46 protein-coding genes, 1 tRNA gene and 2 pseudogenes (2 of these 49 only partly in view) are annotated in these 57,671 nt (G+C 54.5%); 27 read left to right on the top strand and 22 right to left on the bottom strand.

Annotation, left to right across the window (positions count from 1 at the left end; all coding sequences use genetic code 11):
• The 3 genes in view from KRAC_RS69200 to KRAC_RS22065 are tightly spaced (at most 32 nt apart) and all read right to left on the bottom strand, a layout consistent with a single transcriptional unit that may run on beyond the window.
• Window positions 1–376 carry the 5' end (the start) of a transposase gene (locus KRAC_RS69200; protein ID WP_244422293.1) on the bottom strand. The gene continues 710 nt to the left of window position 1, outside the view, so the window shows 376 of its 1,086 coding nt (coding positions 1–376); the start codon lies at window positions 374–376; the stop codon falls past the left edge of the window.
• A 32-nt stretch (window positions 377–408) separates the two neighbouring features.
• A complete protein-coding gene (locus KRAC_RS76190; protein ID WP_040444000.1) occupies window positions 409–618 on the bottom strand; it encodes a hypothetical protein in 210 nt (69 codons plus the stop codon).
• Between the two features lie 26 nt (window positions 619–644).
• Complete coding sequence (locus KRAC_RS22065) at window positions 645–1,004, bottom strand: hypothetical protein (RefSeq protein WP_040443999.1); 360 nt, start codon at window positions 1,002–1,004, stop codon at window positions 645–647.
• 305 nt (window positions 1,005–1,309) lie between these two features.
• Here KRAC_RS22065 and KRAC_RS22060 point away from each other — a divergent pair, with 305 nt between their 5' ends.
• Window positions 1,310–1,612 (top strand): hypothetical protein, encoded by a 303-nt coding sequence (locus tag KRAC_RS22060; protein ID WP_007910908.1) that lies wholly within the window; start codon window positions 1,310–1,312, stop codon window positions 1,610–1,612.
• Between the two features lie 2,157 nt (window positions 1,613–3,769).
• Here KRAC_RS22060 and KRAC_RS71525 read toward each other — a convergent pair.
• From KRAC_RS71525 to KRAC_RS66360, 3 genes are read right to left on the bottom strand one after another with little or no spacing between them, the layout of a single operon-like run.
• Window positions 3,770–3,937 carry a hypothetical protein gene (locus tag KRAC_RS71525; RefSeq protein WP_157506949.1) on the bottom strand — a complete coding sequence of 56 codons (168 nt, stop codon included), beginning with the start codon at window positions 3,935–3,937 and terminating at the stop codon, window positions 3,770–3,772.
• An 11-nt stretch (window positions 3,938–3,948) separates the two neighbouring features.
• Window positions 3,949–4,539 (bottom strand): hypothetical protein, encoded by a 591-nt coding sequence (locus KRAC_RS22050; protein ID WP_007910899.1) that lies wholly within the window; start codon window positions 4,537–4,539, stop codon window positions 3,949–3,951.
• 15 nt (window positions 4,540–4,554) lie between these two features.
• Window positions 4,555–4,731 (bottom strand): hypothetical protein, encoded by a 177-nt coding sequence (locus tag KRAC_RS66360; protein WP_244422224.1) that lies wholly within the window; start codon window positions 4,729–4,731, stop codon window positions 4,555–4,557.
• Between the two features lie 45 nt (window positions 4,732–4,776).
• On the opposite strand from KRAC_RS66360, the gene KRAC_RS71520 reads away from it, so the two are divergent.
• Entirely contained in the window at window positions 4,777–4,917 is a 141-nt protein-coding gene (locus KRAC_RS71520; protein ID WP_157506943.1) for a hypothetical protein, read from the top strand.
• 127 nt (window positions 4,918–5,044) lie between these two features.
• Here the strand turns inward: KRAC_RS71520 and KRAC_RS22045 are convergent, their stop codons facing one another.
• The 5 genes from KRAC_RS22045 to KRAC_RS22030 form a co-directional block, all read right to left on the bottom strand.
• Window positions 5,045–5,743: a hypothetical protein gene (locus KRAC_RS22045; RefSeq protein WP_007910897.1), complete on the bottom strand. Its 699-nt coding sequence runs from the start codon at window positions 5,741–5,743 to the stop codon at window positions 5,045–5,047.
• A 20-nt stretch (window positions 5,744–5,763) separates the two neighbouring features.
• Complete coding sequence (locus KRAC_RS22040) at window positions 5,764–6,087, bottom strand: hypothetical protein (RefSeq protein ID WP_007910896.1); 324 nt, start codon at window positions 6,085–6,087, stop codon at window positions 5,764–5,766.
• 292 nt (window positions 6,088–6,379) lie between these two features.
• Window positions 6,380–6,544 (bottom strand): hypothetical protein, encoded by a 165-nt coding sequence (locus KRAC_RS71515; RefSeq protein WP_007910893.1) that lies wholly within the window; start codon window positions 6,542–6,544, stop codon window positions 6,380–6,382.
• Between the two features lie 242 nt (window positions 6,545–6,786).
• Entirely contained in the window at window positions 6,787–6,993 is a 207-nt protein-coding gene (locus tag KRAC_RS22035; RefSeq protein WP_007910889.1) for a hypothetical protein, read from the bottom strand.
• A 657-nt stretch (window positions 6,994–7,650) separates the two neighbouring features.
• Window positions 7,651–8,391: a GntR family transcriptional regulator gene (locus tag KRAC_RS22030; protein ID WP_007910887.1), complete on the bottom strand. Its 741-nt coding sequence runs from the start codon at window positions 8,389–8,391 to the stop codon at window positions 7,651–7,653.
• 456 nt (window positions 8,392–8,847) lie between these two features.
• Between KRAC_RS22030 and KRAC_RS22025 the strand changes: the two genes are divergently transcribed.
• The 6 genes from KRAC_RS22025 (at window position 8,848) to KRAC_RS22000 (ending at window position 21,141) form a co-directional block, all read left to right on the top strand.
• A complete protein-coding gene (locus KRAC_RS22025; RefSeq protein ID WP_007910885.1) occupies window positions 8,848–9,759 on the top strand; it encodes an ROK family protein in 912 nt (303 codons plus the stop codon).
• A gap of 331 nt (window positions 9,760–10,090) precedes the next feature.
• Entirely contained in the window at window positions 10,091–12,625 is a 2,535-nt protein-coding gene (locus KRAC_RS22020) for an ATP-dependent Clp protease ATP-binding subunit (RefSeq protein WP_007910883.1), read from the top strand.
• Between the two features lie 209 nt (window positions 12,626–12,834).
• Window positions 12,835–13,818: a hypothetical protein gene (locus KRAC_RS22015; protein WP_157506940.1), complete on the top strand. Its 984-nt coding sequence runs from the start codon at window positions 12,835–12,837 to the stop codon at window positions 13,816–13,818.
• A gap of 177 nt (window positions 13,819–13,995) precedes the next feature.
• Entirely contained in the window at window positions 13,996–15,828 is a 1,833-nt protein-coding gene (locus KRAC_RS22010; RefSeq protein ID WP_007910879.1) for a phospholipid carrier-dependent glycosyltransferase, read from the top strand.
• A 237-nt stretch (window positions 15,829–16,065) separates the two neighbouring features.
• Window positions 16,066–18,468 (top strand): DUF2298 domain-containing protein, encoded by a 2,403-nt coding sequence (locus KRAC_RS22005; protein ID WP_007910878.1) that lies wholly within the window; start codon window positions 16,066–16,068, stop codon window positions 18,466–18,468.
• A 150-nt stretch (window positions 18,469–18,618) separates the two neighbouring features.
• Entirely contained in the window at window positions 18,619–21,141 is a 2,523-nt protein-coding gene (locus KRAC_RS22000) for a flippase activity-associated protein Agl23 (RefSeq protein WP_007910877.1), read from the top strand.
• Window positions 21,142–21,313: 172 nt separating this feature from the next.
• Here KRAC_RS22000 and KRAC_RS21995 read toward each other — a convergent pair whose 3' ends face one another.
• The 3 genes from KRAC_RS21995 to KRAC_RS21985 all read right to left on the bottom strand — a co-directional run bounded on the left by KRAC_RS21995 (window position 21,314) and on the right by KRAC_RS21985 (window position 24,446).
• Window positions 21,314–21,925 (bottom strand): hypothetical protein, encoded by a 612-nt coding sequence (locus KRAC_RS21995; RefSeq protein ID WP_007910875.1) that lies wholly within the window; start codon window positions 21,923–21,925, stop codon window positions 21,314–21,316.
• A gap of 410 nt (window positions 21,926–22,335) precedes the next feature.
• Window positions 22,336–23,463: an aminotransferase-like domain-containing protein gene (locus KRAC_RS21990; RefSeq protein ID WP_007910874.1), complete on the bottom strand. Its 1,128-nt coding sequence runs from the start codon at window positions 23,461–23,463 to the stop codon at window positions 22,336–22,338.
• Between the two features lie 35 nt (window positions 23,464–23,498).
• The gene (locus tag KRAC_RS21985; RefSeq protein WP_007910873.1) at window positions 23,499–24,446 is read right to left on the bottom strand and encodes a quinone oxidoreductase family protein; all 948 of its coding nucleotides are present in this window, start codon (window positions 24,444–24,446) and stop codon (window positions 23,499–23,501) included.
• A 259-nt stretch (window positions 24,447–24,705) separates the two neighbouring features.
• Between KRAC_RS21985 and KRAC_RS21980 the strand changes: the two genes are divergently transcribed.
• From KRAC_RS21980 to KRAC_RS21960, 3 genes and pseudogenes are all read left to right on the top strand, one after another.
• On the top strand, window positions 24,706–25,158 hold the full coding sequence (locus KRAC_RS21980; protein ID WP_007910872.1) for a VOC family protein: 453 nt from the start codon (window positions 24,706–24,708) through the stop codon (window positions 25,156–25,158).
• A gap of 289 nt (window positions 25,159–25,447) precedes the next feature.
• Window positions 25,448–26,985: pseudogene (locus KRAC_RS66355) on the top strand (zinc ribbon domain-containing protein).
• 266 nt (window positions 26,986–27,251) lie between these two features.
• Window positions 27,252–27,857, top strand: a complete 606-nt coding sequence (locus KRAC_RS21960) for a GtrA family protein (RefSeq protein WP_007910871.1) — start codon at window positions 27,252–27,254, stop codon at window positions 27,855–27,857.
• Window positions 27,858–28,072: 215 nt separating this feature from the next.
• Here the strand turns inward: KRAC_RS21960 and glgP are convergent, their stop codons facing one another.
• The 3 genes from glgP to KRAC_RS21945 all read right to left on the bottom strand — a co-directional run bounded on the left by glgP (window position 28,073) and on the right by KRAC_RS21945 (window position 32,568).
• Window positions 28,073–30,628 carry an alpha-glucan family phosphorylase gene (gene glgP, locus KRAC_RS21955; RefSeq protein ID WP_007910867.1) on the bottom strand — a complete coding sequence of 852 codons (2,556 nt, stop codon included), beginning with the start codon at window positions 30,626–30,628 and terminating at the stop codon, window positions 28,073–28,075.
• A 256-nt stretch (window positions 30,629–30,884) separates the two neighbouring features.
• Window positions 30,885–31,577 (bottom strand): LuxR C-terminal-related transcriptional regulator, encoded by a 693-nt coding sequence (locus KRAC_RS21950; RefSeq protein ID WP_007910865.1) that lies wholly within the window; start codon window positions 31,575–31,577, stop codon window positions 30,885–30,887.
• A gap of 406 nt (window positions 31,578–31,983) precedes the next feature.
• Window positions 31,984–32,568, bottom strand: coding sequence for a GTP-binding protein (locus KRAC_RS21945; protein WP_007910863.1), 585 nt, complete (start codon window positions 32,566–32,568; stop codon window positions 31,984–31,986).
• Window positions 32,569–33,443: 875 nt separating this feature from the next.
• Here KRAC_RS21945 and gatB point away from each other — a divergent pair.
• Window positions 33,444–34,931: an Asp-tRNA(Asn)/Glu-tRNA(Gln) amidotransferase subunit GatB gene (gatB, locus tag KRAC_RS21940; protein WP_007910860.1), complete on the top strand. Its 1,488-nt coding sequence runs from the start codon at window positions 33,444–33,446 to the stop codon at window positions 34,929–34,931.
• An 80-nt stretch (window positions 34,932–35,011) separates the two neighbouring features.
• Window positions 35,012–36,277, top strand: coding sequence for a Glu/Leu/Phe/Val family dehydrogenase (locus KRAC_RS21935; RefSeq protein WP_007910858.1), 1,266 nt, complete (start codon window positions 35,012–35,014; stop codon window positions 36,275–36,277).
• A 98-nt stretch (window positions 36,278–36,375) separates the two neighbouring features.
• On the opposite strand, the gene KRAC_RS71510 is transcribed toward KRAC_RS21935, so the two are convergent.
• A complete protein-coding gene (locus KRAC_RS71510; RefSeq protein WP_007910856.1) occupies window positions 36,376–36,888 on the bottom strand; it encodes a hypothetical protein in 513 nt (170 codons plus the stop codon).
• Between the two features lie 546 nt (window positions 36,889–37,434).
• Between KRAC_RS71510 and dxs the strand changes: the two genes are divergently transcribed.
• Window positions 37,435–39,372: a 1-deoxy-D-xylulose-5-phosphate synthase gene (gene dxs, locus KRAC_RS21925; protein ID WP_007910855.1), complete on the top strand. Its 1,938-nt coding sequence runs from the start codon at window positions 37,435–37,437 to the stop codon at window positions 39,370–39,372.
• A gap of 77 nt (window positions 39,373–39,449) precedes the next feature.
• Here dxs and KRAC_RS21920 read toward each other — a convergent pair whose 3' ends face one another.
• The 3 genes from KRAC_RS21920 to KRAC_RS62195 are packed head-to-tail and all read right to left on the bottom strand — an operon-like array spanning window position 39,450 to window position 41,950.
• Complete coding sequence (locus KRAC_RS21920; protein ID WP_007910853.1) at window positions 39,450–40,136, bottom strand: ABC transporter ATP-binding protein; 687 nt, start codon at window positions 40,134–40,136, stop codon at window positions 39,450–39,452.
• Window positions 40,133–40,891, bottom strand: a complete 759-nt coding sequence (locus KRAC_RS21915; protein ID WP_007910851.1) for a Crp/Fnr family transcriptional regulator — start codon at window positions 40,889–40,891, stop codon at window positions 40,133–40,135. The genes KRAC_RS21920 and KRAC_RS21915 overlap by 4 nt, the downstream gene beginning before the upstream one ends.
• A gap of 45 nt (window positions 40,892–40,936) precedes the next feature.
• Complete coding sequence (locus KRAC_RS62195) at window positions 40,937–41,950, bottom strand: response regulator transcription factor (RefSeq protein WP_007910849.1); 1,014 nt, start codon at window positions 41,948–41,950, stop codon at window positions 40,937–40,939.
• A gap of 716 nt (window positions 41,951–42,666) precedes the next feature.
• Here KRAC_RS62195 and rpsB point away from each other — a divergent pair.
• From rpsB to ispG, 9 genes and pseudogenes are all read left to right on the top strand, one after another.
• Window positions 42,667–43,371 (top strand): annotated as a pseudogene (rpsB, locus tag KRAC_RS21905) (30S ribosomal protein S2); the annotation flags it as partial.
• Between the two features lie 425 nt (window positions 43,372–43,796).
• Complete coding sequence (gene tsf, locus KRAC_RS21900; RefSeq protein WP_007910837.1) at window positions 43,797–44,396, top strand: elongation factor Ts; 600 nt, start codon at window positions 43,797–43,799, stop codon at window positions 44,394–44,396.
• A gap of 15 nt (window positions 44,397–44,411) precedes the next feature.
• A complete protein-coding gene (gene pyrH / locus KRAC_RS21895) occupies window positions 44,412–45,146 on the top strand; it encodes a UMP kinase (RefSeq protein WP_007910835.1) in 735 nt (244 codons plus the stop codon).
• Between the two features lie 98 nt (window positions 45,147–45,244).
• Entirely contained in the window at window positions 45,245–45,802 is a 558-nt protein-coding gene (gene frr, locus KRAC_RS21890; protein ID WP_007910833.1) for a ribosome recycling factor, read from the top strand.
• 2 nt (window positions 45,803–45,804) lie between these two features.
• A complete protein-coding gene (uppS, locus tag KRAC_RS21885; protein ID WP_007910830.1) occupies window positions 45,805–46,590 on the top strand; it encodes a polyprenyl diphosphate synthase in 786 nt (261 codons plus the stop codon).
• Between the two features lie 164 nt (window positions 46,591–46,754).
• A complete protein-coding gene (locus tag KRAC_RS62190) occupies window positions 46,755–47,678 on the top strand; it encodes a phosphatidate cytidylyltransferase (RefSeq protein ID WP_007910828.1) in 924 nt (307 codons plus the stop codon).
• A gap of 500 nt (window positions 47,679–48,178) precedes the next feature.
• Window positions 48,179–49,360 carry a 1-deoxy-D-xylulose-5-phosphate reductoisomerase gene (locus KRAC_RS21875; protein WP_007910820.1) on the top strand — a complete coding sequence of 394 codons (1,182 nt, stop codon included), beginning with the start codon at window positions 48,179–48,181 and terminating at the stop codon, window positions 49,358–49,360.
• 68 nt (window positions 49,361–49,428) lie between these two features.
• Window positions 49,429–50,628, top strand: coding sequence for a M50 family metallopeptidase (locus KRAC_RS21870; RefSeq protein WP_007910818.1), 1,200 nt, complete (start codon window positions 49,429–49,431; stop codon window positions 50,626–50,628).
• A 21-nt stretch (window positions 50,629–50,649) separates the two neighbouring features.
• Entirely contained in the window at window positions 50,650–51,891 is a 1,242-nt protein-coding gene (gene ispG / locus KRAC_RS21865) for a flavodoxin-dependent (E)-4-hydroxy-3-methylbut-2-enyl-diphosphate synthase (RefSeq protein WP_007910817.1), read from the top strand.
• Between the two features lie 187 nt (window positions 51,892–52,078).
• Here ispG and KRAC_RS21860 read toward each other — a convergent pair.
• A tRNA-Val gene (locus KRAC_RS21860) sits at window positions 52,079–52,152 on the bottom strand.
• 356 nt (window positions 52,153–52,508) lie between these two features.
• Between KRAC_RS21860 and KRAC_RS74635 the strand changes: the two genes are divergently transcribed.
• The 4 genes from KRAC_RS74635 to efp all read left to right on the top strand — a co-directional run.
• On the top strand, window positions 52,509–55,013 hold the full coding sequence (locus tag KRAC_RS74635; protein ID WP_007910815.1) for a CHAP domain-containing protein: 2,505 nt from the start codon (window positions 52,509–52,511) through the stop codon (window positions 55,011–55,013).
• Window positions 55,014–55,187: 174 nt separating this feature from the next.
• Window positions 55,188–56,852: a 3-dehydroquinate synthase gene (gene aroB, locus KRAC_RS21850; protein WP_007910813.1), complete on the top strand. Its 1,665-nt coding sequence runs from the start codon at window positions 55,188–55,190 to the stop codon at window positions 56,850–56,852.
• A 3-nt stretch (window positions 56,853–56,855) separates the two neighbouring features.
• Window positions 56,856–57,299 carry a type II 3-dehydroquinate dehydratase gene (aroQ, locus tag KRAC_RS21845; RefSeq protein WP_007910811.1) on the top strand — a complete coding sequence of 148 codons (444 nt, stop codon included), beginning with the start codon at window positions 56,856–56,858 and terminating at the stop codon, window positions 57,297–57,299.
• Between the two features lie 63 nt (window positions 57,300–57,362).
• Window positions 57,363–57,671, top strand: partial view of an elongation factor P gene (efp, locus tag KRAC_RS21840; RefSeq protein WP_007910809.1) — the 5' portion only. The gene runs 249 nt beyond the window's last position; the window shows 309 of its 558 coding nt (coding positions 1–309); the start codon lies at window positions 57,363–57,365; its stop codon lies off the right edge, out of view.

Raw genomic sequence — 57,671 nt, 5'->3', positions numbered from 1 at the left:
CGCACCATACCTGGAACCCAAGCTGTTCGCCAATCAGATAGGCTCGCTCAATCACTGCTGTTTTTTCCTGGGTATATTCGTCATAGCTTTCTTCAACACGACCATCCTTTTTGCGTAGGGTCTTGCCTGTCTCACACCAGGTCCGACTCTTTTGCCAGCTGTAACCAGCCTCATGCAGCGTGTAGAGAATAGTAAATGTGCTCACTCGCGGCAATCCGTCAGGGGCTTCTCGTAAGGCACGTCGTAACGTAGCAAGTGACCACGTCGCTGTGCCGTCTTCTTTGCGCAAGGGATGGCGACGGAGTTCTTGGACAATCCGTGTTCGTTCAGTCGAGCCATAGCTGCGGGGATGGCCACGGCGAGGAAGGTCATCCAGAGCAACAAGACCTCGTTCATGAAAGCGGCGAATCAGCCAGCTGCTTTTGCGGCATCTGTCAGGTTTTTTCCCGCTTCGATAGCCAGAAGAGCAACGGCTCGCTGATGGCGGTTCAGACGTTCGCTGGGAGCATGGCTGATGCGTGTGAGTTCGCTGCGTTCGGCATCCGTAAGAGGGCGGAGGGGTTGAGTAATGGGATGGGACATACCGTGGGGTTCTTGAAGCGTCCTTTCATGGATCATGGGTTCTTATGTTCTCCTTGAGTATGTCACAACCGGACAAGACTTGGCAACTGACCCACTAGAATATCTCTCTCCGTTATATCAGCTATCAGCTTGTAGTTATGCTTATCAGCCATATAGCGCAGAAAGATATTCACCACCGTCTTATAATCATGTATCGCAATCCGTGAACGACCATTGGCCTCTTTTCCTTGTATAAAGGCCAACACAGCCTGCTCAAAAGTCAAGCTGGTAACACCTGGATGCGCTATCACCTGTCGTAACCAGCGAGAACGCGCCGCCAAGCGAATATCCACCAACACCACCGAAGCATCTGCCATCCATTGTTCTACTTGCTCAGCAGCACCAGGAGCCGCATAGCCAAGCAAGTACACTTGACCACCCATAGCTCACCCCCTTTCATCCATAAGCAAACCTGATACACCACCCTCCCAAACACGCACTACAACCCACAAAATAGCTATTTTTGACGCCAGAGCAAGAAAAATATGCCTCAGAACGCATTGAGACGATCATAGGCTCAGCGTTAAGGAAAAGGACAGATAGCCGCAAAGTGGATAAGTGCGGCGCAGTTTTTCGGTTTCTACTTCCCAGAGACCCCTCGCATTGCAGCGAACAACTGATCTATGGTACATTAGAAAAAGGCACATCTGTGCTCACTGATCTTTATTGGAGGTAAAGAGACATCACTATGCCATTTCTTTCCATTCATACACTGACTGGCGATCCAGACGATTTACTTCAGAAGAAACAAACGCATATGGACCCCGTTGTGAGCCGGATTGCTCCTGAATATGGAGCCATTATGAGTATCACCGCAAAAGGGCCAGATGGTCTCATCACAGTCAATCTCTGGGAGTCCGCCGAAGGGTCACAAGCGTTCACTCAGCGACCAGAAGTGCAACAAGCTCAATCTCGCTCAGGTCTTCCTCGGCCAGCTACGTTTGATCGCTATACTGAGGTATACTTTGAAGATTATCGGCATACGAAATAAATCTGTTCAATGAGGTGCCATCAACTCGACCGAAAACTGATCTTATCGGCGCAGTTCTGGGTAGAATGTTGGTGTTATCGGCACAGTTGACCCTCGTATCACCTTAAAAACTGTGCCGATAACGCAACTGTGCCGCACTTATCCACTTTGCGGCTACAAGTGTCGCTCCTTAACGCTGGGCCTCATAGAGAGGCTCTCCCACCTTCTGAGACTAACACTCAGCCACTTCTCGCCAAAATCTCTCTTGACCATCTCAACAACACGCCATAAACCTGCTTTACAGGCCACTTCATACAATTTATCGCACGACAAAGCATAACTTTTTACTTATGTACCAACATACAGACAACAGCACGTTTAAACGCTGACTTTTCATAGCTTTTCGACCGTTACTACACGAGATGAGTAGCCAGCAACCAACCAGTGCAACCCGCACAAACGCCTACCAACACAAGGCACCAACGCGCCATCCCATACGCACGAGGAAACACCAGACCAAGACACGCACCCGCACACCCCGATCCCCCTGGCAGATGTTTCGCTGACATACCTATCAACATGAAAGTAAACACCATCACAACGCAACCAGCCAGAACCCCCAGGAAGAAGAGAAGCGCTACATGCTTCACACCTTTCACACCTTCACCCCTCACCATATCCTCTCACTCTCCAGCAGTGTCCCGTACTGGTTCCACTGCTCAGGATCAAGGTAACACGAACACCCCTCATCACAGAGAGGCACCCGACACGCGACAGACCCACAATGAGTTGTATGCAAGCTTTCCGATCCCCTCAACACCACTGTAAATGGGTTGTGCGCCGTGTCGGTGCAGAGAGTAATACCTGTCACAGACAGGAGAGGTCGAGAGTGAAAACCTCTAGGACAAGAGCTAACCCGGAGGGGAAACCCAAAGGCGACTGTAGCATGCTCATAAAGCGAGAAATATCAGAAGGCATGTATGATAGAGTCTCGCAAGTCCTGTGTGCATGAAGCCCCGCTAGGGGGAGAGGTGAAACTGGCCAATTGTTGAACCTACGTTTCCGTGCGATGAAATGCGCATCCATCCCACCATGCCCAAAGGGATGACACTGAGAATACATCATAGGGGATCCAGATGATGGAAACACTCTCTCCAGTGAGTAGCGGGTAATGAACCCGATAGGAAACAAACGGGCACCTAAACACACTCAACGTTCTCTTTGCGCAAAAGCGGGATCGCCTAAAAGACGCGAGTCTCATGGCGACGGAGTTGCCATAGTAGTGCGCCCATGTGGCACAAGAATCTCTCTCACCCGTCGGGGTGGGTCCACTGAAGCAGTGTGGATAAACCAGCAACTTACTTTCGCTCGAAAGAGTCGAGGGGACCGTAGCATGTTGTATCAAAGGCGAGTGAAGTCCCAGTACCAGGGGCCAGAGGCTCGTCAGGTAAGTCGTGTATGGTGAAGACTGATTGTCTGAAGCCCAGTCAAGGCGGAACCGGGGCAGCCCACAGGAAACGGTACTAGCGCCTGTGTTCGACGTTGCCGGGAACGGTACTATTTCCCGACAAAGCTTCCGTCGGAGCCTACCCGTAAGGAACGGGAAAAGACGTAAAGGACACCTGGAGCACGAACTGAGATTCTTGGAGGCAACTTGGGGTTGCCCTAACCACCGCGAGGTGTATGGGTACAGAGGGACCGAAGTAGTCGCGGAAGTCACGCCCCGCCGGGGCCTGTGAGAAAGACACAGACAGGGCGAAGGGTCCCAGGAACTCGTCTCAGCGGCAGAGGTTGGCCTGGATGGGCCACACGATCTTTGCGCAACGAGGCAAAGGGTTCTGGAGAGCTACAGTGCCATGAAAGTGGCCCGCTGGGTTCGGGAAGAGACCGTTGGAAAAGGGCTGAGTCCAGGAAACCACCTGAAACATCAGGCAGGTCAGGACAGCATCAGTACCTCGCTGGCGGTCTACTTCATCTCAAAGGCTTGGAGTAATGTCCGAGACATGGGGAAGGGCAACAGGTTATATGGGAGCGGAAAGGCAAGGGACGCGAAATGCGAAGAGCCAAACCTGAAAACTCCCAGAAGCTGGAGAGCCGGATGCTACGGAAACGGGCATGTCCGGTTCGGTGGGGGGCCGAGGGAAAAGGGCTGCCACAAGGCAATACCTCGCCCGCGGCCTACCCAACCCCCTCACCATCGGTATACCGCTCATATCCAGGCTCACCAGCAACGACCGCCTCTATCGGCTCCTCTCCATACAACGCCTTTGCACACGGAACACAATACATATCCGCATCCGCAGCAATCGCGACCACTCCAGGCCACAACCCAAATGCTTGAGGCATCACCAACCCCCTTACCCTTCAGCCAGAGTAAATGGCTCTTCACAATCCAGACACACCACACGCAAATCATCCCGGCCAGCTCGCAGCTTCACAGGTGGGTCACACTGGCATTCAAACAATCGCAACCGACTCCCTGGCTTTTGTTTTGCCACCACCTGAATAGGAGCGTGAGGATATGACCCAAGCTCATTGACAAGGTTCTGCAATACAACTTGCAACTCAGGCCCAACCGTCGTTGCTGTAGGAGGACCAACAAGACCAACTTTGCGCGCAGCCTGTGAAAACGGCTTTTTATGCCCAACTCGCCATCCCAATGATGCATGAAGCAGTTCATGCAGAAGCGTCCCAAGCACCTCAATACTCTCATGAATCCGAGGTGACACAAAAATTTGTGGAACACCATCAGCACACATCTCTTGAGGAAAACACTGACCAATCACATGCTTGCCCTGGCCCATGCCACCACGCGACGGCCAGCCACACGACACACGCACAGGCACCGCCTCTATGCCCTGCTCCACCATCAGCGTCAACAGAGACTTTGTGGCCTCAAACAACCACCACTCACGAAGTTGCTTGACACCAGCATCAACTTCACTCATCTCAACCGACATCACTCACCCCCACCAAACCGCCGCAGGCTGCACCCATTGACCATCCGACAGACAACGAACCAGGAGCACGCCCTTGACGGTTTTTGCACGATGAATACGCGCGACTTGCCTATTCGCCAGATCAGCATACACCGCCTTCCCACCACGAAGCACATCATTGATCTCGCGAATGGTTCTCACATACCGCCTCATGCCTTCACCGCCGTGTAAAAGATGCATGCAGCCGTGACAAACAAGATCAAGGCCGACACCCGCCACGCCCACGCCAGACTCCCACGCTCACGCGAAGATGCCAGCAGCGCCACGCACGCTCCACAGAAAATGAACAAAGGAAGCACCAAAGAAACCATCATTGAAATCACATGACCCATCATCTCACCTCTTCACCAAACACCATGTTTAAACACACACTTTCACCAGCACAACCAAGCAATAAAAAAGGCGGCATACCACACATCACTTGCGCAGTACACCGCCCATCATCCACCACACGCTACGGCTTAGGCTGTGACCCGTTGCCGTTCATCCCCATCGCCGGTTGAGGTTGTTTCTTCCCCATCTTGTTCCAGAAGTTCCCCAGATTATTTCCACTACCACCATTATTGCCCTGAGAGGGCTGTGGCATCTGAGGATACACCGTCTGAGGAAGTTGTATCGTTGGTGTGGCACCCATCGTTGCATGCTTCACTGGTGTTGTGGGAGCCATCCCCAACTTTTCACGCATCAAATCCACGTCAATACAGGCAAGAGCCAGATTGAAGAGCGGAATGATCGAGAGCACCAGAGGCAACAGGAAGACGAAGGCAGCGAATTGCCATCCCGTCAACGCATGCACCCATTGGATATCAGGCCCACGTGCCGCCGCCTCTCCGAAGTTGCAAACCACTTCGACGAACACATACAGGATACCAATCAGCAGGTACGACCAGATGCTCTGTTTCTGCATCATCCGGTGCGCCAGGCCACGCGTCACGAAGTACCCGAGCGCCACAAAGCCCAGTGAAATCGTGATCGTGACATACTGTTGCAGCGCATCCACACCATTGAGCGCACTAAAGAACCAATAAATGGCATGCGCACTTGCCAGCGAGAAGATGATCGAGACGATACGAAAAACGGTATGCCCGGCGCTCTGTATCGTCCGATCTAACCAGCCTGCTCGCGGCTGTCCGTGCATCTGTTGTAGTTGCATGCATCACACCCTTTCATCCACTACGCGCCAGCTTGTTGCGCGACCTCGCAGATCAATGTCTTAAAGCCTTGCTTGCCGGTGATGTCGAGCACCGTGAGTGGAATCACTTGATCTTCCTGGGGAAGTGGAATACCTTGCGCATAGTTGAGAAGTTCCTGCTTCGTGGCTTCCTTCTTGCGCAGTTCCTTCAGCTCGTCGAGTCCCGGCCAGCCACGTACGACACGCACGCTATATTGTGGGCGACCACCAGCAGGCTTGACCACAGCGCGATCTACCACGACCAGTTCCAGGCCATTGAAAAAATCACTCATTTTCGCGGTTTGTACTTTTCCCTCAAGGTACATAGTTTTGTTCCTCCTCAGAACCATCATCACTGCTACTTCTTTAAACTGTCAACAGGACAAGAGGGCATACTACTAAGAATAGGTAAAACAGCATGCCCGCGCCAGCTAGAAAACGCGATAGAGGAAGTCGCCAACGAAACCAAACCCCACCGTACTCCCAACGAGGATAAACATCACTAGGAGTCCGAGCAACCACAACAGTTCTTTCTTTCCCATCGGAAATCCTTTCCACCCACACAGCAACACGTCGTTTAAACAGTCACTTTTCACAGACACATCTACAGGAACCGCACTACACAACCACCTGACCCGCCATCGACGCCCAGGCAAACAACCCCAGCACACCCACACAGGCCACACCGACTAGCACCAGCCCGACACTCCGTTGCACGCCACGCCGCCGCATCAACACCAACCCACCAGCCAGCGCACCCACCACCGCCAATTGCACAGCCATATCCACCTCCTAGACTCCATAGGGACGCTCAGGAAGTTCTGTTTTCCCATACGTCAGGAGCCAATGCCCCCTACAAAACCGCGCTCCGTGACACCACTCAAAGCCATCACACCCACCATCGAACTGACACCGCCCACGAGATGCAGGAGCATCAAACCCCTCAGCCGCTTGAGATGACAGTTGCAGCCGAAACGGACGCCGCCATAATGAGTACTTCTTCTGCTCTTCCACCAGCACCTCCCCTAGAAGCAGTAACGCACCCCGGCATACATCCCATCAGGCTTTCTGTCATTAGCAGGCACCACCCACGCCGTATGCGCAAAGGTCAGGCCATACCGCCGCATCACCTTCCACATCGCCTCTTGATGGTTCCAGGCTCGCACCTGTTCCACCACATCTGCCTCACCCGACTCAACGGCGATCCACACATACACTGTATGCAGCCACATCCAAGAATCCCTCCTCAAGACCTCAACAAAACAACCACACATCCAAGAAGAGAACCTAGACCCTCGCCACGTATCCACCCAAGACCACCAGCACCACCCTCGCCACTTGCTTTTACTAGCCCCTTCCACCACAGCCACACACCGACCACCACACAAACCCCACGTTTAAACGCCCACTTCCACTATCCCACCATGCAGACCGCAGACCACACCAACCACGACCACACCCTCAAATCACGCTCCCAACCACCCCAGCGATCTACACTCAAAATAAAGGTTCCTGGCAGAGCGTTAGCAGCTTCTCATCAGAAGACACATCCTAAAAGAAGCTCTTCACCGATCCCAGGCCCCTACGCCCTCCCTTCATCTATAGCCATCTCATATCTATCGCGCAGCCCCGGCCAGGCACACCCACATCATCTAACTCCATCCAGCCGACACCACCACGATAACTAAGCTACTCAGACAGGCGCGTTTGTAGGGTATTCAGTTTGCAAGGTCTACTCTTTGTCTAGGTCAATTAGTCTAGACTCAACGTAAGAAAATAATAACATGCCAAATCTTGTTTTGTCAAGGCTATTTAGTCTAGACTGAAAAAATCGCAAAAAAAAGAGGCTAAGAACTAGCCTCACAACGCTACAAAACGCTTATGAACAACTACTCCGTAGCCCACAGTCCAGTCTGATACTCATAGGATAGTAGAAAAAACTTGGCGACGAATATGATCCGATTGAACATAACCACAGTTTCACGATCTTCTGCATAGTTCTTCCGATGGACTTCCAAGACAGGAGAACTACGATTGATCTTTAGCAGCTCTTGCTCGCGCATTGACGGAAGACGAGCAATCACATCCTCATGGACAAATTCCACCGCCAGGCCATGCTGATTTTTGATTTCCAGCAGAACATCAGTAGCAACATCACTCTGCATCCTCTGAAAAACAGGGCCACCAGCTAAAGAAACAGGATAAAAGTTTTCCGCAACTCGATAAGGCTCGTCTTTTGTTCCCCGCAAACGCACACGTTTTACTACCTTGTCACCTACTGGAATATTAAAGACCTTGGCAACATCGGCAGGAGCAGAGACTAACGCTGGAGGATCTATATTCACCTCTACAGGCGTCAATCCCTGTTCCTTCAAAAACAGGTCAAAGCGTGCAGTGATACCAGGCACACGAGCACGAGGCTTACTTACAAAAACACCAGCACGGCCTTTTGAGACAACAAGGCCCTCAGACTGTAGCAACTGGACAACTTTATTCATTGTCTCACGAGTAGTATCGAACTCCTGAGCGAGCATTGTCAGAGATGGCAAACGCCCAGCAGTCCCATACATACCGCCTTCAATTCGCTGTTTAAAAACATCAACGATATGGTCCACTTTCATATCTGGCATGATATAGCCCACCGCTCCCTTTAATACTAGATTAGACTACCAAGTGATAACTATTTGGTCTAGATTGACTTTAGCACAAAAAGTTTCAAAATGCTATCCACAATAAAATGAAATTTAACCTTGCAATATAGTCTAGACCAATTGGTGCGATTTATATCTTGTATACCCACCAGAACCATCAGACCCTCTAAAACAGCAGTAAAAGGAACAAGAAACACATATTTTGCCTTTTATAGTACTCTTTTAACCCATGAAAACCTACCCAAATTTGTAAAACTCACACCCGCTCAAATAGCCATGAGTTAGCCATACAAGTTGCTCTAGCTAATCACATAAAGTTGACTTAAAATATATTTTATAGCCCTCTCTCAGTTACAAACACGGAAAGGGAGCTTTCCCTTCCCATGAGAGTGGGAAAATAGTTGGGTCAGCTACAAAGAGATAGGATGTCTTGCCATGCCAACTCAGTCAGATGCCTTAGCACACGCGGCACACCCTTCATCTACTCCAGCGATGCTCCCTTTTGTTGGTGTGGATATTGGAGGAACCAACACACGTATTGGCCTTTTTGCCTCGCTTGATGCTCCCACGTTTACCCTGCTGGCGCGTTTTCCGACGCCGCAAGAGTATGCACGGCAGGTGGAGCAGATATGTGTGACCCTGCGCGAACATGGCTTACTGAATGCGCTTGCTGGAATAGGGGTCTCGATTGGTGGGCGGCTCGCATTGGATGGCCGGATGGTCACGATTGCCCCCAACTTGCTGGACTATGTTCAGCAGCCCCTGGCCGCCGATCTGGAGGCGGGCCTGGGTTGCCCAGCTCGCCTGGCACATGATCCCGTCTGTGGGCTGCTGGGCGAGAAGCGTTTTGGTGTGCTGACGCCGAGCGAGCGCTGTGCCTATGTAACGCTCTCCACAGGTACAGGGGCCGCCATACACCTTGAGAAGGCGGGCGTGGGGGTGACGGTCTCCATTGAGATTGGGCATCAGTTGCTGGATGGAAATGAGTTGCGCTGTCTCTGTGGACAGGTCGGATGCCTGGAGCCTTTTACTGGCGGCAGACAGCTTGAACAACGCTATGGACGCCCCATCGAGCAGGTACAGGACTCGGCGTTCTGGGAGACCTTCAGTGACAAGCTGGCTCTGGGCCTGGTGAACCTGGCCCAGCTCACTAAGGTTGAGGTTATCGCCGTGAGTGGCGCGATTGCCTTGCATAACCCTTTTCTCCTCCCCCTCTTGCAGCGGAAGATAGACGCCCGCTTAAACTGGACACGCCTGGTATTGATCCCTGCTCGCCTTAAGGAGGATGCACCTCTGGTTGGGGCCGCACTCCTGCTTGCTACACCCGAGGAATCGATCTTGCATTGAGGCTCCGCCTGCTGTATCACTTGCGTTGGACCACAAATTCCCTGCTAGAGAGCGCCTGGTTGGTACTATTGGGGGGTGTGGTCCTACATATTTTCAATGGAGGTTGGGCCTTGCCGACTGGTAGTTATGGGCCTGGTACAAGGCAAAAAAACTTTTTCGGGATAGAGCCTGGGAAACCTTTTAGAGTACAATTGCAACACAGCCATGCTAAACACTTACTGGTCGATAGCCTGCCTCTCTTAACGTGGCTTTCGTGACATGAGAGATGTGTGTTTACAGTCTCGCTCTATTCTCATTATCTTGACGTGGTTATCTCAAAAAGGAGCTAAGGATGAAGCAGCCCAAAAAATACAGTAATTATACCCCCGAACTTCGCCAGGTACTTGCCCTGGCGCGCGAAGAGGCAATTCGCCTCTGCCATCGTTCGGTGGGTAGCGCTCATCTGTTCCTGGGGTTGCTCAAGCTAAATAATCCTCTGATAGAAGCCCTCTTTGCGTCAATGCATACCAGCCCGTACCGGGTCGCCCAGACCCTGGAGTTTGTGCTTGGATTTGGTCATAAAGCGTTGATCAGCACGCCTGCGCTCAACCCATCCGCCCGTGCAACGCTCAAAAGAGCTGAAGAGGAGGCCCTATTGGAGAATGAAGAACTTGTTTCGCTAGAGCATCTGCTGCGCGCTATTTTTGTAGACCAGGACAGCACGACAATGGGGGTGTTGAATACTATGGATATTTCGGCGGACGCTGCACAGAAACAACTCAAACAACTGACGAATAAAGGCTATGATAATCTCCAGTTCGCGGTGCGTTTCCAGGCTTTCTATGATGAGACCCCTCTCCTGAATGAGTATAGTCATGACCTGACCATGGATGCCTTGATGGAGGAGTTGGAGCCGGTAGTGGGGCGCGAGGTACAGATTGAGCGTATGCTCCAGATCCTGGCACGCCGCTCGAAGAATAATCCTATCCTCATCGGACAACCGGGTGTTGGTAAGACCGCCCTGGCCGAGGCCTTGGCGACGCGGATTATCGAGGGGCAGGTACCTGACGAGTTTCGCCAGTGTCGCGTGGTCGGGTTAGATGTGGCGTCCCTGGTTGCGGGCACCAAACTGCGCGGCGATTTTGAGCATCGCCTGCGCGGGGTTATGCGCGAGGTCGCGGCGGCAAAGAACCTGATTCTCTTTATCGATGAGGTGCATACCCTGGTGCAGAGTGCGGGTGGGGAGGGGTCGCTTGATGCTGCCAATCTCTTCAAGCCGTTGCTGGCTCGCGGTGAGTTCCGCTGTATTGGTGCGACGACAATGGAGGAATACCGCCGCCATATCGAGGCTGATCCCGCCCTGGAGCGCCGCTTCCAGCCCGTGATAGTGCCCGAGGCGACTATTGATGAGACCATCGCCTGTCTGCGCACGCTGCGTCCGCGCTACGAAACATTCCACGAGGTGAATATCACCGACGCCGCCATCGAGAGTGCCGCGCAACTGTCGAAGCGCTATATTCAGGGACGCTTCTTGCCCGATAAGGCCATTGACCTGGTCGACGAGGCCTGCGCGCGTGCGCGTGTGAAGCGTTCGCTGCCCCCCCAGGGGATCCAGCATCTGCGCGACCAGCTGGCAATCACAACACGTGAGAAAAATTATGTCATCTCGCAGCAGGACTTTCACAAGGGGCTGGTCTTGCTCAAGCGGGAACAGGAGTTGCGGGGTGAGCTCTGGCTAGCTGAGCAGAGCTGGATGGCTGATGGCGAGGCCTACCCTACTATTGACGAAGAGGCGATTGCACATATCGTGTCCAGTTGGACGGGCATTCCTGTCACACGCCTGACGACCTCTGAACGCCGCATGCTGCTCTCGCTGGAGAATGAATTGCATAAGCGTGTAGTAGGGCAGCACGAAGCTGTACAGGCCGTGGCGCGTGCCGTACGCCGCGCCCGCTCCTCGATGCATGACGGACGGCGCCCAATTGGTTCCTTCCTGTTTGTGGGACCAACCGGAGTAGGGAAGACAGAGCTGGCACGTGCCCTAGCGGAGACCATTTTCACGGATAACAAGGCGCTCATACGTTTCGATATGTCCGAATTTATGGAGAGCCACCACGCCTCGCGCTTGATTGGTACCCCTGTCGGCTATGCTGGCTCTGACCAGCCTGGACAGCTTGTGGAGGCCGTGCGTCGCCAGCCGTATAGCGTGGTACTCTTCGACGAGATCGAGAAGGCGCACCCCAAGGTATTTGATCTGCTCTTGCAGATTCTGGATGATGGCGTGTTGACGGATGCGCATGGACAGAGCGTCTCCTTCAGAGATACGATTATTATTCTGACCTCGAACGCAGGAGTTGAGCAGCTCTCGACCGGTTCGATGGCCTTTACTCCACGGCAGAAGAATGCCCAGGTACGGCAGCAGGAGGATACGGAGCGTATTCGCCAGCGCGTCTTGCCGGCCTTGAAGGGGATGTTCCGTCCTGAACTGCTCAATCGCTTTGATGACATCATCGTCTTCCATTCGTTGACGCGTGAGCACCTGAACCAGATCGTAGATATGATGATACAGCAGACCCAGAGCCGCCTCAATGAGCGCTTCACCGCCCTGCCAGTGACCTTGACGGTAACTCCTCAGGCACGTCATTTCCTGGTGCAGCATGGCTATGACGCGTCCTATGGTGCGCGCCAGTTGCGTCGCACGATCCAATCTTTGCTGAATGATTTGCTCGCTGAGGCCATTCTGCGTGGCGCAATAGAGGAGGGCGACCAGGTGACCGTGGATAGTGATAGTGAGAACGGCACACTGGTAATCGAGCAAGAGTCAGCCGTAGCGGCCCTCGCTACGATCGAGGCAAGTTCCATCGTGGCCAAAATACACGCCGCATAAGAAGCGCGTACATCTCTACCGGGAGCAAGCCAGTGTTGGCTGCTCCCTTTCTTTTGTTTAACCTTTTATGTAACTAAGAAGAGGAATTGCGCGTATACATGCATTAAATTAACTATATATGACATATGCATTAAGTTTGACTTATGGATATTTTGCTGTTATGATACTACCATATTTCAACATTGAGCCGCGATATGGGGGGATATACGTTGAGCGAGGTACAAACCTGGCGTGAGTTTCTCGGTAGGATTATTCATGATCCTCAAGAGAAGCAGCGCATCGCTAGTCTACTTAATATCAGTCCCGTGACGCTTACACGCTGGACCAGTGGCGAATCAACTCCTCGAACACAGAATTTGCGCCAGTTGCTCCAGGCTTTGCCAGAACATCGTGCCAGGTTTGTGGAGTTGTTACCTGAGGAAGTGGGCAAGCCCTTTAGAGATCCTGATTTGCTAGAGGAGAGCACGGAGAATCTTGAGATTCCTGCGCTCTTTTACTCGCGCATCGTTAATGCCCATTGTGACCTGCCGGCTATTCTGCGCTTCAACGCGATCTGCGACCTGGTGTTACAGCAGGCGCTCAAGCATCTCGATCCACACCGGGTCGGCCTGGAATTGACGGTTATCACATGTATGCCACCAGGTGAGGGGGGCAAGGTGCGCAGTGTGCGCGAAATCATTGGGCGCGGTACGCCACCCTGGGATCGCGAGCTGGAGCATCATACGGCCTTTCTCGGTGCGGAGTCCCTGGCGGGCTATGTTATCAATATGGGGCGCGCGCGCGTGGTGACGGAGCGTTCTGAGGGCTTCCAGTTTTTTCCCATTGTCTGGGGAGAGCACGAGCAAAGCGCTATGGCCTACCCTATTCTCCTGGGCGATACCATCGCAGGGTGCCTCCTTGGTTTAAGTACGCGCCCGAAATTCTTCCTTCCTGAGTCACGCCAGGAGCTTTTTGCGGCCTATACTGAGCTGATGAATATCGCCTTTCAGCCGGGTGCGTATTATCCACTACAACAGGTAGAGTTGTGTCAGATGCCGCCCTATCCCTTGCAGCAAAGCTATCTCACTCATTTTCGTAGCCGGGTATCACAGCTGATGATGCGTGAGCGGCTACGCGTGAACGAGGCTGAGCGGCTGGTATGGCAACAGATCGAGCAGAAGTTGTTGCAACTTCAGATGCAGGGCGCCCACTAGCTCTGCTCTCTTGACCCTGGCTTCCTTGATACCTATAATGCAATCAGTTTCCTTTTTGGCAGAGGAATTGATAGAGGTGGCGTAGCTTCACGACCGCTTCACTTACTATGTGAGCTGCTTCGTGGTGCTCGGTAGATGAGAGTATGCTTGCCAATGTATAGCAGAGGATAGCATTATATGCGACGAAAGTTTGTATGGCACTGGCAGCTCTCACTGCTCCTGGTTATTGCTCTTCTAGGTCTAGGGGCGCGCCTGTATGGCCTCAACTGGGACATGGGAGAGAATTTTCATCCAGATGAGCGGCAAATCTTATTTCGCGTGGCCGCTTTGGGTTGGCCGGTCAGCCTGGCCCAATTCCTAGATCCAGACCACTCGCCTCTTAATCCACATTTTTTTGCCTATGGTTCGCTGCCCCTCTACCTACTGGCCGGTACCTGGTCCCTGCTTTCGCGCCTCTTTGCCTGGCCCCTGTCTTATGCCGCCCTCTCCCTGGTGGGAAGAGCGGTCTCGGCACTCTTTGACACAGGCTCGCTTCTGTTAACAGCCTGGCTGGCGCGCCTCTTGACGGGGGAGCGTGGCTTTAGCTATCGCGCAAGCTGGAGTGTGGCTCTGCTGGCGGCGGGCCTGGTCGCGTTCACGCCCCTACAGTTGCAGCTCTCGCATTTCTATACGGTAGATACACTCCTGCTCTTTTTTGTGCTCTTGACGCTTGTGGGATGTGTCAAATACGTCTTGACGCGCCATGACCTCTTCTGGCTTAGCTGGACTGGTATCAGCTTTGGCCTGGCCCTGGCGACCAAGTTTAGCGCGGCTCCGCTGGGGTTACCTATAGTCATTGCGGTGCTGTTGCGCTACCTGCGTAAGCGTGATATTGCGGAGGCGCTGGTTGGTCTCCTGTCCCCGTTCTTGCTGGCGGTGGTGGCCTTTTTTGTGACACAGCCATATGCCTGGCTGGATATGCATAACTATATTGCGCAGGTGACGGAGCAGGGCACGATGGCGCGGGGCGGCCTCGATTACCCCTATGTCCGGCAATTCGCGGGAACGCTACCCTATCTCTACCAGGGCTATAACCTACTCTTCTGGGGCCTGGGCTTGACGCTAGGCCTGGCTGCTATCTGTGGTTTCTGCTGGGGGATCTGGGCGACCTGGCGGGGCGCCCTGGCTTCAAGTTGGTGGATTATTTTCGCCTGGATGGTGACATATAGCGCGATCACTGGGAGTTTCTACGTCAAGTTTATGCGCTATCTCTTGCCTATCTATCCCCTATGTGCACTCCTGGCTGCGACGGTCCTGGTCGCGCTGGTGACAGCGGGCTGGTCCGCGCCACCTGTTGAGGCTCCTGCTGGCTTCTGGAGACGCCTACGAGGTGGCTATGGCCCTCGTTTGGTGACAGGAGCCCTACTGGTGCTGGTAGTGGGAGGAACGCTCTTTCAGGGCCTGGCGCTCTTGCAGGTCTATAGCCAGCCCAATACGCGTATCCAGGCTTCGCGCTGGCTGTACGCGCATCTGGCGCGTGGAAGTGTCCTGACATACGAGCAATGGGATGATGCCTTGCCTGTGGCTATTGATGGCCACGATCCCTCCTATTTTGTCCAGGCAAGCTACGCGGATACGCAGGGGAATATGACCACGGGGTTGGGTCTCTATGATGATGACACGCTGGCAAAGGCGCGGGTCCTGGCCCGGCTCTTGCCTACCCTCGATGCGATTACTATGGCCTCTGATCGCCTGGATAAATCGATTCCTCGGATGCCTGAGCGCTATCCCTTAACCATCCGCTACTACCAGCTCTTGTTCCAGGGACAGCTTGGCTTTCGGCTGACGGCGCAGTTTGAGGTGCGTCCACACCTGTTAGGCATTACCCTTGACGATAGCATGGCAGATGAGAGCTATTCGGTCTTTGATCATCCTATGGTGCGTATCTTTGTGCGTCAGCAGCCATACCCCTATACATCCGAGCAGGTGTATCAGAAGCTAATTAGTGGCCTCTCTCTGCCCGAGAAATAGGTAGGAGGTCCTCTTCGCGCCTGCGGCGCTCAGGGTAAGGGTATGTTGGGTGGAAAACGGCAAAGCCGTTTTCCACCCAACATACCCTTACCAAAGGCTTGCGCAGCGAGATGAGGCAGGCGTTAGAAGCAAATTGGCAGGCCCAATGGTGATAGCCAGGGAAGTTGGAGATGTGAAGGAACGGCAGGATGTGTCGTTTATATATTTAGTAGAGTCCTCTATTCAGGTTGAGAAGCTATGCTGGAATTATTACAGATGTGGGTGCTGATCGAGGCTGTCGGTCTGATCGGTTTCCCACTCGCGTTGATGGTCTTTCATAATTTGCCCGATCGGGGCTGGGCATTTAGTAAGTCGCTGGGAGCGATTGTCTTTGTATTTTGTGCCTGGTGTCCGCTGATGTGGCTGCGTTTTTTGCCCTATACCCGGCTCTTTCTGGTGGGAGTGCTGTGTATTCTCGCGGCGCTGGCGCTATTTGGCTGGAGGAAGATATATCACGAGGTTGGCAAGGTCCTGCGTGTGAACCTGGGATATGTGATAGCGACCGAGATTATTTTTCTGGGAATGATGTGCCTGCTGGGATGGGTACGCTCCTTTGGTCCTGAGATTCGGGGCTGGGAGATGTTTATGGATGAAGGTTTCCTGGCATCTATTCTGCGCAGCGAGCATCTTCCTCCAGCCGATATGTGGTATGCTGGCTCACCCATCAACTACTACTATTACGCGCACTTTTTTATCGCGACGCTGGCGAAACTGCTCAATCAACCCTCCTATGTCGCTTTTAATACGGGTATCTGCCTGCTCTTTGGCTTAACTGGCCTCAATTTCTTTGGCGTGACCTGCAATATTGTGGCCTGGGCACGTTATCTACGCAGCAAGGTGCATGCAGGAGGGACTGTCTCACAGGAGCATCCCTCGACGGTGTATCCGCCGCTGGCAGGCGGCATTGTCTTTGGCCTGCTCACGATTGTGATGGCCCTGCTCATGGGCAACCTGGCCGCGACACAGTTATGGTGGCAGAACCATGGCATGATAACGACCACGTTTGACCAGGCCTATACCTTCTGGGTTGGCCCCTCGCGAGTCATCAATAAGACGATCAATGAGTTTCCCGCCTTTAGCTTTCTCCTATCCTGCTTTCATGCGCATGTGCTGGCCTTTGCCTTTACCGTGCTGGGGATTGGCGCCGTTTTCAATCTCTTTTTAGAGCCTACAGGGCGCGGCTTAAACGTCTTTGGCGAGGGCTGGCGGCTGGCACTGACCCTTGTTTGCACCGCCTTGATCCTGGGTGGGCTCTTCTTGATGAATGGGTGGGATTATCCAACGTATGTGGGACTTTGCCTGGCTTGTATCGCGCTTCAACAATGGCTTGCCTACCAGCGGAACTTTTCGTGGGTGTTGGTCGTCGATATCGTTGTGGCCTGCGTCTCGCTTGTTGTGTTGACATTCCTGTTGTATCTGCCCTTTTTTATCACGTTTGTCTCGCCAGCGCAGGGCGTGGGGCTGGTGAAGCCGGAGGATCGCTCGCCGCTCGGTAGCGAGTGGCTTATTTACGGTATTTTCGCCTTTGTGGTACTCTCGTTTCTCTTTGCCAGCGCGTTGAAGCGCCCACTGCTGGACCTGGCGGAGCTATACCCACAGGAGACGCCCTCCTGGTTGACGTTGAGCAATTCACGCTTTGCCTGGTGGCTCGTGGCCTTTGTCCTGGTAGCCGGCCTGCTGGTCCTGGTGCTGGTGCCTAAAAGCGCCACACTATTGGTGGCGGCGGGTATTGCGCTGGCGGCGTTTCTGCTCGCGCTCTATCACCAGGGAGACCGCGCCCATGCCTACCCGCTTTTGTTGGGCGCTCTGGCCTTTCTGCTCATCGCGGGCTGTGAAGTCTTCTTCCTGCGCGATGTCTTTGCGGACCAGGACCCGCGTATGAACACGGTCTTTAAATTCTATTTTCAGGCCTGGGCGTTGCTCTCAATTGCCTCGGGTGTTGGCTTATACTTTCTCTGGCAGAGTTTCCGCCCTGTGAAAGTTGGCGCACTTGTGGCATACTGGTGGCAAATGGCTGGAGTCGTGGGCTGGTATGCGTTATTGCTGCTCTTCCTGTTGTCTGGCATGCTCTATCCTTTGCAGGCGCCCTATGCGCGTTATGGGCCAGGAAAATTTCCATTGCCGAGTGGTATGTTGGCCTCAATGGGAAGCTTAAATGGACTTGATTACTTACGGGGCGATCCAACGTATCCGGGCGACTATGATGCTATTCTCTGGCTCAACACGCATGTGCAGGGGAATCCTGGCATCGTGGAGGCGGTTGGCGGCGATTATTCCGAATATGGGCGCGTCTCCATCTTTACCGGCCTGTCGAGTCCGATCAACTGGCCTGGGCATGAACTGCAATGGCGTGTGACAATGTTGCATACAGCGCAGAACTCGGAGGACTTCAACCAGCGGCAAACGGCGGTTGACCTGATCTACCAGGATCCTGATAAGAAGATAGTCCTGCAAAATATGGCGCGTTACAACATCCAGTACCTATACGTTGGGCCTTTAGAGTATCGAAAGTACCAGGCGGCTGATCTCCATCGTTTTGCCGCTTTTATGCAAATTGTCTATAATGCGAATGGCGTGACCATTTACAAAATACAAAATTAACGTGTAATCACAGGTTGAAATAGATCAAGCATCCACTTGAGCGATTATTTACGCCAAGTTCTTATTCCGAGACCCGACGTCACTCTCGTGACTAGCGCTCCGCGCTCAGGATTTCGGATCAGTAGTAAGCCGTGCAAGGAGGAAGAGTCTTTGAAGCGACCAGATACTGACACTCGTCGAGAGGAGCCTATCCCTCAGCAGACGATCCCAGATGAGCAAACACAACTGGAACAGCCAGAGGAGGCTCTGAGTGAGGGGAGGGCCGAAACGCAGCCTGAAGCTGTGAGCGCTGCATTGCCCCTGGAATCGTCCCATGCAGAAGTACCAGGGGCAGATGAAGAGCGTGCCGCAAGCGCGCCAGAGCAAGAGGATGCGTCTGTGGCGACGCATGTTGTGCGCAAAGAGGAGGAGCAGCCCTCATTTGAGACAGAGGCCTATGCAGAGAAATTACAGCCGTCTGGCCAGGGCTTTACCTTCAAACTTCCCTCGCGCGAACAGGTAATCGTCTGGGCCCCTTTTCTCGGCCTGGTCTTGCTGGGCGCTATCCTGCGTTTCTGGAACCTGGGCGATAAGCCTCTGCATCACGACGAAAGCTTGCACGCTTACTACTCGCTGATGTTGATGCACAACATGGAGAACTGGCTGAGTTGCTTTAGCCCCACCAGCAGTTGTTACCACTATGATCCGCTGCTGCATGGTCCCTTCCAGTTCCATGCCATTGCCCTGGTGTACAAAATATGCCAGTTACTGGGCTTTTCGGACAATGGCGTAAATACCACAACGGTACGCATCGCCGCCGCGACCCTGGGGACGGTGATCGTTGGTTTACCTTTCTTTATTCGCGATTATCTGGGAAAATATGGGGCGTTGCTGGCCTCTTTCCTGCTGGCGATCTCGCCCAGCCTGGTGTATTTCTCGCGTTTCGCGCGCGAAGATATCTACATGGCCTGTTTTACCCTGCTCCTAGTGGTCTCGATGGCGCGCTACTGCCGTGATCGCTCGCTGAAATGGTTGATCACTGGCTCGGTTGCCTTTGCGCTCTCTTACGCAACCAAGGAGGCGACCTTCCTCACGGTGGCGATCTTAGGTAGCTTCTTTGTGGGCCTGGTCGTCTGGGATATCGCTGTGCGTTTCCCATTTGCGCAGGACATACCCGAGGGCGCGCCAAAGGCAGCAAAATTTCTGCCCCGAACGTGGGCGCCCCTATTTCTGCTGATTCTGGTCGTTGTGGTTGCGCCGGTGGCTCTGGCCTTCTTCCATTACATGCACGCCCTCTCGCTCTATATCAATGATCCCAAGACGCAGCCACTGGCGAACAACTTTGTGGCCAATCTGAAAAACATCACGGTTGCGATTGTGCCCTGGCTGGGCATCGCGCTGGGCATTTATGTGCTTGTCATTCTGATGCTGGAATACTTCGAGAAACTGCCTGTCTACGATGGGCGTCGTCGGGGCCTGGCGAAGTTTGTTGATCCTGTGCGCCAGCCCCTGCTTGACGTGGTTACGACGATGCCCTGGATGCACTGGGTCTTTGCCATCCTGTGTGGCTGGGCGGTCTTCTTGATCCTGTTTACGGTCCTCTTTACCAATATCCGTGGTGGCATTGGCGATGGCATCTGGCAGGGCTTGTATTACTGGTTGCAGCAGCAGCAGGTGGCTCGTGGTGAGCAGCCCTGGTACTACTACTTTATGCTGATCCCGCTGTATGAGCAGATTGGACTGGTCTTTGGTCTCGTGGGCGTGGTACGCTGCCTCCGGCGCCCATCGCGTTTTCGCCTCTTCCTGGTGTACTGGTTCGTTGGCAGCGTCTTCATCTATTCCTGGGCGGGCGAGAAGATGCCCTGGCTGATGATCCATATGACGATGCCGATGATGCTACTGGCCGCGCTCGGCTTGCAGCCAGCGGTGGTGACGGTTGTGGACTGGGCGCGCCAGCGCTTGAACGCACGGGCAAGCGCTCCCGTGGGTGTACCGGTGACTTCTCGCCCTCTGTCTTCGGGACGGGCCTTTGGCTCTATTGCAGTCCTCGTGCTCGCGCTACTGCTGCTCGTGCCAACGCTGCAGAATATGTTCCAGGTCACATATGTGCATGCCGCCGATGGCCCACACGAAATGATGGTGTATGTGCAGACGACCTTTGACGTCAATAAAGTGATGGCGAAGGTTGATGCGGTGGATAACAAGCTGTATCACGGCGAGAAGAAACTGCCGGTTAGCGTGGTGAGCGACGCGACCTGGCCCTTTGCCTGGTACCTGCGCGATTATCACCAGACCACCTTCTTGAACATCGATGCGCAGAATGTCTGCCCTCCGCTCTCGACCAACGCGCCGGTGGTGATTGTCGGTGGTGACTGCCTGGCGACTTATAAAGCGCTCTACAAGAACCAGTACGTGGTCTCTACCTATCATATGCGTACCTGGTGGGATGAGGGGTATAAGCCGCCCCCTTGTGTGCCGACAAATACGAATAACTGCGCTGGTCAGCCAACCTGGGGTGGCGTTGGTCCTCTGCTCTGGCTCAGCTATGGCGACATGCCGCCAGCACATGCGCAGTTTAATCTGGGGAGCGCGGCCTCCCATGTCTGGAACTGGTGGTGGTACCGCCAGGCGATTGGTAGCACCGATGGCTCATATGACATGGCGGTCCTGGTCCGCAAGGACCTGGCTTCTTAAGCGAGATCGCGCTCCTTCTCGCCGCTACGCGGCTCTTCAGGGAAAAGGGGGTATGGTGACAGGTTGGCGGAGCCAGCCTATCACCATACCCCCTTTTCCCCGCGGGAAGGACTGCGCGTGGCTCACATGCTTCTGCCCATGGCCAACAGTTACATTGGATTTTGACAAAGTATTAGAGCGTGAGGGGTTTGAGGAGTTGATATTGTTTGGCGGTAACGATGGCCTGCTCTAAGATAAAGCTGATGACCGGGAGCAGGCGTGGGTGTGGCATCTCCTGGAAGAGAAGGGTGACCGCCATGGAGAAGGGAATTTTGCTTTTGCTCGATCCGCCCTGCCCTTTAGCTGCTGGTAGAAGGGCGCCATGGCTCATAAAGTAGCAGGACCAGTAGCTGAGATGATTGTAGTGAAGCGCCTGGGTCTGTTGGGGCGGGAAAAAGGCATCGATGTTCTGAGGCATGAGGCCGCGTCGTTCGAGGAAGATTCGTTCTATGGCCTCTGCCATTTGGGGATTGACGACGATCTCTTGTGAGAGGAAGGGGTTTTGAAAGACCATCATGCGCAGTTCCAGGTAGAGTTGTCCTGTCGTCGTGCGGTGATGACCAACCCAGAATTGAGTGACCTGAATATGGAAGTAGTGGATGAGCGCCTCCCCCAACCATTGCAGGAGTTCATCAAAGTGCGTGACCTCAGCTGCGACCAGCGGGAGGCGGGTGAGTATGGCTCGCTGATACTGGTGCAGGCGTATCCCATCATGCCTGTAGGCGAAACCCTCTGGATTGTTCACAGAATCCTCCACACATACATCTATTTCTTGTATAAATACTTTTGAGGTGTGAGCACTAATTTATTGCTTATAACTATACACGAAAATAGAGCAACTGTGTCAATATTATAAAATCGAATTTCACAATATTAACGATTATTTAATATTGTATTGCCGCGTTTAAAACTCTTTTTCTGAGATTGAGTAGAGCAGTAGCTGTTGCCTATGCCTGTTTTGCACTTAAGTAGAGAGGCGAAGGGTGAGAAGCGTGTAGGAGCACATGAGAAGACTGTAATTAAAGGAGGGATGCCAGGTTCGCGTCGGGTGAATGTATTCTCTGGCGAAAAGAGTCCAAGCAAGCTTGGACCTACGATTTAGGGGTAAGGGGTTTAACAGAGAGCCTGCGAACAGGCTCCCTGCTTGAAACTAGCTTAGGCGCGCACCAGTTCGGCGAGGCGCTGCATCCCGGCCTCAATCTCTTGAGGCGTGAGGGCGCAGAAGGGGAGCCGCACAAAGCGGTCACCTGTATGAGCCTGGTTGGCCTGGGCGTTCAGGTGGTCCGCGAAGAAGCCGTTCCCATCAGTGAGCAAAAGCCCTTGCTCTTTGGCACGCTGGAGTAAGTGCTGGTAGTTACTCTCCTGGGGCAGGGTGATGCTGACAAAGAAACCACCCTCGGGCTCGGCGAAGTCGATGCCTGGTAGGTAGGTCTTGATGGCGGAGATCATCGCCTGCAAACGTGGAGCATAGAGCTGCTTCAGACTTTCCAGGTTGCGCTCGAAATAACCACGCTTGTGAAACTCCAGTACAGCGGCTTGCGTTGGAAGCACCGGGGCGAGAGTGGTATCTTCGGCCAGAGCGATGAGCGGCTTGACAATATCACGTGGGCCGATGAGATAGCCGACACGGATTCCGGGACTGATGAGCTTGCTGTATGAGCTGACGGTAATGGTGCGTTCGGGGTTGAGTTCGCGCAGTAGCGGCAGCGTTTTGCCACTGTAGCGCAACGTGCGGTAAGGCACATCCTCAACCAGGTAGAAACCATGCTTCTCCGCCAGTTGCGCCAGGGCCTGGCGTTTCTCGCGGGAGGTCGTCACACCAGCGGGATTCTGGAAATCGGGCACGATATACATAAAGCGAGGCGTATAGCGAGCCAGGGCCTCTTCCAGGGCCGTAATATCGACGCCATCGAGCGCGAGCGGAATACCGATCACTTTGGCGCCACGACGGCGAAAGGTCTTGATGGCCCTATCATAGCTGGGCTGCTCGGTAAAGACGACATCCCCTGTCTGGACCAGTTGGGCGGTAAGCATATCTTGCAGGTGTAGGGAGCCATTGCCAATGAGTACCTGGTCGACGTCGACATGATACTGTTCCGCGAGCAATTGTTTGAGGGGCACATAGCCACCGTTATGCCCATACTGGAGCACAGTTTTTCCGTCTGGACCCGCGAGAACCGCTTGCAGGCACTCGCTAAAGAGGGTCGTTGGTAGAGCCTCGAGCGCGGGCACGCCGCGTGTAAATGAAATATTGTTACTGATGGACGAAGTGGTCTTCTGCATGCTTTCACAAACTCCTTTGCATGTTTCAGGTAGAACTACATATGTCGCAGCACAATTTTCCCTTGCACCTGGCCTGAGGCGAGCAATGCATGAGCCTGAGCTGCCTGTTCAATAGGGAGAACACGCGCGATTAATGGGGTAAATGCCTTGTCCGCAATGAGCTGGAGAATATTCTGCTCGTCGCGTGGCGTGGCACGTAGTTGTCCGCCACCGATAACCGTTACGCGCTTGAGGCGCCAGGCTTGTGTGTCGACGGTGCTTTCCTTGCCTCCCAGGTTGCCGATCAAGACGACACGCCCATTGGGTGCGCACGCTGTAATGCTCTGCTGTAACGTTGAGCTGACCAGTTCTATAATGAGCTGGACCCCGCCGAGCTTTTGTAGCTCCGCGCCTACGTCCTGCTGCTGATGGTTGATGACCAGGTCTGCGCCAAGTTTGCGCAGCTCCTCTGCCCGTTCCGTCGAACTGGCGGTGGTGGCGACCCAGGCCCCCCGCTGTTTGGCGAGCTGAATCGCTGCGGTGCCAACGCCGCTGGAGCCTGCCCAGATAAGGGCCCGCTCACCAGCTTGAAGCTTTCCCAGGTCGAAGAGACTGCCCCAGGCAGTTGAGGCGGCGAGGCCAGCAGCGGCGGCCTCTTCGAAGCTCACGCCTGCTGGCAGGCGAGCCAGGTATCTGGCGGGAACCGCGATCTTAGAGGCGTATCCACCGCCTCCTGTGGCCTCGGCGGCGCGAGTGGTCAATACATGCTCTCCTGCATGGAAGCCATGGGCATCCGCGAGCACGATCCCTGCGGCTTCCAGTCCGGGAGTAAAGGGCAGGTGTGGGATAGGGCGACTGCCATCACGTTGAAAGAGATCCAGGTGGTTGACCGTCGTAGCTTTGACCTCGATCAATACCTGGTCGGCTGCTGGTGTTGGATCCGCTACTTCCTGGACTTCAAGGACTTCTGGCTCACCATAGCGAGCGAAGAGTACTGCCTTCATCTTGTCGTTTGCCTTTCTAGCACACGAGACTGCAACAGGTTTCTTCGTTGAAATGTTGGCTTTATACATGTGCGGGAGTATTTGCAGATATTGTACCGCACTTTCCCCGCAGATGCCGAATGCGATTATGCCTATTTACTCTTGCTTTTAGAACAAATGTTTTATATAATAGAGAGGCCGACGTGAGAATAGTAAGGTAGACATGGTTTGTAGCAGTTTTATGAGCTGTTGCTCATTGGTTGGTTAGGGATCATCACATATGCAACTAGTAACATCACTTTCCCTCATTTCTATCCTGGTGCAGGACCAGGATACCGCGCTTAAGTTCTATACCGATATTATGGGGCTAGAGAAGTGCCTGGATATTACCTATGCTCCGGGTCTACGCCTGGTAACTGTGGCCCCCAGGGGGCAGCGAAAGCCGCAACTGGCGCTGGCGAAACCGGGTATTTATCATGATGAAGCCTGGATGCAGGATGTGTTGAGGCGCATGGATCCGCGCAATCCCTGGATGTTTGCCACAAACAACTGCGACGAAACGTATGAAAAATTGATTGCCCGAGGTGTACATTTTCTTCAGGCTCCTACCAGGCAACTTTATGGAATCGAGGCACATTTTACTGATCCTGATGAGAATATGTTTGCACTATTAGAGCCTTTTCCCGAGGCACGCTCACTCTGCCTGGCTCGCTGCATTGGGACAGCCGCTTGACTTCTCGCGCCTGCGGCGCTCGCTTAAAGAGGTGATGTGCGCATCCTGCCCTGGCTGCCGCAGGCAGCCAGGGCAGGATGCGCACAGTACTTACCAGAAGTGAAAGGTAATGCTGACACAACGGGCTTTAGCCCGCCGCAAGCTGCGCCGTTTCAACGGCGGCAGTGAGGCGTGTCCCGGCTTTAGCCCTTGCATAGCACAATAGAGAACATATGTTTGACAATTCCAACGGATTGTAGTATACACTAAAAGAGACACAATATATTTTCTTGAGAGAAAAGTACTAAAAATGGCAAAAGCCACGAAAACAATCAGACAAGCGTTGCAGTATCCGCCACAGTCAGCCCACTCCTTCGCGGAGCATCAGGCGCTCTACAATCGTGTCGTGGCCTTCTACTTTGAGGTCATCCAGGCCCATGAGGGCATCCTCTCTCTCAAGAACAAGGAGGCCCTCACCGCCCTGGAGAAACTCACCCATGCGACGGAGAAGGGCCCCCATCCCATTCTGCCACTCTCCGACATCGCCCCGGATATCCCCGCGATGTTCCGGCGCGCCGCCATCAATGCAGCCCTTGGCTCTGCTCGCGCATTTTTCTCCTCGCTCAAAACGTGGCGAGCACGCAAAGAGAAGCACGAGGCCAAACCATGCAAAAAGGGCAAGAAGAAGCAGCCGTTCAGGGAGCGGCCACCGGTCCCGCCGCGCACCTGGAACAAATCGGTCTCCTTCTACGCGGGCTTGTGGAAAGAACGCTCTCAGCACTCCATCATGCTCAGAGTGTGGACCGGCTCGTGCTGGTCCTGGCTCAAAATTGGTGCGCTTTCTCGCGATCTTCCCGAGGGGTATGCACTCGGGAGCCCGCAACTGGTTCGCAAGGGCAAGAGCTGGTGGTTGCATACTCCCATCGAGAAAACGTTGGAGGCCCCCGCCAACGTTGTTGAACAGATAGCAGCCAAAGAGACACGTATCTGCGCGGTCGATTTGAACCTCGACCAGCATGTAGCCGTGTGTACCGTCCAGGCAGTCGAAGGCACCATCCTGGCGACGTCCTTCATTGGAAATGGCACAGCGGTATCGGGCACAAGGCGCGCGACTGCTCGGACGCATTGCACACAACCGATCTCAGACTGGCATCATTGCCGAAGGGGAACAGGACAATGCTGATCTGTGGCGCAAGATCAGGCACGTCGATGAGCACATCGCGCACCAGGTGAGCGCCCGCATTGTCCAGTTCGCCATCGAGCAGCAAGCAAGCATACTGGTCTTCGAGCATCTAGGCACCCTGCGCCCGCAAAAAGGCACGTATGCGCGCCGCAGCAACATGAAACGCGCCTACTGGATGCGCAGGGCGCATCTTCAAGTACGCGAAGTACAAGGCGTGGAATGCAGGTGGTCTCATCACGTGCCGTGTCAATCCGCGCAATACGAGCCGGGAATGCCATCGCTGTCACGCGCCCGTCATTCGCTACAATGAGGGCGAGCCGGTTGAGGGATACACGCCCGGCGCGGCGCTTTGCCTGTGCCCACAATGCCAGATGCGCGACCATGCCGACCGCAATGCCAGTCTGAGAATCGGGCAGCGCTTGATCGAGCGCTCCCAAGAACCGTTGAAGGAAAAGCCTCATGCTCGTTCGCGACGTGCGATGAGGGGGTCGAAAGACCCAGGTGTTGGGATCTCTCAGGATGCCGAACGCGAAGGGCAACCATCTCTTGCTCAAGCAAGGCAAGGGGATCACGCCAACGGGCCTGGCACCGCCCAGGGGGGATTGCGCCGGATGGGTGCGCGCCTCTCAGATATGGCTACCACACTACGCCTCCATTTTGAGTAGTCCCTACGGGACATGTCTCACGGAGGCGCTTACGGAGCCGTGTCAGAAGCTGCTGGGCTTTAGCCCATGCGGAGTGTCACTTATTGATTCTCCTGATCTTCGCTGAAATCCCACAGGTTTAAAATGCTTCTGGAGACCACCAGCACCCGGTAGTACTCATGGGGGGCCTATCTTTCGTGTGTTACTTTGGTCGAGGATTGGCCGTCTTGCATTCGTGAACAGAACATCCTGTGCAACGATTCTATGAAAGATTTTTGGAGATACGTATGTCGTTAAGTAACCTGGAAGAAGTCTCTGTAGAGTCGGTTCTCCTTGAGGAGCCAGCTGCATCTGTAGTGCCTGCCACCCCTGCCGACGTTCCTACGCGTTCCTACCATCCCTATTCCTGGAGCGTTGCGAATCGCGTGTTGGATGTCGTCGATACCTTAACTGGCGGTCGCGCTGGTATGCTCCAGCGTTTGAGCAGTTACGTCGTTATTGGTGGTTTCGCGGCAGTTGTCAATCTGATCGTGTATTCTATTGTTTATCACTTTGTTCCAGTGCCAGGACCGGATACAGTGCATCTGGTGGTTGCTTTCCTCTGTGCGACCGAAATTTCTATCATGGCCAACTTTATACCCAATGACTACTTTACCTTCCGGCATGTTGCGGGGGGTCGCCAACGCTCGTGGCTCCAGCGTGGCCTACGCTTCCATCTAACATGTATTAGTGGTAGTATACTGACCTTCTTGATTCAAATGAGCCTCATTTACCTGGTGCATGTCTGGCCGCTGTTCGCCCAGGCCTCTGCGCTGATCATTGTGCTGTTCTACAACTTTACTATTCACCATCTGTTTACCTATCGGCATGTGAAGACTGAAGAAACTCTCTAAGCGTTTGTGCGTCAACAGGAAAACCTAAGTTACCCCCGGTTACTAAGTAAGTACGCAAAAGATAAACTCTCTCCTGGGGTGGAGGATATGTGGCTGGCAGGAATATGCTCATCGAAGCTATGTGACAGAAGAAAAAGATAAGCAAGCGAGAGGCGATCCACATCATTGTGGACAGCCTCTCGCTTGCTCTACTTTATTGGGAGGTAGGGCTTTTATCAGGCCCAGCGAATCAGACCCATCTCGTACTTGCCTTTGAGCAGGGGATGGGTGGGGACGACGCGGACGTTATAGGCGATACTCCCGCTATCTTCCGGTTGCAGATGCGCCTCGAAGCGATAGGCTCCGTCCTGTTCGCGCTTGCTATACTCCATGGGAATAGTGTGCTGGGGGATGGCTAGTTCTTCTCTTGTCTCGCCATAGACCAGCTCAACGCTGATGTCTTCGGGGGCCAGGTTATTGAGGCGTACCCAGGCTTTGACGGTAATGCCTTCACCCAGGCTGAGCTGTCCCTCGCGCTGGCCCTGGACATAGAGCTGGACGCCGTCCCAGTACTTCTGAACGCGCTCCTTCCAGGTTGCCAGGGCGCGTACCTCTGCGTACGAGTTCTCGCCAATCTGGACGCTCTGCTCTATTTCTGGAACATAGTAGCGCTGGGTATATTCCTTCACCATGCGACGCATGCTGTATTGGGGTGTGCAGGTACGAATAGCCTCTTTCATGGTACCTACCCAGCGGTGAGGCACGCCTGACTCGCCACGTTCGAAGAAGGAGGGAACTACTTCCTCTTCCAGCAGGCGATAGAGGGCAATACTATCGGCCTCCGCCTGAATCTCCTGGTCATGATATTCGCGCTCCTCGCCAATGGCCCAGCCATTCTCACCATTAAAGCCCTCGGCCCACCAGCCATCGAGGATACTACAGTTGGGCTGTCCATTGAGGGCAGCCTTCTGACCACTGGTGCCGCTGGCCTCGTAGGGGCGAATGGGCGTGTTCAGCCAGAGATCAGTGCCCGACACCAGGTAGCGCGCCATATCGATATCGTAGTTCTCCAGGAAGACGATCTTGCCCTTGAACTCTGGACTGCGAGAGGCGCGATAGATCTGCTCAATTAGCGCCTTGCCTGGATCGTCCGCGGGATGGGCCTTGCCAGCGAAGGCAATCTGCACCGGGCGCTCAGGATTATTGAGCAAGCGCTTGAGGCGTTCGAGATCGCGGAAGAGGAGCGCCGCGCGCTTATAGGTGGCGAAGCGGCGCGCAAAGCCAATGATAAAGGCGTTGGGGTCCAGGAACTGCTCGAACTCGTCAATCTGAAGTGAGCCTTCGCCCAGGCGTAGATGCTGCTGCTTCAGGCGCTCACGCGCGTAATTGATTAGCAGCTCCTTGCGTGTAGCGTGAACCTTCCAGAGTTCGTCATCGGGGAGCATATCGATGCGCTTGTCCCAGAACGCAGGATCATCGACGTAGCGTCCCCAATCGGGATCGAGGTAGCGCCGGAAGAGCGCGTTGATCTCGGGCGCGATCCAGGAGAAGGTGTGGACGCCGTTGGTGATATAGTCGATGGGTACCTCGTCCACGTCCAGCCCAGGCCAGAGGAACTGCCACATCTTGCGCGAGACCGCGCCATGCAGCTTACTGACGCCATTATGCTGTCCCGTAAGCTTGAGGGCCAGCACCGTCATGCCATAGGTCGAGCCCCAGCCGTGATCCTCGCGGGCGACCTCCATAAACTGGTCGCGATTGAGCTTGAGCAGGCTCCAGTAGGAGCTGAAGTACTTATCGACCAGGTCATAGTTAAAGGTATCATTGCCAGCCGGCACCGGTGTATGCGTGGTAAAGAGCGAGTTCGCGGTAACGACCTCGCGCGCCTCATGAAAAGTTAGCCCCTGCGTTACCAGTTCACGACAGCGTTCCAGGCTGAGGAAGGCGGCATGGCCTTCATTGAGGTGCCAGGCCGCGGGCGAGATGCCCAGGGCGCGCAGGGCGCGTACGCCGCCAATACCCAGCACGATCTCCTGTGAGATGCGCATCTCACGGTCGCCTGCGTAGAGACGCGCCGAAAGTTCGCGATCATGGGGTGCGTTTGGATCGACGTCCGTATCCATCAGGTACAGGGGCACACGACCAACCATGAGCTTCCAGACCTTAGCATAGATGCGTCTGCCAGGCAGGTCAACGCTAATGACCACCTCATTGCCGTCAGGCCCAACCGCGGGGGTCGCGGGCGCCTCGGAGAAGTGCAGCTTGTCATAGAGCGCCTCTTGCACACCATCGCGGGTGACGTGTTGGATGAAGTACCCTTGTGGATAGAGGAAGCCCACGCCCACAAATGGCAGACCCAGGTCGCTTGCCTCTTTACAGTGATCACCCGAGAGAATACCCAGGCCACCGGAGTAAATGGGGAGTGACTCATGCAGCCCAAACTCCGCGGAGAAATAGGCAATTGTCTTATCTTGCAGGTGTGGATAGTTTTGCGAGAACCAGGTCTCGTCCTGGGGTGGGTGCATGTAGTGATCGAAGTCGTTGATGACGCTGTCGTAGCGTTCCAGGTACTGGCTGTTTGTGGCGGCTTGCTCTAGTTTCTGTGGCTCCGCCTCGCTCAAAAAGCGTACTGGATTATGCCCAACCTGTTCCCAGAGTTCTGGATCAAGCGAGCTATACAGCTCGCGAGCCTCGGGATGCCAGCTCCACCAGAGATTGTACGCCAACTCATAGAGACGACTGATACGAGATGGCATAATGGGAAAGACCGTTATGCGACCGTAGACTTTCACAGGTCTAGACTTCCTTTCTTCTCGCGGACGAAGGACATATGTAGATGCAGACTCACCAAAAGGCGAATACTTGTGTGTCAAAGTATTTCAGTAAGAATAAGTAGGTACACGTACTTCCAGTATACAAAAAAACAGTACAAAATAAAAAGGGGGGAAGAGGGGGCAAAAAAGAGCGCACAGGAAAGGAGGGTGGTTTGACTTCCAAGTGGATCTCTGGAATGGGCCGCCCTTCTTGCTCCTGTGCTCTGGTTGAAAGCTAGGCTTCGTTGTTAATCTTGATCCAGCCGTGGCGGAGCGCGTGTACAACCGCCGCTGTACGGTCACTCACCGAGAGCTTCTTCAAGATTGAGGTGATATGGTTTTTCACCGTTTGATCGCTGATCTTCAATGACTTGGCGATCTCTTTGTTGCTATTTCCCCGTGCGATATAGTCGAGAATCTCGACCTCGCGGCTTGAAAGGGGCGAATAGCTATCCTTGGGGGTACCCTCTTCCTTCTCCACGGTCAATTCATGGAATGACCTGAGGACGCGGCTGGCAAGCTGCGGTTTGGAGAGGACATCATCGTTAATCAGGTATTCGCCCTGACTGACTTTACGCACGGCGTCGACAAGTTCTTCGCTTGTGATATTGCGTGTGTAGTATGCGGCTGCACCAACCTTGATGGACTGAAATAGGCGTTCCTCGTCCTCGGAGGGCGTAAGCATAATGATGGCCGTCCGTGGAGCAAGATGACGCGTCTGCCGGGCTATCTCGAGTGGATCAGAGGAAGTGAGACCTGCATCGATAAGGGCAACATCAGCGGTGTTCGTGCGGATAATATCCAGCACTTCTGTGGCGTCGGTCGACTCTCCAATAATTTCGCAGTTACCCATCCGTTGGAGGGTGGCGCGAATACCCTCGCGGAACAGGGGTTGTTCATCAATAATGATGACACGTATCGTTTCCATGCAAATCCTTCATCGAAGAGCAGCAGACAGCGTGGGGGGGCACCACCGCGACACTGCCTACACTCTTAATATCGCAAAAACTCCTAAATCACGGCACTGGCTAAAAGAGCTTCTTTAAACCAGTAATATGGTCCCTGTGGTGACAGGGGAAAGTACTATTACCTTTGGTGTGCCCATTATACACACAAAACGTCCTGGGAACAATTGGTTAGAGACAAAAATTTTGTTTGCATTACAAATGCGAGAATTGGGCAGGAGAACTGAAAAAGGCTTGAAAGGTGGAGGGAATGGCAACCTATGTGAGGGAGTTGCATCGTATCTGAATGCATTGCCGCCGAGGCAACTCCCTTCTGGAGACGTAAGGTGTGACTGTCTCTACGATCATAGGCATAGGTGAGTATGAGGGCTAGATGCGCTCCAGGCGCTGCAGGGTGGTGTTGATGCCCACGCGCAGGGATTCGATAACTCCCTTCCCAGTGACCGCAACGGCTTCAAAGCTGGGGACGCGGTAGGGGTTGAGGTACTTCTCCAGGACAGAGACCGGCAGGGTATCTTGCAGATCGCGTTTATTCCACTGCATGACCAGGGGGAAATCGGTAACGTCCTTATTCATACGGCGCAACTGTTCTTGCAACTCGTTCCAGCACTCGATATTTTCCTGTAGCTTGCTGGCCTGCGAGTCGGCGACAAAAACAACGCAGTCAGCGCCCTTGAGCACGGAGATGCGTGTTTGTTGATAAAGAATCTGGCCAGGAACAGTGTAGAGCTGAAAGCGAATAGTAAATCCGTGGACCTTGCCTAACTCGAGGGGGAGCAGGTCAAAGTAAAGCGTGCGCTCGGTCTCGGTATCGATGGAAACCATGCTCCCTACATCTTTAGGGCTGACGGCCTGATGGATGTAGTGAAGGTTTGTTGTCTTGCCACATAGACCAATGCCATAGTAGACAATTTTACAATTGATCTCTCGCTTTGCCATATTGATCAGAGACATGTCGATTCGTTCTCCTGCCCGCTCTTACGTCCACCGCCTGAGATATGCTATATAATAGGGTATATCAGGCAGTAGTGTATGCTACTACTGTCGAGGACAGTATATCGTATTTTGCTAAAAATGCCAACGGCTCGCCCTAAGAGAGAAATGAGGGTGTCCAGGCGTTATGTACAGATGCGCTTATAGAAGGAAGCAAGCGTTGCGATGAATACCTAAGCGAGACAAATGAAGCAGTAGTGCCTGCGACAGGCTATCTTCTCTCTATGAATCAACCGTTGATACAGCCAAAATTGTACGCTATTTTGCTTTGTAATGCAATGGATAGCGAGCAAGTAGCTAGTGGTATATCCAAAGGTCTATTTGTGCTGTTTCTTGTGGCTTCTGCCTTTTGTTGCGCTATCCCATTGACGAATGGCGCAGAAAGGACTAGACTTACAGCAAAACGCAAGAAACCTCATGTCTTTCAGAAGGTAGCAAATATTCAGGACTTCTCGCGCCTGCGGCGCTCGCCCAGTTTGTGGGTGCGGAGCATGCTGGCAGCCCGTGGCTGCCAGCATGCTCCGCACCCACAAACCAAATAACTTGTGCATAGCGTAAGCTAACATCATAGGCACAGTATTTCGAGAAATGGTAGTGTGGTGTTCCCTGGCAGCTAGTGGTTGCTGCCAGTACGCTCCATACCCACAAACCAAATAACTTGTGCATATGAGCTAACACCATAGGCACAATATTTCGAGATGGTAGTGTGGTGTTCCCTGGCGGCCTGCTGCCGCCAGGGAACACCACACTACCATCCTCGAGTGATCGCCGCAGGCGCGAGTGATACCTGAAGAGTCATAGAAGGCGAAGATTAAGAGAAGGTAAGGGTTGGCTGTATGACTACAACTGCTTCTACTCCCATCGATACGGATTTCGAGGTCGTGATTGGCCTGGAGGTCCATTCTCAACTGCTCACAAAGAGTAAGATGTTCTGCTCATGTAGCACTGGCTATGCTAATGAGGCTCCCAACACCCATGTTTGCCCCGTGTGCATGGGCATGCCTGGTGTGTTGCCCGTCATCAACGAAGAGGCCGTAAAGTATACCATTATGACGGCGCTCGCTCTGCATTGCTCGATTCCCGAGTACTCCAAGTTTGACCGCAAGAGCTATCCCTATCCCGATTTGATGAAGGGCTATCAAATCTCACAGTACGATATTCCTTTGAGCCGCGATGGCTATTTGACGGTCGAGGTTAGCGGGCAGAACCGGCGTATCGGCATCACGCGTGTGCACCTGGAGGAGGATACCGCCAAGCTGCAGCACCGTGAGGGCTATAGCTTGATCGACGTCAACCGCGCGGGGACGGCACTGATGGAGATCGTCAGTGAGCCGGATATGCGCACTCCCGAGGAGGCGCGCCTCTATATGCAGAAGTTGCGCGAGACGCTGGTCTACCTGGGGGTTTCGTCCGGGCGTATGGAAGAGGGCAGCCTGCGCTGCGACGCCAACGTGTCGGTGCGTCCACGTGGCCAGGAGAAGCTGGGCACCAAGACCGAGATCAAGAATATGAACAGTTTCCGCTCAGTCGAGCGCGCGCTGGAATACGAGGCAAAGCGCCAGATCGCCGTCCTGCGCGAGGGCGGCAACATTCGCCAGGAGACCCGTGGCTGGGACGAGGCGCGTGGCGTCACGGTAACCCAGCGCGTCAAAGAGCATGCCAACGATTATCGCTACTTCCCTGAGCCAGACCTGCCACCCCTGGTCATTAGCCGTAAGTACGTTGAGGAGATTCAGGCCAGCCTGCCCGAACTGCCCGATGCCCGTCGTGCGCGTTATGCTTCAGACTATGGCCTCTCTGAGCAAGAGGCAAATGTCATGACCGAGGATAAACCACTCGGCGATTACTTTGAGCGTGTGCTAAGCGTGTCAAAAGTGAAGGATACAAAGGGACGTGCCAAATCCGCCAGCAACTGGATCTTAAGCGACGTGGTGCGTCTGCTGAAGGCGAAATCCATCCCGGTTCAAGAGTCACCCCTCTCGCCCGAGGCTGTCGCCAACTTGCTCGATCTGCTTGATGCCGAGCGTATCACAGGCAAGCAGGCCAAAGAGGTTCTGGATGAGTCCTTTGCGACCGGCGAGATGCCAGCGAAAGTGGTCGAGAAGAAGGGCTTTAAGCCACCTATTACCGATGCCAGTGCCCTTGAGCCTATCATTAACGACATCATTGCCAAAAACCAGAAGATCGTCAATGACTATCTGGGTGGCAAGATGAATGCCATGCAAGCCCTGGTGGGCCAGGTGATGAAACAGACACGTGGTCAGGCCAAGGCCGATATGGTACAGTCTGTATTGAAGGCTAAATTAGAGAGCCTGCAAGGATAGTTTGCACGCGAGCGGTCTCCCGCGTCAGACCCGCGAGTCAGAAAGGCTGCTTGCGCGCTAAAGAAGGAGCAGCGTAAGACATGGACGATGAGGTCAGGTCTTTCTCTTTCAATCCCTATGAGATGGCGGTCCAGCAGTTTGAGCTGGCCGCCGAACGGCTGCAACTCTCCGAAGATATGCGCGAGATCTTGCGTCAGCCGAAGCGTGAGTTGACCGTCCATTTTCCGGTACGCCTGGACGACGGGTCCATCAAGACATTTACTGGCTATCGTGTCCAGCATAATGTTAATCGTGGCCCGGCGAAGGGCGGTATTCGCTATAGCCCCCAGGTGACGCTTGACGAGATCAAAGCGCTGGCTATGTGGATGACCTGGAAGTGTGCCGTGGTCGGCATCCCCTACGGCGGAGCGAAGGGCGGGGTGATCTGTAATCCCCGGCGTATGACCCCCGCCGAACTTGAGCGCCTGACGCGTCGCTACACCACCGAGATCTCGATTATCATTGGTCCTCATAGCGATATTCCCGCCCCCGATATCAACACCAATTCCCAGATTATGGCCTGGATGATGGATACTTACTCCATGCACGCGGGCTTCTCCATTCCAGCCGTGGTAACGGGTAAGCCGCTCTCGATTGGTGGTAGCGAGGGGCGCAACGAGGCGACCGCCACAGGCGTCTTATTCGTGAGCAGGCGTGCTGCCCAGCGCCTGGGTATGCCCTTGAAGGGGGCGCGAGTGAGCATCCAGGGCTTTGGCAATGCGGGAGCAATTGCCGCACGCCTCTTCCATAACGAGGGCTGTAAGGTGGTTGCGGTCTGTGATAGTCGTGGTGGCATCTACAACGAGGATGGCCTGGACCCAGCGGCGGTGCTGCGCCACAAGCAAGAGCATGGCTCGGTTGCCAGCTATTCCCTCGGGCAGGTCGTGACACCCGAGGAGACACTGGAGGTGCCATGCGATGTGCTTATCCCCGCCGCGATTGAAGGTGTGATTCATGCCCAGAATGCCGGGCGCATTCAAGCCCAGATTATTACCGAGGCCGCCAATGGCCCGACGACCCCTGAAGCCGATGAGATCCTTTTCCAGAAGGGGATATTATTAGTTCCTGATATCCTGGCCAATGCAGGTGGCGTCACGGTGAGTTACTTTGAGTGGGTACAGGACATTCAAAGCTTTTTCTGGGGGGTCGAAGAAATTACCCGCAGGCTTGAAGTCATCATCAATAAAGCCTTTGATGCGGTTGCGCGGACCGCTGATGAATATCACTGTGATATGCGCCTGGCGGCGAATATGCTGGCAATTGCGCGTGTTGCGGAGGCAACTCAGGTGCGAGGCATCTATCCTTAGCACAGGAGCGTTTAGGCGCGCGGCGTGCGACGTGCTTTCTAGCACACATCAAGAAGCAGGTCGCCTCTCGTGAGAGGCGACCTGCTTCTTGATGTGTGCTAGAAACCCCGGCGAGTGTCCCGACGTGGCTTCTTGGCGGGTTTGACGGCACGAGTCGGCTTGGCCTTCTTGCGTCCGCGTGCGCCCCATTCCGCACCTTCCTCTTCTTCCTCTTCCTCTGCTGAGTCGTAGAGATCCTCTTCTTCCTCCTCCTCTTCTTCTTCTTCTCCTTCTTCCGCGCTGTACTCTTCGTCTTCAGCGATGTCAACGTCGGGAAGGTCCGCGTCTACAACTTCTTCTAACTCGTTGCTGGCGAAAGCGCTCTCTTCCTCTTCAGCTACCTCTTCCTGATCGAAGGTTGCCGAGGGATGAACGATCTCTTCCTGAATGTTTTCCTGTACGCGAGAAGCTCTGCGAATCGGAGCAGGCGCAATAGGTGCCTCATTCTCGCCCTCGCCCTCGCCCTCTTCCTTGGGAGCGCCGATGATTCTGCGTCCGGCTGCGACATCCAGCCAGAACTGGGAATAGTAATGTGGCCTGTCTGAGTCTTTCTCGTTATCTTTTTTCGACATGGGTTGCGCGGTCTCGCGTTTGTTGCGTGTACAGATCCATCATCCCTGGGGGTCCAATCAACGCGCGAGAGCCGCCCCTCCTTTCATTGCACGCCGTGGCGTGTGCGTTTACTGCTGTGTTTATAATGAAGCAATGGGTAACTTACGCTGAAAAAGAAAGATGAGCCGATACGAGCTTTAGAGCAAGTGAACGATGTTCCGTGCTCAAAGTAGTCCCTCATGTGTCATAATAAAAAGAAAGTGCCAGGCTGTCAAGGGAGGTTTGAGAGGGTTTGAAGCCGCGTGGGGAGCTGTTTTAAGCCTTGTCAAGACCCTAAGTGCATGAATTTTTTGGGTCAAAGGTTTGCGAGAAAGAAGCCGACAATCCTATAATATTGAAAGCATAACGGAGAGCATCTAACAAAGTAGACCCATTCTGTCGTTTATCTGCATCATCATATATAGTAGATCGAAAAGTAAAATAATAGGGATATCACCGAGGATGTCCGGCTGATTGTGTTTTGCCCCGGCAAGAGAGATCGGCGCAACAATAGTGGGAGGAAACCTTTGACCAGCATACTTGATACCATTGATAGCCCAGAGCAACTGCGCGCCCTCACGGTCCCGCAAATGGAACAACTGGCGGGGGAGATACGGAAGGAGATTATTGAGAAGGTCTCCGTGCGGGGTGGACATATCGCGCCAAACCTGGGGGTGGTCGAGCTGACAATGGCCTTGCATCGCGTATTTAATACGCCAAATGATCTTCTTGTCTGGGATATCGGGCACCAGGCCTATGTCCATAAGCTCTTGACTGGGCGCCGCGAGCGCTTCCATACCATTCGCCAGTTTGGTGGTCTCTCTGGTTATCTGCGCCGTGATGAAAGTCCCTATGATACCTTTGGTGCCAGCCATGCCAGCACCTCGATCTCCGCGGCCCTGGGTATGGCGGCTGCGCGCGACCTGAAAGGTGAAGATACCAAGGTCGTTGCGATTATCGGTGACGGTGCGCTAACAGGTGGTATGGCCCTGGAAGCCATCAATAATGCTGGCAGCATGAAGAAAAACCTGATCATTGTTCTAAACGATAATGATAAATCTATCTCCGACAATGTAGGCGCGCTACATCAATATCTTAGCCAGGTGCGCAAGGTCCAGACGACTCCCAGCTATCAGCGCCTGCGCGACATGGCGAAGGGCTCAATCGAGCGTTTCCCTGTGTTGGGCGACAAGGCACGCGAGGCTGCGGGGCGAGCTGAGACCAGCTTTAAGCAGTTTGTGATGCATAGCAAGAGTGGCGCGATCTTCGAAGAACTGGGCATCAAGTTCTTTGGCCCCTTTGATGGACATGATATCCCCAGCATGCTTGATGTATTCGAGAATGTGAAGCATATCGAGGGACCGGTGATGGTCCAGGTGGTGACGAAGAAGGGCAAGGGCTGGGAGGTCGCTGAGAGCGATTCTACCAAGTGGCATGGCCCGGGCGCCTATGATTACAAGACTGGCATCATCAAAAAGAATGCCGGTGATCCTCCGACCTACACCGAAGTCTTTGCCAACACTCTGGTTGAGATCGCGGAGAAAGATCCCTCTGTAGTTGGTATTACCGCCGCCATGGCTGAGGGCACGGGCCTGAAGAAGATGCACCAGCGTTTCCCCGAGCGCTACTTTGACGTGGGCATTGCCGAGCAGCATGCCGTGACCTTTGCCGCTGGTATGGCGACGCTGGGTATTAAACCCGTGATCGCGATCTACTCCACCTTTATGCAGCGCGCCTTCGACCAGGTCATGCATGATGTCTGTGTGCAGGACCTGCACGTCGTCTTCGCCATGGATCGCGCCGGAATCGTGGGCGAGGATGGCCAGACGCAGCATGGTGTCTTTGATACCGCCTTTATGCGTATTCTTCCCCATATGAAGGTCATGGCGCCCAAGGATGAAGAGGAACTCCGCCATATGCTCTATACCGCCGTGTACCTGGATGGTCCGGTCGCCCTACGCTATCCTCGTGGCAAGGCGCTGGGTATCGAGATGAGCGACGAACTTCACATGCTGGAGGTCGGTAAAGCTGAGCTACTCAGTCCTGCGACATTGGAGGAGGCGGAGCGCACCGATTGCGCTATTCTAGCCTATGGCTCAACGGTGGCCCAGGCGGAGATCGCGGCCAAAGAACTGGCGCAGGAAGGCATCAAGGCGACCATCGTCAATGCGCGTTGGGCCAAGCCGCTGGACGAAGAGCTATTCTTGCACCTGGCGAAAACGACGCGCCGCATCGTCACCATTGAAGATCATGTGCTGGCTGGTGGCTTTGGCAGTGCCGTACTGGAGCTGTTCGAGCAGCATGGATTGTTGCGTGATATCGAGACGCGATTGATAGCTCTCCCCGATAAATATGTGGAGCATGGCGCACCGACGATCTTGAAGGAGCTTTATGGCCTCTCCTCCGCCCACCTGAAAGAGGTTGTACGCGAGATGCTGGGGACCCAGCAGCATACCCTGGCCTAATAGAAACCTAAAAACAATATCGATAGAGAAAAATAGTGTGTGCGTCGTGGCAACCTGAGGCTGCCACGACGCACACACTATTTTTCTCTTACAATGCGCCCATCGCGCATGTTGATGAGGCGATCTGCCATGGCCCCAATCTCCTGAGCGTGGGTGACCAGGACGAAGGTCTGCTGCTGCGTCTGATTGAGGGTGACGAGTAACTGGAGGATCTCCTGAGCGGTCTCGCTGTCGAGGTTGCCGGTAGGCTCATCGGCCCAGACAATAGCGGGATTGTTGGTCAGGGCGCGGGCGATGGTGACACGCTGGCGCTGGCCGCCGGAGAGTTCTGCGGGTCGATGCAAGGCGCGCTGTCCCAGGCCGACCAGCTCAAGCATCTCCAGGGCGCGCTTACGCGCCTGGCGGGCGGGCACCCTGGCGACCAGCAGGGGCAACTCAACGTTTTCCACGGCGCTCAGCACGGGGAGGAGGTTAAAGTCCTGAAAAATGAAGCCCATGTGGCGTGCACGAAACGATGTGCGCGCGTTATCGCTCAGGTCGCGTAGGTTCTGTCCCGCGATCGCGATCTCGCCTTCATCGATGGTATCAAGCCCCGAGAGGCAGTTAAGGAGGGTGGTCTTGCCACTCCCACTCTGCCCCATAATGGCGACCATCTCCCCACGTGCGACTGAGAGGTTAATATCTCCTAGAGCCTCGATGCGCTGCTGTCCAAGGCGATACGTTTTTTTGACATGCTGGGCTTCAATAATGGGCGTCGTGTTCATGGCGCACTCCTTCCTGTACCGAGTTCGGGGTTGGCGAGCGTGGCTAGCAGGTGAGGTGAGGTGATCAGAATATGGCGGCGTCCAGGCTCGATTGTGCCAAGGTCTTTAAGCTCGCGTAGGGTCGCGCTGACCGTTTCCCGGTAAACACCCAGGTGTTCGGCCAGCTCTTCGTGAGTCAGACCCGTCACCACCAATTGACCCTGCTCACGTGCCTGGGCGTGCGCCAGTTGTAGCAGGAGGGCAGCCAGGCGCGCGAGGGTGCTTTTGAAGGTGGTATTAATCAGTTGTGTCTCGATCTGGTGAAGGCGCTGCTCAACGCTATAGAAGAGAGCGAGGGCCACGCCGGGCCGTTGGCCTGCCAGGTGTTCGATATCGTGCCTGGAGATGCTATAAACGCGAGTGGGGGAGACGGCCTCCGCGAAGTGGCGATGCTGTCCCTGCTCCAGCAGGAGTGTTTCACCAAAGCATGCTCCAGGTTGGAGAGTTGCCATAATCAGTTTCCGCCCATCGGGCGAGAGATGATAGAGGTGAACGGCGCCTTGCTTCAAGAGAAACAAGGCGCTGCCAGCATCGCCGGGCCGATAAAAGACATAACCGGATGGGTATGACGTCTCGGTTGTACGCTGGTGCAGTGCGTTAAGGTCGTCCGCGGGTAAGTGGCGGAAGAGTTCACTGTGTGCCAGGAAGGCATCCCTTGCGCCTGCCTGTTTGCGTGATACTGGACGTTGCTGGTTCAGCGCTTGTTTCTCTCGCACGATGGCACTTGTATTCCTTCATCTGAAGTGATGGTGTAACAAGTGCTATTGTACCATTACATGCGTAGTGTTGGAGCTGAGATGTTCGATAAGTTCCTCTTGATCCCCCTCAACCAGCCTGGCGAAGTCGGGATGACGCGGATCGATTTCCGGCAAGGGTGTGGTGGGCACAAACTGGCCCGGGAGGCGTTGTTCAGGCAAAAGCTGTTCGCCCATAAACTGTCCACCCATGCTCGTGAAGTAGATGGCCTCGGTCCGATTGCGAGCGCGAAGCTTCTCAAAGATGTTCTGCACATGCTTATGGACCGTCGATTCGGCGATACAGAGCTCTTTGGCGATCTCGCGGTTCTTGCGGCCCAGGCGCATCAGGTCGAGGATCTCACGTTCGCGCCCGGTCAGGGGGCGTGGCCGGCGCCTGGGCTTGTCACCCTTTGCGGCCTCCTCATCGCCCTCCTCATCAGCTTTCTCATCTACTTCAACCTGTTCCTCCAGCTCTCCAGTGGTGCGATTGAGTAGCTCGCTAGTTGAGTTTTCGTGGAGTGCCTGCACTTTAGCGGCTCGTCGAACGCGGCGTGGTGTACGATAGGCTATGGCTTCGGGTGAGAAGCGCGTGGTATAAAACTGTTCCTGTGTTCGCCAGATGTTGCGAATATAGGCCAGGACCTGGCTGGCGAGGGCTCCTGGAATGCAGAGATCGTTGCGAGCGGCGCAGCGTACCGCGTGGATGAGCGCATCGGGCTCTATATCTTTAGTGATGTAGCCCATTGCTCCGCGCTGGAGGGCGCGAAAGACATGTACATCTTCATGCGCGGCAGTAAAGATGATGACACGCGAATGTGGTGAGTGTGCCAGGACGCGCTCGGTTGCATCAAAGCCATTGCAGTCAGGCATATCCATATCCATTAAGATAACGTCTGGCTGCGTCTGTTGGGCCTGTGCCTCGGCCTCTTGCCCCGTGCTGGCCTCGGCCACCACATTGAAGTCGGCCTCCTTTTCGAGGACTTCGCGGACCGCGCGTCTCATAAGAGAATGATCATCAACGATGAGGATCTTTACCATGTGCTTAAAATCCCTTTCTACTTCAACTACCCCTGTAAACAATCTTAGCTGCGTTATTCTAGCTTTTTAGCTATAAATGTGTATGGGTATACACTATACTATACTTCCTGTTTCAAGAAACAGACGGTATTATTTGGGGTGTTGCCTTACACATACGAGATGAATGCGTCGAGGCATATATTTTTTCCTCCGGGGGAGAAACAGTATAGGCGTTGGGCCGGGGGTCGGGAGGCGTTGCAGTGATATCCAGAGTGGGCTGGGGGTAGGAAGGCAGGCGACAAGATGGACGCGCGCTAAACGCGTTTTACCTTGCATACTCTTCCTCCACTCTTTACACCACCACTATTTTGTCCTACTCAAGTATACTCTATTTTAGCGTTTTTGGGGAAGATAGTAGCCAATGAGGCTATTGTGTTTTCTGGGATTGCGAAAAAAGGGAAGAACGGCTCTGGTTGGCAAATTTCTTGCGTCCGTAGTCTCACTATGCTATACTTCTCAACTGGCAGGATCCGGTATGTTCCTGCACAAGTTGTGTTTACGCACGATTGTATACAGTATTACAACAGACTACGCACGCTCTGCGACCAGGCACGCCCTGGGGTCCATCAGCTTGATTAAACAGCTTGGTAGTGGTAGTACCGGGGGGCCCTGTTGTCAGGTAAGAGTCGCGAGCGGAGGTCAAAGGGAGGATTTGTAACTTGGCTAACATTATCTCAATGAAGCAACTTCTTGAGGCAGGCGTCCACTTTGGACACCAGACGCGGCGCTGGAACCCGAAGATGCAGCAGTTCATCTTCATGGACCGCAACGGCATTCATATCATCGATCTCCAGCAGACCGTGACGCGCTTGAACGAGGCCTACAAGTTTGTCGAGCAGCTCGCCGCTAGCGGCGGTACCTTGCTCTTTGTGGGTACGAAGAAGCAGGCGCAGGAGGCCGTGGCCGAGGAGGCCAAGCGCTGTGGTATGTTCTATATCAACCAGCGCTGGCTGGGCGGTATGCTCACCAACTTCCAGACCATTCAGTTGCGCATTAAATACCTGCGTGACCTGGAGCGCCGTCGCGACAGTGGCGAATTCGAGCGCCTGCCCAAGAAAGAAGTCCAGCGCTTGCAGGACGACATTGCGCGCCTGGAGCGCATCCTGGGCGGTATCAAAGACATGAGGTCTCTCCCCAGCGCACTCTTCATCATTGACACACGTAAAGAGCGCACCGCGGTGCTTGAGGCCTTGCGCCTGGAGATTCCTATTATCGCGCTTGCCGATACCAACTGCGATCCCGACGAGATGGATTATCCCATCCCTGCAAACGATGACGCTATTCGCGCGGTTCGTCTCCTGTGCGCCAAGATTGCTGATGCCGCGGTCGAAGGTCGCCGTCAGCTTGAGGCCCTGCATAAGGACGAGACCACGGGCGAGGAAGAGGGTCAGGTCGAGGCGCCACAGGCCGCTGCCGCTGCCCCACAAGTAGCTGCCCCACAGACCACAGCCCCAGAGGCAGCCCCTCAGGCTTCTTCAGAGGCAGCCCCTCAGGCTTCTTCAGAGGCAGCCCCTCAGGCTTCTTCAGAGGCCGAGAGCCCGGTCGCCGGTTCTGAGGGCGAGCTGGTTACGAAAGAGTAACACACAGCAGCAAGTAAGCGGGGGCAAGAGGCGAACAATTCCTCCTGCGCCCGCTTTTTCCTGTACTCCAGGCCAGGTACTTCTTTCCTAGGCCGGGCGTGCAACGCCTCATGAAAGCGCGTTTCACATTTGTCAAGCACTCGAGTGCCAAAAAAAAGGGCGGTGGTCATTGCGCCGTCCACGGTACCTGAGTATCATACATCTACGGAATTGAGGAGAAATCAACCATGAACTACACGGCACCGGATGTAAAAAAGTTGCGCGAGGAGACTGGCGCGACATTTGCCGACTGCAAGAATGCCCTGACCGAGTCAAAGAGCTGGGATGAGGCCGTCAAGTATCTTGAGGCCAGAAGTAGCCACAAGGCTGAGAAGATGGTGGCCGCTGGTCGCGAGACCAAAGAGGGCGGCGTCTTCTCGTATGTACACCATAACCATAGCATTGGTGTCTTGCTGGAGCTCAATTGCAGTACTGACTTTGTCGCACGCAGCGAGTCATTCCGTCAACTCGCCAGTGAACTGGGGCTTCAGATTGCAGGCGTGGCACCCAAGTATGTCAATTACGAGGATGTGCCTGCCGAGGTAGTTGAGGCGAAGAAGAAAGAGATCCTGGAAGATCCCTCTATGGCACGCGTCCCCGAGGCGAAGAGAGAGGAAGTGATTGCAGGTAAACTCAAGAAAGCCTTCTCAGAGCAGGTCTTGACTATGCAGCCCTGGGTCAAAGACGAGGCCCTCACCATCGGCGATTTGATCCGCAAGGTGATCGCGGATACCGGCGAAAACATCGTCTTGCGCCGCTTCAGCCGTTTCAAGTTGGGTGAAGAATAAGGCAGGAATTTGCTCATGGCAGCCGAACGAAAATATCAGCGTATTCTACTTAAGCTCAGTGGCGAAGCCCTGGGTGGACAGGGCTTTGGTATTGATGCTCAGACGGTGCAGCGGATCGCTGCCGAGGTCAAGCGCGTCCACGCCCTGGGAGTAGAGATCGCGATGGTTATTGGTGGTGGCAATATGTGGCGCGGTGCGGATGCAGCCGCCACAGGCATTGATCGTGCCACCGCCGATTATGTCGGCATGCTAGCGACCGTCATGAACTCGCTCGTCATGCAAGATGCTATGGAAAAGCATGGCATGGCAACGCGTGTGCAGACGGCTATTGAGATGCCTCCTGTTGCGGAGCCGTTTATCCGCCGCCGGGCGGTGCGTCACCTGGAGAAGGGGCGCGTCGTAATCCTGGCTGCGGGTAGTGGCAATCCGTTCTTTACGACCGACACTGCCGCGGCTTTGCGCGCGGTGGAGTTGAACGCGCAGGTATTGCTCAAAGCCACTAAAGTCGATGGCATTTACGACGATGATCCTGTAAAGAATTGCTATGCACGCAAGTTCGATGAAATCGGCTACATGCAGGCGCTCAATATGGGATTAAAGGTAATGGATAGTACTGCACTCTCATTGTGTAAAGACAATAATATGCCAATTATCGTGTTTAATCTCCAGCAAGAAGGGGCTTTAGAGGCGATAATGCGCGGTGAGAAATGTGGTACACTGGTCTCCAAAGACGTCAAAGAACCTGTCTAGAGAGTGTGCATTCTTGAACAACGCTTGCACCACTTGTCTACTCACATTCGCGTAAGCACTGCTGTGAGACAGTGCTCAGTTGAGAAGGGGTTGAAGTTATGACTGCTGACTTATTTGACGATGCAGAAAGGCGCATGAAACGTGCCATTGACGCCTTAAAGCAGGATCTGGGATCTATTCGCACCGGTCGGGCGAGTGCTTCCCTGCTTGACCGCATTACCGTCGATTACTATGGAGCCCCAACGCCTGTCAATCAGGTCGCAACCATCTCGATTCCCGAGGCTCGCCTCATTGTGATTCAGCCCTGGGACAAGAAGATATCTGCGGACATTGAGAAGGCGATTCAGAAGTCTGACCTGGGTATTAATCCAAATAACGACGGTCAGGTTATTCGTTTGAATATTCCGCCCATGAACGAAGAGCGCCGTAAGGATCTCGTCAAGTCTCTGCATAAGAAGCTCGATGAGCACAAGGTTGCCGTCCGTAACGTGCGCCGCGATGTTCAGGATAAATTGCGTGAACGTGAAAAGAAGAAAGAAGTGTCCGAGGATGAGCTGAAGCGTAGCACTGAAAAGCTACAGAAGCTCACCGACCGCTTCATCGAGGAGATGGATAAGGTCGGCAAAACTAAGGAACTGGAGATTCTGGAGGTCTAACGTTGACCAAGATACAAAATCTCTTATCCTCACGTAGGAAAGAGAATGTTTCGTCGCAGCCACAATCAGTCGCAGCTGATCAGTCTCAGTCACCCGTGCGCCATATCGCTATCATTATGGATGGCAATGGCCGCTGGGCTACGCGACGCCACCTGCCACGCCTGGCAGGACATAAGGCGGGTGTAAGCGCACTCCGGCGTGTCGTTGAGTGCGCCGCAGACGAAAATATTGAGATGCTTAGTGTGTATGCGTTCTCAACCGAGAATTGGCACCGGCCTCGGATCGAGGTCGATGGTTTGATGCGCCTCTTCTGGGAGACTATTCGCTCGGATCTAGAGAAGCTACATCGCGATGGTGTGCGCTTGCGCCATCTTGGTCGTTTATATGATCTCGCTCCAGATATTCAGCAGGCCGTGCGCGAGTCAATGGATTTGACAAAAGACAATAAGCGTATCGGCCTCAACGTATGCTTTAACTATGGTGGTCGGGCTGAACTGGTGGACGCGGTCCGCCAGATTATCGCGGATGGTCGCCAGCCCGAGACCATCTCTGAAGAAATGATCAGCTCTTATCTATATACACGGGACCTCCCCGATCCAGACCTGGTCATTCGCACCGCTGGTGAGATGCGCGTCAGTAACTTCTTGATCTGGCAATCGGCGTATAGCGAGTATTATGCTACGCCTACCCTCTGGCCCGACTTTGGGCGCGAGGATCTGCTCGAGGCTGTGCAAAGCTTCCAGCAACGCAGTCGCAAGTTTGGACGCGTGCTGCCGACATCAGTGTAACGCACCTCTGGTGCTGAGAGGGCTGCCTCACTCTCCTGAGGTGGGGTGGGCCACAGAGCAGGCTTTGATAGTATATAATGTAGGGCGGTCCTTGTTACCGTCCTATTGTTTTTATAGGTGCTTATCGTTCGACAGCGTTTTGTCCCACAGAGGAAGGGATTTTTTTGCAAGGCGCGAATGAAAAGGGAGAGCCGGAGGTCTCCACTCCTCCTCCTCCACAGGAAGCAAATAAAGAGAAAACATCAGTGGGTCTGCGCCTGCTGACGGCGTTTATTCTTATTCCGATTGTGCTTGTCGTCGTCTGGTTTGGCTCCTGGGTCGCTTTTGTGGCCTCCGTGGTGCTGGTGGTGTTGGGAATCTATGAGCTCCACACGATGCTAGTGCAAGCCGGATACCGCCCCATTTTATGGCTGAGTATGGGCTGGGGTCTGCTCTTGCTACTGGCTACGATGTTCCCTCTCCAGCGATCTCTGATCCTGGAGAGCGGCCTAGGGATTACCTTACTGGTCTCATTCCCCTGCCTGTTTGCGCGTAAAAACCTTGAGGGTTCAGTGGTGGACTGGGCCTTGACCCTGGCTACAGCGCTCTACGTAGGTGGCTCGACCAGTTTCCTGCTCCTGTTGCGTGGGACGGAGGCCGGCTGGTTGCGCTTTGCTCCTACGTTCTCCCTTGTGCTTCCCCGGGGCGCCTGGTGGACGCTGGCGGCTCTCCTTGGCGTATGGGGCTTTGATTCCGCGGCTTTCTTCATTGGCCGCCTCTTTGGCAAGCATAAACTCGCTCCTCGCATCAGTCCGGCCAAATCCTGGGAAGGGTTCCTGGGTGGCCTGATCTTCTCCATTATTGCGGCCCTGCTCTGTACCGTCATCCCCCTGGGACTTCCCTGGTACCTGGCGGTCCTGGTAGGAGTGCTTGTGGGCGTCACGGGTACGCTGGGGGACCTCTCGGAGTCATTGTTCAAGCGGCAGATGCATGTCAAGGATAGTAGTCAGATCGTGCCCGGGCATGGTGGCGTCCTGGATCGCATCGATAGCCTGCTTTTTGCGGCTATCGCTGTCTACCTCTTCGCCTCGCTCTTGCAGCTTAGCTAACCCAATGTGGGGTTATTTCTGCCGCCTGCGGCGGCAAGGGGAAAAGAGGTTGGGGACACCCCAAACCCCGCCAGGAGCTCCGCCCCTGGACCCCGTTCCCATAGATGTGTGGACAGGGGTGGCTAGCCGCCCTTGGACCCCGTTCCCGTAGACGTGTGGACAGGGGTGGCTATCTGCCCCTGGACTCCGTTCCCGTAGGCGTGTGGATAGGGGTGGCTAGCCAGCTTATCCCCGGGTAAGTGGTGTGGTATGTGCTGGCAGTCGCAGGCTGCCAGCACATACCACACCACTTACCCAAGGCGAGCGCCGCAGGCGCGAGCCGTCACGCTAAAAAGATGAAAATTCGCGCGAAGACAGGTTCTTCGCTATTATAGAGAGAGAAGGGCGGGTCTCCTGGAAGATTGTGTGCTCATCTCGCGTTTGTATTATTGAGGGGCGTCAGCAACGCTTATCGTAGAGGCGTAGATGAGAGGGGCTTCCAGACCCGTGAGTAAGAGTGCATGAGCGCATATCCTAAACGTATTGCCTTACTTGGCAGCACAGGCTCGATTGGTCAGCAGACACTCGATATCGTGCGCTGCTTCCCAGAGCAGTTCCAGGTGGTGGCCCTGGCTGCCCGCAGTAACCTGGACCTACTGGCTGAACAAGTGCGCGAGTTCCGCCCTAGTCTGGTTGCTTGCTTTGCCAATTCAGCAGAGCTGGAGCAGAAGGCACGCGCGCTCTTTCCGAATGTCATCCTGGGGGAGCGCGGTCTGCTGGCGGTTGCGACGCACGCGGATGCGGATGTGCTGGTGGCTGCGACCTCTGGCCTGATGGGCCTGCGTCCAACGATGGCGGCGATTGAGGCTGGTAAAACCATTGCTCTGGCGAATAAAGAGACGCTGGTAATGGCCGGCCATATTGTCACGGAGGCCGCGCGTCGCAATGGTGTCTCGATTGTGCCCATTGATAGTGAGCACAGTGCCATCTGGCAGTGTTTGCATGGTGAAGAAAATAACCAGATTCGTCGATTAATTCTTACAGCATCTGGTGGACCATTTCGTACGACACCTCCTGAAGAGTTGCGCGACGTCTCTGTGGAGCAGGCCCTGGCCCATCCCACCTGGCGCATGGGACCAAAGATTACTATCGATAGCGCCACGCTGATGAACAAGGGCCTGGAGGTCATTGAATCGTACTGGCTCTTTGATGTGCCCTACGAGCGCATCGAGGTGGTCGTGCATCCTGAGAGCATCATCCACTCCATGGTTGAATTCTGTGATGGCTCGATTAAGATGCAGGCTAGTCTGCCGACGATGCATCTACCTATCATGCATGCGCTCACTTACCCGGAGCGCCTGGATACTGCCGATAAAAACTTGATTCGCGAACTACACTGGCCCTCGATCGCGGCGCTGCACTTTGAAGAATTGAACCTGGAGCGTTTCCCCTGTTTCCGCCTGGCGCTTGAGGCCGGGAAGCGAGGAGGGACCTACTCCTGCGCGCTGGTGGGCGCGGATGAAGAGGCTGTAGCGATGTTCCTGGAGGGAAAGATACCTTATCAGGGGATCGCCCAGATGCTTGAGGCAGTGCTTGAGCAACATAACTCAATTGCCCAGCCCGATGTGAACGCGACGTTGGAGGCTTGTGCATGGGCACGCCGTACGGCGCGAGAATGGGGTGAAAAACACCTGGCTGGTTAGATAATCAGGAGCGTCGTATCGTAGTGTGTTCTTGCCGGAGGCATTTTTGAGGAGCAAAGGATAACTAGATGAATAACTGGTACCTACTCGCAGCTATCCCGGTTTTTGGATTGCTTGTGCTTGTACACGAATTTGGACACTTCATCACTGCTCGCTGGGCGGGTATTCGAGTTGATGAATTCGGTATTGGCTTGCCACCACGCCTGGTTGGTTTTCGCCGTCGCCCTCAGGGTGGATGGGAAGTGGTCTGGTTTGGCGGCCGTTCCGAGCAGATGGAGGGGCTAGAGAGTCCACTGACAGGTACAAGCGGTGGAGTAAGCCAGGGTCATGCCTCCGCGAAGCAGAATACCATTTACTCTATCAACCTTCTGCCGATTGGCGGATTTGTGCGTATGCCGGGCGAAGATGGCGATGCACATGATGAGGATGGTCATTACGACTCTGAGAGCTTTGCGGCCAAGCCTGCCGGGAAGCGCATCGCTGTCCTCTGTGCGGGCGTGATCATGAACGTCTTGCTGGCGATTGCGCTCTTCACGATTGCCTATGGACAGGGAGAGCCAACGACGCCGGCCATCATTGCCCAGGTGAACGCTGGCTCGCCTGCGGCGGCGGCAGGACTGCACGCGGATGACAAGATCCTCAGCGTCAATGGACAGTCCGTCACCCAGTTCCAGGAAGTGAAAGATATTGTTGATAAGGCCTCGACGCAGAGTAAGGGGCAGCAGACCGTTGATGTGAAACTGGTGGTGGAGCGCAAGGGCGAGCCGCAGCCACTCCATATGACTGTTCATGCCCTGGTCAATCCGCCTGCCGATAAAGGCCACCTGGGAGTTCTGGGCAAGACGGTTAATGTCAGCATCCCCCTCTGGCAGGCCCCGATCAGAGGTATTCAGCAAACCCTGTCGACCACGCGCCTCTTTATTGTCACGATTGGTCAGATGATTGTAGGCGCGATCCAGCCGCAGATCGCGGGTCCAGTTGGCATCGTTAAGATTACGGGCGAAGTGGCCCAGACGGTACCCGTTGTTGGCTGGTGGTACATCCTGAATTTAACAGCGATGTTGAGTATAAACCTGGCAATTGTCAATATTCTACCTTTCCCCGCCCTGGATGGTGGGCGTGTGGTGCTGATCTTCATCGAGATGATTCGTGGAGGGAAGCGTCTCAGGCCTGAGCGCGAGGGGCTTATCAATCTTGTTGGTATGGCAATCTTGCTTACCCTGATGGTCGTCGTGACTGTAAGCGACGTCTTACATTGGGGTGGCTGATAATGGAGTGTACTACTAATTATGTCTAAGAAAACTCGTCAGGTTCGCGTTGGCAATGTTCTGGTTGGTGGCGGCGCGCCTGTAGCTGTGCAATCTATGACCACCACCTATACCCGTGATGTGAAAAGCACGGTCGCGCAGATCAAACGCTTGGAAGAGGTCGGATGTGAGATTGTGCGCGTAGCTGTTCCCGAGATGGAAGATGCGGTTGTCCTGGGCGAGATCAAGAAGCAGATTTCGATTCCGCTGGTTGCGGACATTCATTATAATCCTAATCTGGCACTGGAAGCCATTCGCCAGGGGATCGACAAGGTCCGCATCAATCCAGGCAACCTGCTTAATGGACGCGAGTCTCTGGAGCAGATTGTGCGGGCTGCTAAAGAGCGCGATATCGCGATGCGCATTGGTGTGAACTCCGGCTCGATTGACGCGTTGGACAAGCAGGCCCAGATGCAGCGCATCCAGGTGCGCCTGCGCGAGGATGGCACTCTGGAGCGCAGTGATCCCGCAGAGGCCCGTCGTCTTGAGCGCGAGCGCCTGGCTGAGCGCATGGTCACAAAGGCCCTGGAATATATTAGCTGGTGTGAAGAGCTCGATTATCACAATATTATTGTCTCTTTGAAATCCTCCACCGTCCTGACAGCGGTTGAGGCCTACCGCCGCTTCTCGGAGCGCTCGGATTATCCTATCCATCTGGGCATTACCGAGGCGGGTACGCTGGTCACGGGCGCGGTGAAATCCTCGGTTGGTCTGGGTCTTCTGCTGGCGGACGGCATTGGTGATACCATGCGCGTCAGCTTGAGCGCCGAGCCTGAGGAAGAGATTCCCGTGGCCTATGAGATTCTAAAGTCGCTTGAGTTGCGCAATCGCGGCGTGACCTTTGTCTCCTGCCCCTCCTGTGGCCGCGTTGAGATCGACGTCATTAGCGTCGCCAACGAGGTAGAGAAGCGCCTGTCCAAGGTGCAGACCCCCATCCATGTCGCGGTCATGGGCTGCGTTGTCAACGGCCCTGGTGAGTCACGCGACGCCGATGTCGGCCTGGCTGGTGGTAAGGGCAAGGGCGTCATCTTCCGCAAGGGACAGGTCATTAAAACCGTTCCTGAAGACCAGTTCCTGGACGCCGTCCTCAAAGAGGTCGCGAGCCTGCTACCTGAGGGTGAGGCCAAGCTGATCTATCCTGAGGGCGGTATCAAAGACGTGGCTGGCACACACCGTACCCGTGACGAGGGTATGAACCTGCCTATCCTGCCCGCGTCCCGCTAACCTAAACGATATAGAAAAAAGCCCGGCAAGAATGTCAGGAGCCATCATAGACGTGGCTCTAGTGTTCCTGCCGGGCTTTATACATATGACCTTAAAGATAGATGCTATTTGTGGGATATGGCGGGAGAGGTTGCTGGTAGGTGAGTGTGCACAAAAAAGCGGCTTCATACGAAGCCGCTTCGAAAAATGGGCGATACAGAACTCGAATCTGTGACCTCCACGATGTCAACGTGGCGCTCTAACCAACTGAGCTAATCGCCCTCTCGACATGGAGAATAATATCATTGTGGCTCTACTTTGTCAAGAGATTTTCTGGCTCTTTTTTTCGCGCCGGAAAAATTCCTATCTGATCTATGGCAAAGGAATTTCTGGCTTCTTTTCTGACGAGGAGAAGTAACGTATGGCGCGCCTTCGGGCATGCTCACCGATAAGCGATAGGTCCTGATCCTGTTCGTTTGCGCTTGCCCATACATAGATATGGTGCTATACTTTTTGAGGCGCAAGACGTGCCTGAAAGCGCCCAGTGGTATGAAGCAAGCGATACTACTATTGGTTTCCTTTATAAGAAGGACGAGGATTGTTCCTGTTATTTTTCCTTTTGAGAAGGGATTCTTAGTATGTTTCCTGGTGTTCGCAGACCTGTTGTCCAACGTAGGCGCCTGGTCTTACATGTGTGTAGTCTTATATTTATTTGTGCGCTTGTCGCGATTGAGTTTGCGCCCTGGAATAGTTCAGTGACCTATGCCAAGGCAGAGCAGCATACGGTCGCGACGGTTGATACATCGTGCCAGCATGTCACATTCTCGCCTGATAGCAACCCGTATCCCATTTGCCCTGGCCCCTTTCCTACTGGTGGCAACTGTACCTGGTGGGCGTGGCAGCAGTGGCATTTACTGGGGTATGATCTCCCGCGTAACTGGGGTAATGCCGCTGAATGGGCCGTAGATGCCACACGGGCGGGATTAGCGGTTGGTACTGTCCCACGCCTGGGCGCGATCGCTGTTTTTCCAGTCGCCGATGGGGTCTGGGCCTATGGAGCGCCGGGCCATGTGGCCTTCGTCTCTTCTGTGTATCCCGATGGCCAGACCTTTGATGTGACCTATCAAAATTATGGCGATACAACCTACATGCATGTCGGGCGCGACTACAACACAAACTATATCAACGCGACCCATTTCCAGAATGGGCAGTTGCGCTTTATCTACTTCCCTCGTACGCTTGATACCCAGCATTTTGCCAGGCTGGCTGGCACTTCATCCAATGTGAGTTCCCAGGTGCAGCAGACAAACGCACTACTGAACTCATCCAGTGCTACTACGACCTATACCTCCAGCCGCATCTCGCTAGGACTCTCTCCCGCTTCCTCCGATCAGGAGTTTAATGCCGACTTTACCGGGAGTGGCTACAGCGATCTCCTGCTCTATGACCGTAAGCAAGGGCAATTGCAGGTCTTGCAGTTGGAGAAGCGCCGAACGCTGGCGGGAACCTTTGTGCCTAATGCTGATGATGACATATCACATGGTGTGCGAATGAATCCAGGTGCCCCTAAACTGGTGGATTTAGGTGACTCTACTGTGCCAGCGGGCAAGTGGGGCTCGTCGCTCGATATTCACGTGGGCGACTTCGATGGCACGGGTTCATCGGATATCTTGCTCTATGATCGGGATAAAGGCAAGATTCACCTTATCAGCTTAACGGCCTCGCTGACGATAAAAAAGCATGTCATCCTTGATGGCGAGGGGCCGGGATGGGAGCTCTATGTTGGTCGTTTCGATGGCAAGCGTAGCTCTGTTATGATGTATAACCGTTTTGCCAATCCCAGTGCCTATGATCCAGGGACCAGCAATTCGACGGATAATGGTGGAGATACAAGCGGCACCACTCCTGGCACTACTCCCACTGATCCAGGCACTACGACGCCAACCCCAACACCAACTCATACAAAGACACCGACGCCGACACCAACGAAGACGCCGAGTCCTACTCCGACACCAAGTCCGACGCCGAGTCCTACTCCGTCACCGACACCAAGTCCGACGCCGTCTCCAACACCAACGGCAACGCCGACACCAAGTCCAACGGCAACGCCTACGCCTACCCCGACGCAGGCCGCGCCAACGCCGACAGTCGCGCCGTCGCCTGCTCCTACGCAAACACCATCGTCGACAAGTACACCAGCGACGCAACCTACACAGGCGAAGAGTACCGTGGAGCCTACGGCATATACTATTCCCGCCATAACTCGTACCAGTAATGTGGATGGCTCGAATGGTGATCTCAGTGGCACCAGCCTTGCCGATTGGGAGATGCAGGGAAAGACCGCCAATGTAATCATGCTCGATTTCGATCAGAACTTCCAGGTCAAACATCGCCAGGTGTATACGCTCTGGCACGCGAGCTGGGAGGTGTACGTGGGTCGCTTCATAGGACCAGATCAGGATGGCATCTTCCTCTATGATCGCATCGATGGTCAGGGGCGTATGCTGGGCCTGGATGGCTCGCTCAAGGTGACTAAACAGCAGGATATGAGTGATCTGAGTGGTAACTGGATGGTCTACAGTGGAGACTTTAACGCCTCTGGGCGGGCACAAATTCTGTTGTATGATCCCAGTAGCGGTAGCGCGCAGATCAGGTCCCTGAAGGCGGATCTCACGGTTGATCAGAGCGTGGATTACTCCGACTGGGGGCAGAATCTCCTGCCATATGTGGGGAGCTTTGGCACCTCTTCAACGGGCGTTATGCTCTACGATCCCGAGGCGGGGCAGAGCACGTTCCTGGCCTTTGATGATACGCTACAAGTGGCGCATCAATATGTGACAAAGAGCTGGGACCAGCACTGGCAAGTCCTGGTAGGTTCGTTTACCGACCGCTCCCAGTGTTTGGGCCAGGGCCAGTGCGCGAACGGAGATGATATCCTGGTCCTCAATCGTGAGACGGGCCAGCTACAGCAATATATCTTCTCCTTTGGCCGCCAGTTCAAGGTCTATGATAACCGTACGCGCGCCTTTGAGCGCCAGGGCGTGGCTCCCTCCTCCGAGCAGTATGTCAGCTCCCTGGATACCACCACGTTCAACCTGGCCTCAACGCTCAGTACCGATATCCACAACCAGGAATTGTACTAAGGGCATTCTAAAAGGAGTAAAGGAGAGTGGGCCTGTATGGCAGCATCTGCTGCCATACAGGCCCACTCTCCTTTACTATGACACCCCTTGATTGTCAGGTTAAAAGTACTCCCTAGCCAGGGCTTCTTAAAGTAGATGATACACACACTGGCCGTTTAATGTTACAATAGCGCCATGCGACATGTTTTTTTAATTGGGCTTTCAGGGAGCGGGAAGAGCACGGTGGGCCGCCTGCTTGCGCAAGAGTTGCGGCGACCTTTGCTTGATATTGATGCTCTCATTGAGCAGGAAGAGGGCATGGGTATCCCCGAGATTTTCACCCGGCATGGTGAGGCGTATTTTCGCGAGTGTGAGCGTCGTGTCCTGGCGCGTGTCGCGCAAAATGAGGAGGGCGCGATTGTGGCGACAGGCGGGGGCCTGGTGGCGCGCGAGGAGAATCGCAGGCTGATGGCCGAGCGTGGTGTTCGGGTCTATTTGCAAACGGAGCCTGAGGTGGCTCTTGAGCGCTTGCGAGCGCAGCATACACACTCTCTTGCCAAGAGTACCTCGCCCGAGATCCGGCCTCTACTGGCTGGTCCCGATCCCCTGGCCACGTTGCGGAATTTGTACACGACCCGTCGCGCCTGGTATGAGGAGGCTGACCTGGTATGCCAGACTCATGGCCGGAGCGTGGAACGGGTGGTTATGGAGATTATGGCTATGGTAAAAGCTGCTGACGCGTCGAGGGATGGGGCGCCTGTTGTCAGGCATGTTCACATTGGTAGAGGCTATGACACCGTGGTGGATTGGGGGGGGCTGGAGCGACTCCCGCAGTATCTGACACAGTTGGGCCTGCCCTCGCGGGTCTTCCTCTTTACGGATAGCAATCTCCGCGCACTTTATGGCGAGCAGGTTGTGCATAGCCTGAAGCAACAGGGATTTGAACCCTACCTCTACACGGTCCCGGCAGGCGAGGCGAGCAAATCACCTGAGCAGCTACAGGCGATCTATGACTGGCTGCTTGAGCACCATGCTGAGCGGCGCGAGGTCTTGATCGCGCTTGGCGGTGGTGTCATTGGTGACCTGGTCGGATTTGCCGCGGCCACCTATCTGCGTGGCGTGCCCCTGATTCAGGTGCCAACCTCGCTGCTGGCTCAGGTGGATGCGGCCATTGGTGGCAAGACTGGTATCAACCATCGCCAGGGCAAGAACCTGATCGGCGCTTTTTATCATCCACGCCTGGTCCTGGTGGACCCCAGGACCCTGCTGACGCTGCCAGAGCGGGAGCGTACAGAGGGATGGGCAGAAGTTGTAAAGTATGGTATCATACTCGACGCTAAGCTATTTGCGCTTTTGGAGACCTACAAAGACGCTTTGCGCGATTTCTCGTCCCTTCCTGCTTCCTTGCTGGTCCAGATTGTGGCTCGCTGCATCGACCTCAAAGTGCAGGTTATTGAAGAAGACGAGACGGAGAGCGGCCTGCGCGCCATCTTGAATTATGGCCATACCATTGCCCATGCGCTGGAGAGTGTCGCGGGATACGGTGAATGGTTGCATGGCGAGGCGGTCTCTCTGGGCATGGTAGCTGCGGCTGAGATGGCGCGTGAAGCTGGCATGTGGGGCGCGGAAGAAGAGCAGCGACAGAATGCACTTCTCGCATCGTTGGGACTCCCCACGCGCTACCGGGGGTTGGTGCGGGCGCAGGACATACTGGCGAAAACGCGCCTGGATAAGAAAGTGGTGGGCAAACGTATTCGCTGGATCATGCCCCGACGGATTGGCGAAGTCGTCATTACCGAGATGTCCGATGATCTTGTCGAGCGCGTGGTCACAGATTTTTTCGCTGAAGCGAGGTCATAGGCAATGGCGGAGATCCTGGTTTTAAATGGACCCAACCTGAATACGTTGGGGAAGCGCGACCCAGGGATATATGGCAGTGTGACACTCGAGCAGATCCAGGCGCGTTTGCGAGAGCGAGCGGCCAGCCTGGGAGCGACAATAGAGTGTGTGCAGTCCAACCATGAAGGTGTGCTGATCGATACAATTCAGCAGTATGCCGAGCGCGTAGAGGGCATAATTATCAATCCTGGCGCCTTTACGCACTACTCGTATGCTTTGCGTGATGCGCTTGCGGGCACCAGGCTACCCATCATCGAGGTCCATTTGAGCAATATCTATGCCCGGGAGCCTTTTCGCCATGAGTCTGTGATTGCTCCCATTAGCTATGGGCATATCGCGGGCCTGGGTTGGCGTGGCTATCTCCTGGCACTTGAGGCGCTTGTGGCCTTCTTACAAGAACAAAAGTAGCTTCCTGCTACAGAAATACAGATGAACGACCATTGGTCATTCAATGTCAAAGGAGTTTTCTGAATGATTTCCACTGGTGACCTGAAAAAAGGCGTCACAATCGAGTTTGAAGGGAATCCCTGCACGATTCTCGAGTGGCAGCACGTGAAAATTGGCCGTGGTGGTGCTATCGTGCGCCTGAAGTTGCGTAACCTGCGTAGCGGCGCGATTTTTGATCGTACATGTGACGCTGGCGATAAGTTCAAACGCCTCTATCTGGATCGTTCGACCGTCACCTATCAGTACAATGCCGATGACCTGTATCATTTTATGGATACCAGCACGTATGATGATATTGCCCTGAATGAGGCTCAACTGGGCAATGCCAAGGAT

The sequence above is a fragment of the Ktedonobacter racemifer DSM 44963 genome, from assembly GCF_000178855.1.
Lineage (GTDB): Bacteria > Chloroflexota > Ktedonobacteria > Ktedonobacterales > Ktedonobacteraceae > Ktedonobacter > Ktedonobacter racemifer.
The sequence above is the reverse complement of the archived record's forward strand: the minus strand, read 5'-3'. Positions and strand labels throughout refer to the sequence as shown.

What these genes read in the sequence shown, in the direction of transcription:
- KRAC_RS62195 (WP_007910849.1), bottom strand. Translation starts at nt 41,950, where the DNA reads ATGGTAAAGATCCTCATCGTTGATGATCATTCTCTTATGAGACGCGCG.
- KRAC_RS21935 (WP_007910858.1), top strand. Translation starts at nt 35,012, where the DNA reads ATGGACGATGAGGTCAGGTCTTTCTCTTTCAATCCCTATGAGATGGCG.
- KRAC_RS21985 (WP_007910873.1), bottom strand. Translation starts at nt 24,446, where the DNA reads ATGAAGGCAGTACTCTTCGCTCGCTATGGTGAGCCAGAAGTCCTTGAA.
- aroB (WP_007910813.1), top strand. Translation starts at nt 55,188, where the DNA reads ATGCGACATGTTTTTTTAATTGGGCTTTCAGGGAGCGGGAAGAGCACG.
- KRAC_RS71510 (WP_007910856.1), bottom strand. Translation starts at nt 36,888, where the DNA reads ATGTCGAAAAAAGATAACGAGAAAGACTCAGACAGGCCACATTACTAT.
- KRAC_RS71515 (WP_007910893.1), bottom strand. Translation starts at nt 6,544, where the DNA reads ATGGCTGTGCAATTGGCGGTGGTGGGTGCGCTGGCTGGTGGGTTGGTG.
- KRAC_RS22050 (WP_007910899.1), bottom strand. Translation starts at nt 4,539, where the DNA reads ATGAGTGAAGTTGATGCTGGTGTCAAGCAACTTCGTGAGTGGTGGTTG.
- KRAC_RS22005 (WP_007910878.1), top strand. Translation starts at nt 16,066, where the DNA reads ATGCTGGAATTATTACAGATGTGGGTGCTGATCGAGGCTGTCGGTCTG.
- pyrH (WP_007910835.1), top strand. Translation starts at nt 44,412, where the DNA reads ATGGCAGCCGAACGAAAATATCAGCGTATTCTACTTAAGCTCAGTGGC.
- KRAC_RS21950 (WP_007910865.1), bottom strand. Translation starts at nt 31,577, where the DNA reads ATGGAAACGATACGTGTCATCATTATTGATGAACAACCCCTGTTCCGC.
- KRAC_RS21920 (WP_007910853.1), bottom strand. Translation starts at nt 40,136, where the DNA reads ATGAACACGACGCCCATTATTGAAGCCCAGCATGTCAAAAAAACGTAT.
- KRAC_RS22065 (WP_040443999.1), bottom strand. Translation starts at nt 1,004, where the DNA reads ATGGGTGGTCAAGTGTACTTGCTTGGCTATGCGGCTCCTGGTGCTGCT.
- KRAC_RS76190 (WP_040444000.1), bottom strand. Translation starts at nt 618, where the DNA reads ATGATCCATGAAAGGACGCTTCAAGAACCCCACGGTATGTCCCATCCC.
- frr (WP_007910833.1), top strand. Translation starts at nt 45,245, where the DNA reads ATGACTGCTGACTTATTTGACGATGCAGAAAGGCGCATGAAACGTGCC.
- KRAC_RS22035 (WP_007910889.1), bottom strand. Translation starts at nt 6,993, where the DNA reads ATGTGGCTGCATACAGTGTATGTGTGGATCGCCGTTGAGTCGGGTGAG.
- KRAC_RS21980 (WP_007910872.1), top strand. Translation starts at nt 24,706, where the DNA reads ATGCAACTAGTAACATCACTTTCCCTCATTTCTATCCTGGTGCAGGAC.
- tsf (WP_007910837.1), top strand. Translation starts at nt 43,797, where the DNA reads ATGAACTACACGGCACCGGATGTAAAAAAGTTGCGCGAGGAGACTGGC.
- KRAC_RS21945 (WP_007910863.1), bottom strand. Translation starts at nt 32,568, where the DNA reads ATGTCTCTGATCAATATGGCAAAGCGAGAGATCAATTGTAAAATTGTC.
- KRAC_RS22045 (WP_007910897.1), bottom strand. Translation starts at nt 5,743, where the DNA reads ATGCAACTACAACAGATGCACGGACAGCCGCGAGCAGGCTGGTTAGAT.
- KRAC_RS21990 (WP_007910874.1), bottom strand. Translation starts at nt 23,463, where the DNA reads ATGCAGAAGACCACTTCGTCCATCAGTAACAATATTTCATTTACACGC.
- KRAC_RS22040 (WP_007910896.1), bottom strand. Translation starts at nt 6,087, where the DNA reads ATGTACCTTGAGGGAAAAGTACAAACCGCGAAAATGAGTGATTTTTTC.
- KRAC_RS22030 (WP_007910887.1), bottom strand. Translation starts at nt 8,391, where the DNA reads ATGCCAGATATGAAAGTGGACCATATCGTTGATGTTTTTAAACAGCGA.
- KRAC_RS71525 (WP_157506949.1), bottom strand. Translation starts at nt 3,937, where the DNA reads ATGCCTCAAGCATTTGGGTTGTGGCCTGGAGTGGTCGCGATTGCTGCG.
- KRAC_RS21960 (WP_007910871.1), top strand. Translation starts at nt 27,252, where the DNA reads ATGTCGTTAAGTAACCTGGAAGAAGTCTCTGTAGAGTCGGTTCTCCTT.
- KRAC_RS22025 (WP_007910885.1), top strand. Translation starts at nt 8,848, where the DNA reads ATGCCAACTCAGTCAGATGCCTTAGCACACGCGGCACACCCTTCATCT.
- KRAC_RS22010 (WP_007910879.1), top strand. Translation starts at nt 13,996, where the DNA reads ATGCGACGAAAGTTTGTATGGCACTGGCAGCTCTCACTGCTCCTGGTT.
- gatB (WP_007910860.1), top strand. Translation starts at nt 33,444, where the DNA reads ATGACTACAACTGCTTCTACTCCCATCGATACGGATTTCGAGGTCGTG.
- ispG (WP_007910817.1), top strand. Translation starts at nt 50,650, where the DNA reads ATGTCTAAGAAAACTCGTCAGGTTCGCGTTGGCAATGTTCTGGTTGGT.
- KRAC_RS74635 (WP_007910815.1), top strand. Translation starts at nt 52,509, where the DNA reads ATGTTTCCTGGTGTTCGCAGACCTGTTGTCCAACGTAGGCGCCTGGTC.
- aroQ (WP_007910811.1), top strand. Translation starts at nt 56,856, where the DNA reads ATGGCGGAGATCCTGGTTTTAAATGGACCCAACCTGAATACGTTGGGG.
- KRAC_RS22020 (WP_007910883.1), top strand. Translation starts at nt 10,091, where the DNA reads ATGAAGCAGCCCAAAAAATACAGTAATTATACCCCCGAACTTCGCCAG.
- KRAC_RS21875 (WP_007910820.1), top strand. Translation starts at nt 48,179, where the DNA reads ATGAGCGCATATCCTAAACGTATTGCCTTACTTGGCAGCACAGGCTCG.
- KRAC_RS21870 (WP_007910818.1), top strand. Translation starts at nt 49,429, where the DNA reads ATGAATAACTGGTACCTACTCGCAGCTATCCCGGTTTTTGGATTGCTT.
- KRAC_RS22060 (WP_007910908.1), top strand. Translation starts at nt 1,310, where the DNA reads ATGCCATTTCTTTCCATTCATACACTGACTGGCGATCCAGACGATTTA.